Genomic DNA, 57,671 nt, shown 5'->3' on the forward strand with positions numbered 1-57,671 from the left:
AATCAACCCCTCATTCGGACTCTCTTTCACATCTTTCATCTCCCTTTTGTCCAAATCAAGTCCTTTTTCTGACTCTAGCACTCTCTTTTTCTCTTGCTTTGTCCAAATGAGCCCCTGTTTCGGACTTATTTTCACAGCTTTCATCTCCCCTCTGTCCAAATCATGCCCTCTTTCTGACCCTAGCACTCTCTTTTTCTCTTGCTTTGTCTGAATGAGCCCCTGTTTCGGACTCATTTTCACATCTTTCATCTCCCTCCTGTCCAAATCAAAAGCCCACTTCCCAAATCAAAATGCAGAAAGCCAGCCTGTCTTAGTCTGCCAGGCTGGCTTTCATATCCTACTCCAACTAACTTATTGTATTCTCCCGAAGATTAAACTGACTGTTGTACATATCAAAGTAAAAGCCTTTTTTCTGTATAAGCTCTTGATGTGTACCTGACTCAATGATTTCTCCTTGTTGAACAACCAATATGCGATCAGCATTTTCAATGGTTTTCAAGCGGTGAGCAATGATAAATGAAGACACAAAAAAAGCCACTTGCTCAATTTTTAAGCAAGTGGCTTTCCATTCTTTTCTTATCCCATAATAAGCAAATAAATAAAGAATACTACCATTACAACTAATCCAAAAGGTACACCAAATTTCGCCCATTCTTTACTTGTGATTCCAAGTTTGTTCGCTGAAATGATATTTGGAATATTTCCTGGGATTAGCATTCCACCACTAATGATTAGTCCAAGCAACAAGAAACGAATGGTTTCCGCGTTCATAGATGGACTAATTTCGGCAGCAGCTAGTGTGGCGTTATCGAGAATGGCTGAAATCATATTGATCCAGTATAAAACTCCTGGTTGTAAATGAAGTAAATACTCATTTACTAATGGTTCATAACCTGCCCCTAGTAATGTTAGCCCCATTACAAACAAGTAAATTTTAAACGAACGAATAATAATTTCAGAGTAGCTTTCTGCCTGGTTGTCCCCATCCAAGCCACCTGCACCCTCAATTGGTTTTAATGCAAAGAATGCTACAATACCAATCGCAATTACTGCAATAATAACTTCAACACCAATCAAATCAAAAAGGTAAAAGAAATCCTCATTTAATTTATTTGTTGTGATGGTTGATAGTGGTTCCCCGACTGGTGTAAGTACGGCACCTAACCCAATCGAAAAACAAGCTAGGATAACAGTTCGTATTTCCGTTTTGCGGTCCAAACTTAAGGTACTTACAATCGATACGAGCACGATCGCAGCAATAATTGCAGTAATCACACTGGACAATAGTCCTAAAATCACAATGATTATTGCAAGAAATAGACGAATATCCATTTTGTGGCTAACGTTTAATATTGCCCCTTCAATTGGCTTCTTAAGCCACTTGAATAACAAGCCCGCTATAAGCACTGCAAGTGTAATGAAAATCGGGTCTTTCAAAGCATGAATGAATAATTCTAGATTAAAGACGCCACTTACTAGTGCCGCAAGAAAACCCATAACAAATAAAAAGGGTTCTAAGTTTCGTTCAATTGGTTTTATAACGAAAGGTAAAAATAGAACGAGTAGTAAAATAATGATAAGTCCTGCAAACAAAGTTTATTCCTCCGATCCTTGTAGTCATGACTACTTTTAATAGTAAACCTTATGTAGTGCTGGTAGATTTCATATTTTCTCTATGATAACGTTATCCCGACTCTTTTTATTTTAGCATACTTTTCAGAAGATACTTTACAAAAATTCTTTCCACATGAATATCCTACTACCTATTAATATCATATAATATGTTTACCCCTCACCGATGAAATCCGAAAGTTTTTCATTATAAATTGAGTTAAATATCTCATTGAACTCAATAACCGCATATTTAAAGGAGTTTGTGGTGAATGATTCGGAATATGGCACCATTTCTAAGATAGAACTAGATTATGTCGACTAGAATTGGTCTTACGAAGCCTTAAGACGAAATATGTGGGAATACCGCGGTTGCAACCTATCTTTAATCATTGATATACTTACGACTAGTTAAGCAAACTGTACATTACTATTTATTTCACAAGATGCACACTTGTGAAAATATTCACAAATAGGGAGTTGATAAGATGGGATCTGGTATCCAATCTGAGCAAAATCGCAATGAAGCGCAGAGCGATGATTATTCATTGGATAGAGTACCACTTAACAAGAGAAACATGGGTTGGTTAAGTATAACGAATATTACATTCGGAATTGCAACGGCTATTTTTTATTTTCAAATGGGAAGTGTTATGGCGCTTCAGTTTGGTGCTATTAACGCTATCATTTCCGCTATATATGCGATTATCGTTGCCGGTATTCTTGGAACATTCATTGCGTACTTATCTGCAAAGTCTGGTATGAACGTCAATTTATTATCAAGGGGTGGCGGATTCGGCTATATTGGCGCATCATTGACCTCCATTATTTATGCCACAAATTTCATCATGTATTGTGCACTTGAAGGTTTAATTCTAGTATCCGCAGTCCACGAATTCTTACCTATTATTCCTGAATGGGCATTAATTCTTTTCTTTGGCACCCTCGTCATTCCTTTAAATTGGTTTGGAATCAAACAATTGGACAAATTACAAAAATGGTCTTTACCACTGTTTGGCGTTTTTTTAATTGCAGCAATTGTGGTAGCTGCCATCAAACCATCTGTCTATGATGGAAGCTTCTGGTCCTATATGCCTGAAAATGTTCAGATTGGAGGAACTGCCCTCTTGCTCTGTATTGGTATGCAACATGGGATAATGGGATTAACTCCCTTACTGGCATCTGATTATGCACGTTTTCTTAAACCTAAGGACATGAAAATCGGAATATTTGCTATCGGATTTATCCCGCAAATCTTTTGTTTTGGTGTAATGGGTGGATTAGGTATTTGGTTTGGTGTTCGTTTAGGTGAGCCAAATCCTGGTGTGTATATCGTAACGCTTCTAGGCATGTGGGGAGCATTATTTACGATGATTACTCAAGTAAGAATTAACGTGACCAATATTTACAGTGGTTCGCTATCACTTTCAAACTTCTTCGAAAACATTTTTAATTTTAAACCAGGAAGACGCTTTTGGGTTGTTGTAACCGGAGTTACTGCCATCATCTTAATGCTTAGCGATATCGTCAATCATCTCGGAACAGTCTTAACCTTCCAAGGAGTCTTCCTATTATCATGGGCGGCTATCTTGGTTACAGATGCTGTTTTCGTTAAGAAAATTTTAAAACTTAGCCCTGGATATTATGAAGCAAGGCAAGAGAACTTGTTTAAATGGAATCCCGTCGGTGTTGGAGCACTGTTAATTTCAAGTATCCTTGGCACAGTGGCCGCACTAGGGTTTATAGGAACATTTTTACAAAGTACGGCAGCGTTTTTTGCAGCCATCCTCGCCTCTATACTAACAATTGTTTTGGCAATTGCTACTAAAGGAAAATATTATATAAAAAAAGAAGCAACTGATATTGAAAAAGAAGAGTACGTCGCTTAACGTTTTAACCCTCTACATTGAAGTGTAGGGGGTTTTTTATGGAAAATAGTAACCAAAGTATTTTAGGTTCAATTTTTACTTTTTCATTCCCAATTATCCCCTCCACACATATGCTAATGAAAAAAGTGGTGGAATCCCTGACAATACCCTTTATCACAAATGGTGGGACAGAATCCGCTGGAATGATTGGGAGAGCCTTGGCGGTGTTCTAACGAGTGGTCAAGCAGTTTCCTCCCGTAGAACAAATACGCTCGATGTTTTTGTTCGAGGGAACGGCAACCGACTTTATAAAAAGACCTGGAACGGTTCCCGCTGGGAGGACTAGGAAGACCTCGGCGGTACCCTCACATCAGAACCCGCAGCTGTATCTTGGAATCCAAATCGAATTGATGTTTTTGCCAGAGGACAAAACCAAGACCTCATCCACATTTGGCAGGGCCAATAGGAACGTAAAAACGGCAGAGGAATCTGCCGTTTTTACGTCTAATTCGTAGCTGACCCAAAATGATACCGCACATTTTTATACAGTCGATGGATGAGTCCCATAAACACAACAATCCAAGCTAATAACGCAATATACACCATAAACCTCGGAATGATAGTGAGAAATGGAACTCCTAAAGCCTTTGATAACTGAAACGTACTCGTTGTGTACATGGAAAGAGGAAAGACCATTCCCCAAAACTGAGGATCATATGAAAGGGGAAAATGATGGAAAAGATGCCGCCAGATCATGAGGATAAAAAGCAATGGAATCCACCATGTACCCGCTATCCAGAAAAACAATGTAAATCCTTTTAAAAATGGAATAAATTCCACAAGCAGCACCCCATTGTCGGCATGTAACAACAGTGTGGATCCAGCTAATGTTGCAATCGCAACGGCCCCCATATTGATCCAATAAGGCGGTGTAAGAGACTCATATTTAAATTCCACAAACGTGCAACGGTAAAAAATAAGTGTCATGATATTTAAATACAGCATACATCCTAAAAGGAACATACAGATTGTAACGAACAAAATGATTTCTCGCCCATTATTAATATTCGGTGATAGAAGTGTACCCAGAATAGAAATCGATTGCGTTGCAACTGCTGCGATTAACCAGGCACCGTTTATCCCTTCAGAAATAGTAGGTTTGTTTTTACGAACCGTAACAGCCGAGAAAAACACATACATAATTACAATCCATAAGAAAATAGCCAGCCCCCATAAATAAAGAGGCACCAAAAATTGATTACCTACAACAATTAACTGACTACCAAAAACACAGGTTCCTGCAACCAAGGTAAAAAAGCCTGGTCCTTGTGTATGACTCGTAATATCGGATTTTACCTTTGGAAAGAAAGAGACTAAACGAACAATCGTCAACAGCCATAATGATAGATATGCAACAACATTCACATATAGTAATATCTTAGAAATAAACGTAATCCCTAGCAAAAATGATCCTATCGATAAGGCCCCTGTAGCCATTACTAATGCAAAATAACCAGTGAAGAGATCTTCCGATTGTTTCTTAAGAAATGTAAGTATAATGTCCAACTCCTATTATCAAACATCTATTATAATATTGCCTATTCATAAACCCCTATGTATTTTTGTATTTAAAAAACCCAGTTGTAGCTAAACCGGGCTTCATGTTACTGATTCACTTTATTTATCGCCTGTGGAATTTGTTATTTCTTCCTCAATCCTGTTCATGAACTCCTCCGCTGCGTTGTACCCTTGTTGCCTTAAATACCAGTTATTCGCAGCTGCCTCAATGAGCCCTGCCACATCGCGTCCTGGCTGTAGTTGAATTTCGATTGAGGGAATCTTAACACCCATATATTCCATCGAGTTGATTTCCTGGTCCAAGTCATTATACAAACCATCTTTTTCCCATTTTGTTAAATGAATATCAAGGGAGATACGCGTTTCATCCTGAAATGCTTTACGTCCATACATCCGGACTACATTTAATAAGCCAATACTACGGAGGGCTAAAAATTCCTTTGTCTTTTCATCATGCGTCCCTAGAATGGTTTGGGGGCTTAGTTTTTTTAAAACGACGATATCATCTGCTACTAGACGATGTCCCCTACGAATCAATGTATGTGCTGTTTCACTTTTTCCTACTCCAGAATTCCCTCGAATAAGAATTCCAATCCCAGACACATTCATACAAACTCCATGTACAGCAACTTCCTCTGCTAATCCCTTGATTAAATAAGCATCCAATTTCACGATAAAATCGGAGGTTACTTCAGGCTCTCTTGTAACCAACAATGGAATCCCCTGCTCTAAACAGTGCTTTTTTAAATACGTTAGACCATCTTCTCCACAAGTAACGATGAAACAAGGCGGATGGTACTGAACAATATTCCCAATCCGGATTTTACGCTCTTCTTTTGTGAGTTTATGTAAATATGTAACTTCTTTTTTCCCTAAAATTTGAACCCGTTCTGTCGGAAAAAAGTCAAAATGACCAACAAACTCGAGACCCGGACGATGCACCCGAGATTGTGTAATTGTATTCTCTAACTGATGTTCACCAGCCAATACCTTTAAAGAAAACTTACGGACCAAGTCTCCCACTGTTATCTTTTTCACCAACACTCACCGTCCAATTCATGTTTTAATAAAATTATACTTTAATAGTGGAACAAACGTCATTAGATTGGCTGTATTTTTTGAGGACATTTACAACATGAATATTTAGTTGTGGGTGGAATTTTCGGCTTGTCCGATAAATTCAGTTTTAGTTTGATGACAATCTTTTTCCGATATCCCGCATCTTTTTTCTCCGATATTTTCAAAGGTTCGTCCGCTATATCAAAAAAAGAACCTCCCCCATTGGAAAGGCCCTAATTCCCTTATTGATTCTTATTCTTCTTTCCCCTTTGCAACCGGGTTTTCCTCATAGGAGACCCAATCGCTATAGCTTCCTGCATAAAGTTTTACATTTTTAAACCCTGCCATTTTTAATGCAATATAGTTCGGAGTCGCGGTTACACCCGAGCCACAATAGACGATAATCTCATCTTCTTCGTTAAGATCTGCAAATCTCTTTTTCTGTTCTTCTTTATTTTTAAAGGTTCCTTGTTCCAAGCCTTCTACCCAGTTCTTATTAATAGCACCTGGAATATGTCCCGCTATTCGATCAATAGGTTCGACTTCCCCTAAATAGCGGCTTTCGTCCCTCGAGTCTAGTAAGATTGGAGATTTTTTCTTCAGGTCAACGATTTCTTTTACTTCCTCATAAGAAGCAAGCATTTCTTTGCGTATATTTACCTTAAATGAAACAGAATCTACTACTTTCGGTATTTCTTTTGTAATCGGATAACCCGCTTCAACCCAACCTTTAAATCCTTCGTTTAAGACATAAGCCTTATCATGTCCGATATATGTAAGTAACCACCAAAAACGAGATGCATACTGGCCCTCTCCCCCATCATAAGCAACAACTACTTTTGAATGATTGATTCCCACTTTCTCAATTTCATGCTTAAACTGTTCTAAGTCTGGAAGCGGATGTCTTCCTCCATGTTTTGCAACTAGCGCAGATAATTGTTTTTCTAAATCAAAGTAAAAAGCCCCAGGGATATGGCCTTCCTGGTAAAGTCGTTCCCCTTGAGTCGGATTACCTAATGCAAATCGGCAATCTACTATTATGACTTCCTTGGTCTGTAATTGTTCTACTAGCCAATCTTTATTCACTACGAAATTCATCTCATCGCCTCCATTTTCATTCCTAGCCATTCAGCTTTTTGATAAATACGACTTTTAGGTAGTTTCCTTCCTTAAACTGCTTAATTGTTTGGAAATCTTGAGGTAATGAAAACTCCTCTACAATACTATATTTTCCGTTACTTTCCTTAAATGCAGTATCAATAAAGGTTTTAAATTTTTTCATATCAAACGAAGCACTATTTGTAGAAGCGACAATTACCCCATTATTATCAGTAATCGCAATTGCTTCCTTCAAGAGATTTTTATAGTCCTTTTCCGCACTAAAGGTAAATTTCTTCGATCTCGCAAAACTCGGTGGGTCAAGGATAACCATATCAAATTTTAGATTCTTTTTACCTGCATATTTAAAATAATGAAAAACATCCTCAACGATAATGTCATGGGCTTCATAATCAATTCCATTCACACTAAACTGCTCAATAGTCTTCGGTAAACTTCGATTAGCCAAATCCACGCTCGTTGTCTTAGCAGCTCCCCCTAATGCTGCAAAAACGGAAAATGCCCCTGTATATGAAAAGGTATTTAACACGGTCTTCCCTTTTGCGTATTTATCGCGAATTGTCCTTCTCACATCCCGTTGATCGAGAAAAACCCCAACCATCGCTTCTTCGTTAAAATAGACAGCAAAATTAACACCGTTCTCTTTTACAATAATCGGGAACTGTCCACGTTCACCATCTACAAAGCCATCCTCCTCAATAAACTTTCCATCAGCTCGGAACCTCTTCTTCTGATAAATTGCTTTGTACTGGGCGAGATTTTTAAGTGAGGTAATCACATAATCGTAAAACGTATAAATTCCTTTACTATACCAGTTAATTAAGTAGTAACCATCAAAATAGTCAATAGTGAATCCTCCGATTCCGTCTCCTTCTCCATTAAATACCCGAAAGGCGGTCGTTTCCTCATCATTAAAAAAGGACTTTCTTTTCTCTAAGGCTGCTTTAATCTTCCTTTCAAAAAATGATTGGTCAATTTTTTCATCCTTATTTCTCGTAAGCACCCAGCCGTACCCTTTGTTTTGCTTACCATAATAACCCTTTCCTATAAAAGAATGGTTTTCATCAACAAGATTAATAAGTACACCCTCTTCTACAGAACTGGCATGATTCAATATTTCCTTTGTGACAAGAGGATACCCTCCCTTATACTTATTAACCAGATTAGATTTCACCTTTATATTCAATTCCGTTCCCATTATCTCCATCCTATCTAATGTATCTACTTTTTACCTATAATACATCTCTTCACACCAATTTAAAAGGAGGCATCCCTTCGCTACATAAAAGTAACGAGGAGCTGCCTCCTACAATTTAATTTTATTACTTATTCATCGCAGAAAGGAAATCTCCTAAGAGGCTGTCTAAATCCGCCTCTCCAGAATCCTTTTCGTCTTCAAACGGTTCGTCTTGCTTTGCAGTTTCCCAGTTAAAATTAGCTAAATCATCATCGTAGCTGGTTTCATCACTAGCTGTGGCTACTTCTTCAAAGGATGGTGACGGACCTTCCTCACTGTTACGCTCAATTATTTGCTCCTTCACCGGCACTTCTTCTTGAAGATACAAAGCTTCATCTAAGTCGATAGATTTGCTATTTAACGAGGCTAGTAGTGAAGTCGCACGCACTGGATCTGCCAAAAGATGATAAATAATACTCCCTAGTAAGGCTTGAGAATGCTCGTGCTTTAACCAATTGCGCTGGGATTTGCTTAGTGATTGGGGGAGTGGAACGGAAATTACCTCCCGTTCCCTTGAATAAGACTGACCAACTCCCTGCAAGACAAACTCAGCAATTTTACTTGAAAAATTTCTACGTTCTGTTTCCTTAAGCTTTTGAAGATGTTTTAATAAATGGTCAGGTGTATCGGATGGTACTCGAAAAGATATTGCTTGGCCCCTCTTCACCTCTATTGAGGTTGACTTTTTCATAGGATCACCTTGTCACCTTATCTTATTTTTTTACCGGTTCTTGTGGTACCTTTTGCTTCTCATTCTTTTTCACATAATCAGTAATGAGTTTATAATAAGCATTCGCCATCATCCAAATGCTCTCCTTCTCATCTTCAAAGAATTCAATATTATATCCATCTAGGTTATTATTTAATGTTTTGAGATAATCCTTTAAAACAATAGACCCTCCACCAACAAAATAGCAAATTTCAGTTTGTGAATTTTTCAACCAAACATTGCGCAGTAAGCGATATTGCTTTTTCGCTAATTCAAGTAGGATGCGATCTGTTATATCATGAACGCTTGTCCGACTTCCTTTTACCATAATGTGATTTCGGTTATTTTTTCTTGTGATAATGTCTACAACATCTCGGCGGCTATCCAATTCTATTCCGTGTTTGGAACGAATTTCTTCTCTAATGGCCTCTAACGATTCAGATACCCCGAGGTTAAAACCTTGAGCCTTATCATCATCAACGGTACGGTTTCGAATCACCGCAATATCCGTCGAAAGACCACCAATATCTTGAATTAAAATTCGCTTATCAATTAAATCTTTATTTATTACCTTTAGATTATTGTCCATTACAAGATTAATATAAGCGGCAAACCCTTCTGGGTAGATTTTAACTTCATTAAATTTTATGTTTACCTTTAACCCCTGGTATTTCGGCGTTACAAGAAATTCCACTTGGTGTACGGAACCTGTTAGTTTGGAACGGTACCCGGCATCTTTACCTTCCTTTACTTCTCGCAGTGGAAGGCCTGTTCCCAAAGTATAATTAGCATCTATGACATTTTTTGCACGTGGGAAAGAAGTTGCATTCTCTTCTCTTACTGCGTCTAATGCCAATGTAGCAAAAAGCATAATTAAGGTTTGGTCTTCATCGGATTTACTGCTTCCTGGGTCCAACTCTGATGCACCGCCACTCTTAGTAGCCAAATTCCCTATCCGATATATAGCATTATTTTCCTTTAGGGCAGGGGAATGTACTCTAATATGAATCCCTTCAAGAGGGTCCTTGCTATTTAATTCTTCAATTCCTATTACAGGTCGATCCTCGGTATCTCTTGCAATAATATTAGGTATATTTAATTCGTACTCTAGTCCCCCAAAAATGGCCTTAACTGAGTCATTACCAACATCAACTGCTGCAATTCTAGATATAGACATTCAAACATCATCCCTTTTCTAATTAGTAGATTTTTTTATGTATGCCTACTAAAAGGGTATAAGAGATTACTAGATTCCACAATGACTCTCACTGAAAAGAAACATAACTGTAAACCTGTAAACACCTTGTAAACATGTCGATTTTTGTATACATTTTTGTAAACTTCACATACAAAGTTGTACACATGTTGTTGTTCCGGGATGTATACAGATTTGTAAACATGTAAACGGAAATGTATACACCTTGTTTACTTTTTGCATACATGTATACAGATTTGTAAACATCAGAAAATAAAAAAGGATGTGACCAAATTAGTTGGAAACATCCCTTTTACATAATCAAAAATTACCTTATTTGCCCATTCCCTCGAATGGTATATTTAGTTGAGGTTAAAGCTGGTAATCCCATTGGCCCACGAGCATGGAGTTTTTGTGTGCTAATTCCGATTTCAGCGCCAAATCCAAATTCAAATCCATCTGTAAAACGAGTTGACGCATTGTGGTAAACCGCCGCAGCATCCACTTCTGTAAAAAACTGCTCTACATTCTCAACTGATTGAGAAATAATTGCTTCAGAATGCTTCGTTCCATATTTATTAATATGAGTAATAGCCTCGTCAACGTTTTCAACGACTTTTAACGCAACTTCTAGCCCTAAAAATTCAGTTCCCCAGTCTTCCTCTTTAGCAGGTATAATATCCATCCCTACTTGTTGGACTGCCTCATCGCCATGAATTTGAACATCCTTCGTTTGTAAGGCTGTTACTAAGTCAATCAGATGGTTTGAAGCCCAATCCTTATGCACAAGAACCGTTTCAATCGCATTACAAACAGAAGGACGTTGGATTTTTGCATTAATCGCAATCTCAATTGCCATCTTTGGATCAGCTGTTTCATCGATATATACATGGCAATTACCCGCCCCTGTTTCTAATACAGGAACTGTCGAGTTTTGGACAACCGTCTGGATCAACTTTGCTCCACCGCGTGGAATTAACACATCAAGATACTCATTTAACTTGAACATCTCAGATGCTGTTTCTCGACTTGTATCCTCTAGTAATTGAACAGCCTCAATAGGTAGATTTGTCAGTTCAAGCGCATGTTGAATCACTTTCACTATCGCTTTATTTGAGTGGATTGCTGTTGAGCTACCACGGAGCAATACCGCATTCCCCGTTTTTAGACAAAGACTTGATGCGTCGACTGTCACATTCGGCCTTGCCTCATAGATCATTCCGATTACCCCAAGAGGAACGCGAACTTGTGCAATCTTAAGGCCATTTGGACGTTCCCATTCTTCTAATAATTGTCCAATTGGATCTTCAAGTTTTGTTAACTGAATAAGAGCATCTGCCATATCTTGAATACGCTGTTCATTTAACTTTAGGCGGTCAAGCAAGGATTCACTCATTCCATTTTCTTTCCCAGCCTGTAAATCTTTGTTGTTTTCTCCCAAAATAAATCCCTGTTCTTTCATTAACTGTTCTGAAATCACAGTAAGTGCCTTATTTTTTTGTTCAGTTGTTACTTTTGCTAGACTAGCCGCTGCGGCTTTTGCCTTTTTCGCTTTTTGTATTAACTCACTCATACTTAACTCTCCTCTCTTTTTGACTAACCCAATTATCTCTATGAATGACAACCCTTTGATCACTATTTGCTTTTATCATCGCGTTTGTGCTCGATAATCCCTTTATTTCTAGTAATTGTTCAGAGGAAAAATTCACTTTTCCTTTTCCGATAATATCTCCCTTTAGGTTTACAACCTCAACTACGTCATTAACCCTGAAATTACCCGTAATGTTTGTAACCCCTGCAGGAAGAAGGCTCTTTCCTTGTCTTAAAATAGCTGCTGCGGCTCCTTGATCAACCTCAATTTTTCCACTTGGAATGGAATGTAGGGCAAGCCACTGTTTTGATGTATTCATACCAGGAATTGAGGAGTTTCCTATATAAGTCCCATCCCCTTTTCCAATAAGAATATCAACAAACTTTTCTTCTCCAGTGCCGGATCCAATAAACACTTTAACCCCGAGACCTACTGCCGTTTGCGCTGCCTTAATTTTGGACTTCATCCCACCAGTACCAACTTTTGAACCCTCTTCAGAAGCTCCACTTAATAATTCATCATGAATATCTTCAAGGAAGTTGTATCTTTTTGCATCAGGATGTGTACGAGGATTTTGATCGTATATGCCATTTACATCCGTAATTATAATCAAAAAGTCTGCATGAACTAGACCACTCACAAGTGCGGATAACATGTCGTTATCTCCAAAATTCAACTCTTCTAACGACACAGAATCATTTTCATTAATAATGGGTACAACATTTCGTTTAAGCAATTCAGATAGAGTTGCATATGCATTGTTATATTGATCCTTATATAAAAAATTTTGCCTTGTTAACAATAGCTGTGCTGCAACAACCCCATGTTTTTTAAATTCTTCCGTGTATCCTCTTAACAATAGCCCTTGGCCGACTGCTGCAGCTGCCTGCTTGCCCGCAATTGTTTTAGGACGGGAAGAATAGCCAAGGTCCATAAACCCGGCTGCAACAGCGCCTGATGAAATGAGAATGACATCATGCCCAAGTTCCTTCAATCGTGCAATTGCATCAACATGCTCACGCAACTTCTCAATACTAAGACCACCATTTTGATTCGTTAAAGAACTACTCCCTATTTTGACAACAATTCGTTTCTTCTTCACTTCATTCACCACCTACTATTGCTATATAATAAATACACCTTGGTGCATTTGCTCCAGTCCTTTTCAATCTTGCCCTGGAAAATTCTTTTAAAAATCTGTGACATCCGCGGGAGGCATTTATTTTATTTAGTTGAGCTAGAACCCATTAATAAAATAAAAAGGCCCTTCCATCCCTATAAAAAGGACGAAAAGACCATTATCTTTCGTGGTACCACCTTTATTGATACTCTGAATCCCTTCAAAGTACCCACTCAATACCTTTAACGCAGGTAGCGGTTAGGTTTTGCCTAACAGTTCAAGGGACAGGTTCAATAGCATTGCAGGCGCGTAAAATCTTTCAGCCGATGAATTTTACTCTCTTTTACCTGAGGACTATTTACTAGTTCCCTATCATTACTTTCATTATATAAACGTTGTCCGTAACTATCATTTACATTATAGATTACGAATATTATGAATCAAATTTGTTGCTATGTCAATGTGCTAATTGATAATTTGAAATAAAGAATGGGAATAGAATTTTTTCGCCTAAAAAAGTAAATACTATTCAATTATAATTATTGTTGCATTTCCGTTGACATAAATAATAATGTCTATATAATAATTAGTATAAACAAGTAATAATTATAGATTTTTAGTCAATAATACTAATAATCTATTTTTAAATATTTTCATATTGGAGGAATTTAGTATGTCACTTATTGGAAAAGAAGTACTACCATTCACAGCACAAGCTTACAAAAATGGTGATTTTATCGAAGTAACAGAGCAGGATTTTAAAGGTCATTGGACTGTAGTTTGCTTCTACCCTGCAGACTTCACTTTCGTTTGTCCAACTGAATTAGAAGATTTACAAAATCAATACCCAGCACTACAAGAACTTGGTGTAGAAGTATTCTCTGTTTCTAGAGACTCTCACTTTACACATAAAGCATGGCATGATTCATCAGAAGCAATTGGTAAAATTACGTATGCAATGATTGGTGACCCTGCTCACGTTCTATCTTCTAACTTTGATGTACTAAGAGAAGGCGAAGGTGCTGCTGACCGTGGTACATTCATCATTGACCCAGACGGCGTGATTCAAGCTGTTGAAATCAATGCAGATGGTATTGGCCGGGACGCTAGCCAATTAATTGATAAAATTAAAGCTGCACAATATGTAAGAAACAATCCTGGTGAAGTTTGCCCAGCAAAATGGAAAGAAGGCGACGAAACACTTAAGCCTAGCCTAGACCTTGTAGGTAAAATTTAAGGGGTGCTTTAAATGTTATTAGATGCAGATATTAAGCAACAATTAGCGCAATATCTTCAACTTCTAGAAAATGATGTACTGCTAAAAGTCAGTGCAGGCTCCGATAAAGTTTCAAAGGACATGCTGTCACTCGTTGATGAGTTGACAGCAATGTCTTCTAAAATCAAAGTTGAGCGTACTGAATTAAAGAGAACGCCGAGTTTCAGTGTAAATCGTGTTGGTGAAGATTCTGGGGTAACATTTGCTGGTATCCCACTTGGACATGAATTTACATCATTTGTGTTAGCTCTCTTGCAAGTAAGTGGAAGAGCTCCGAAGGTCGATCAAAAGCTAATTGACCAAATCAAAAATATCAAAGGTGAATATCACTTTGAATCCTATATTAGCCTAAGTTGCCACAACTGTCCTGATGTTGTACAAGCATTAAACGTAATGAGTGTACTAAACCCTGGTATAACACACACAATGATTGACGGGGCTGCTTTCAAAGAGGAAGTTGAAAGTAAAGATATCATGGCAGTACCAACAGTATTCTTAAATGGAGAATCATTTGGTAGCGGTCGTATGTCATTAGAGGAAATCCTTTCAAAAGTTGGAAGTACTCCAGATGCATCCGAATTTGCTGATAAAGATCCATATGATGTTCTTGTTGTTGGAGGCGGACCTGCAGGTGCCAGTGCAGCAGTTTATGCAGCACGTAAAGGCATTCGTACAGGTATTGTTGCTGAACGTTTTGGCGGCCAGATTATGGATACGCTTGGCATTGAGAACTTTATCAGTGTTAAGCGCACTGAAGGTCCTAAGCTCGCAGCAAGCCTTGAAGAACATGTAAAAGAATATGATGTTGATGTAATGAATCTTCAACGTGCAAAACGAATTGAAAAGAAAGACCTTGTTGAGATTGAACTGGAGAACGGTGCTGTTCTAAAGAGTAAAACCGTAATCCTTTCAACTGGTGCTCGTTGGCGTAATGTCAATGTACCAGGTGAAGCTGAGTTCAAGAACAAAGGTGTAGCATATTGTCCGCACTGTGATGGTCCGTTGTTTGCAGGCAAAGATGTTGCCGTTATTGGTGGCGGTAATTCTGGTGTTGAAGCCGCAATTGACCTTGCAGGCATCGTGAAACATGTAACAGTTCTTGAATTTAACTCAGAGCTCAAAGCAGACACTGTACTACAAAACCGTCTTTTCAGTCTTTCAAATGTAACAGTTATTACGAATGCTCAAACTAGTGAAATTACTGGTACTGACAAAGTAAATGGTATTACTTACGTTGACCGTGAAACGAAAGAAGAACACCATATTGAATTACAAGGTGTATTTGTTCAAATCGGCCTTGTGCCAAATACGGATTGGCTTGGTGACACAATCGAACGTAATCGAATGGGTGAGATTGTCGTTGATAACCATGGTGCAACAAATGTACCTGGTGTATTTGCTGCTGGAGACTGTACGAATAGTCCTTATAAGCAAATCATCATTTCAATGGGATCAGGTGCTACCGCATCATTAAGCGCATTTGACTACATCATCCGAAACGATTGGGATACAATTGCTGATGAGGCTGAACAAAAAACATTAGTACATCAATAAAATCAATTAATATACGAAAGTCACTTTATTACCTTACCGGTAGCAAAGTGACTTTTTTTACCAATATGGACAAAAGAAAAGGTAAGAGCATTCTAATAAACGCTCTTACCTTTTATATGTGTTTGAATATTTAGGACATCCCTTTTATTCATGATGTGTATTATGCTCATTGTCTTTTTGCGGTAATGTGGTCTGTGCTTGTGACTCTGTACCAGGTTCAACCAATAAAAATTGACCCATCATACCTTCGTCTTCATGACGCAATAAATGGCAGTGATACATGTACGGGACATGAGGGTCTGGATAGTTACCAAACTCTACTACAAGTCTAACCTTTGATCCATTTGGAATAAACACAGTATCCTTTCTACCTCTTTCATACTCTGAAGGTTCCTTATCATTTATGTCCAAAATTCGGAAAGCCGCATTATGAATATGGAAATTATGAGACCAACCAAAATTATTAATTTCCCAAATTTCCGTTGTACCGGCTGGAACAATTTCATCAATCCGATTCATATCCATTAATTTGTCATTAATCTTATTCTCCATAGTTAACTTAAATTGACGAACAGGTGCATCCTTTGGCGCCACGATTGGTGGAACGGTTGAAAGCTGACCATCTATTGGTATAGTTTCTGTTAATTCAGAAGCTACTACAATCTTTAATAAATCAAACTCTCCATTATCGATTCCATTATTTCCGCTAAAACTGTGGAGAATAGCTTCCTCTCCAGGTTTGAAATCAACAACAATTTCTGCACGTTCTCCAGGACTTAACATCAAACGTTCCATTGTTACGGATTCTTGTAAGAGCCCTGCATCATTGGCGACAAGTTTAAAAGAACGACCATCGGTAAAGCCGAAATGATATGCTCTTGCATTCGAACCATTCAACAATCGAAAGCGAACCTGACTTGAAGTCACTTCTAAATAAGGGTCATATGTTCCGTTCACTAGTATTTCATCACCAAGTGTGCCAAAAATCCCTTCTTTATCCTCTTTCATTTGACCATCACTCGTAAACAATTTATCTTGTATAATAAGTGGAATATCATCTACACCATAAGATGTGGGTAATTTTTTCGAGTCTTCATCCTCAATAATAAACATGCCAGCTAGTCCTTTGTATACATGCTGTGCTGTTTTTCCATGTAAGTGAGGATGGTACCATGTAGTTGCAGACGGTTGGTCAATTGTCCAATGCGGTGTCCATGTCTCCCCTGCTTCAATCATTTGGTGTGGACCTCCATCCATTACGGCTGGCAATCTCATTCCATGCCAATGTAAAGTGGACGTCTCTTCTAGATTATTAACAACATTAAAGGAAACCTTGTCCCCGCGAGAAGCCCTAATGGTTGGACCTAAATATGTCCCATTTATTCCAAATGTGTCAGACATTTTCCCTGGTAATAATTCTGTGGTTCCTGCTTGCATGGTTAATGTAAAGTTTTTTGTACCGTCAGCTTCTATTGTAGGTTCTGCAAGTGGTGGGATATTTAATGCTTGTGTAAATTCTAGCTTTCCTACATTTGTGACGTCTTCCTCCTTGCCACAACCTGCCAAACTAATTATAAGTAACGTCATTAGTAGCGCAAAAAATCTATTATATGATTTCAATTTTTCCCCTTACTTCCTCTCTAACTATTTGGTAGTTTAAGCTCTAAATCTTGCTTCTAGTCTATTTTACTATGTTTTTTTCGAGTCCAATTTGAATCACCATATTGTCATAAAATCGCCATATTTTTTTGTAAGGTCTCTCAACATTTCGTCGATTGTTTATGTTATTTTCATTCAACCTTCGACAACTTTTATTTAAGCCTTATGGTACTATTCTCACAATGCTAAATTCCTATTATAAAACACCTTAAATAAGGAGGTTTGTGATGAAAGAAAAAATTGTTCTAATTACAGGTGCCAATTCAGGAATTGGCAAAGCAGCAGCGCTTAAATTCGCCAAAGAGGAATATCAAGTTATTATGGCTTGCCGTAACATGGAGATTAGTTATGCTGTGCAAAGAGACATTATTGAGACAACTAAAAATAAAGATGTAGATCTAATAGAACTTGATGTTTCCTCTTTTGATTCCATTCATTCATGTTGCAAGGATTTTAAATCGAAGTACCCGCGACTGGACATTCTGATACATAATGCTGCTTACTTAAATCACGGTGAAACCGAATATAAACTAAGTCCAGAGCATATCGAATTGTCATTCGCTACGAATACAATAGGCCCTTTTTTAATGACTCAATTATTAATAGATCACTTATCGAAATCAGCAGATCCAAGAGTCCTTCATGCTTGTACGACCAATATCAAAAACTTCTTCAATCCTAAGAGGAATATTGAGTTTGACAATTTGCGAGGGGAACATAAGGATACACGCCCATATAGCACCTATAAGATGTACGGAGATTCGAAAATGGCGCTATTAATGCTTACCTTTAAAATGGCAGAGGAATATAAAAGACTGGGTATCAAAGTAAACGCTCTTCAAATAAACCGTGTAAAACTATCAAAAGAAACAATCAACAAGATGAGATCCATCTGGAAAACATTTGCCTATCTACAAAATATCACGAACCCTCTTCCAGCAGGCATGGCAGATACCTACTTTCATATTTGCACCTCGAACGAATTTAAACATGTGACAGGACAGCTTATCAATCATAAAAGAGAAATTGTACATTCAGCAACATCTGAAAAAGGGTTTACCCAATTAAAGAACATATTTGGTTCAACCAGCTATCCAAAATATGCAAAAAACCCACAAAATATCGCACATATTTGGGGATTGAGCCTATCCCTCACCGAAGACTATATGTCTAAACATATTGTGTAAATCCTTTACTAAAGCCTAATCCTCGCCATAAGCGCAGATTGGGCTTATTGTTCGTTTCTATACACTCTTCAACCTTTCTCCACTTTAATCTTTCCAATTCTTACATTGTTTTATTGAAAAAAAGACATGCTAAAGAAGGATAATTCGAGGCAGCCCACTACAACAAATTTCACAGTTTGATATACCTATGGTTGAAGGGAGTTTTTTAGGTGAAATTGTTTCAAGTCAGAAAAGGACAATTTGTATATTACAATAACGAGTTACATAAGGTTTATGGGGTAAAACCAATGTATAAGCAATCTGTTCATCTTATAAAGCTGAAGGATTTAACACAGCATTTGACAAATGCAGCACAAATTGAGAGATACAAACCAAAGGAATTTGACAGCTTTATTTTTAACCATAAAGCCTATACTCTCAAACTCAATCAAAATGCTGAAGAAGGAGATTATATATTAATTCACAACCCAAAACCCGATTCCCTAGATACGTATTCGTTAAATGAAATTGAAATGGTTGAAACGGTTGATAAAAAAGGAATCATAACAAGTAATTCTCACGGAATCAAGCACAATGAGTATATGTTAATGGCACCTGGCCGGGACAAAAACAGCTACCCCATCGATTTTAAAGACATGAAATCTGGCGATGTAGCAGACTTACAGGAGGCACCTTCACAAAATGTAAATCTTGTAGACAATGCATTGCTACCTGCCTTAGGAGACATCTATCAAAAAAAGGATAGTCCCGAATTATTTATCACGATGGTTCTGGCAGTTAAAGCTGAAACGGTTTATCTAGGAGGCGGACTGGAAATATCAGCGTTTGAATTGATGAACACTGACAAATGGGAGTTTCTTTACAATCTTCAAGACCAGAACACGTGAGTTCATCTTTGAGTGAACTCTTCGATTACCTTACAAAAATAATGCTTATTTCTACTAGGAGGTTTCCATGGCCAGAAAAAGTCAAAACGGATCAAGCGTATTTTTTATTTCAATCATCCTTACCCTTATTTTCATTATTTGGGGTGTCTTCTTTACAGAAAATCTCGCTCATGTCACGGATATCATCTATAATGGTTCAATTGATTACCTCGGCTGGGTATATCTAGCTGCGACTTTATTCTTTGTCATTTTCTCTGTATTTTTGTTGTTCTCAAAATATGGTGATATTCGGCTGGGTAAAAAAACGGACCGACCTGATTTCAATACCGCCTCTTGGCTTGCCATGTTGTTCGGTGCCGGGATGGGTATCGGGATTGTCTATTGGGGTGTTGCTGAACCCGTTACCCATTACACAAACCCTCCCTATGGTGACCCTTATACAGTTAATGCAGCTAATACTGCAATGAAATACACCTTTTTTCATTGGGGTCTGGACCCATGGGCAATCTATACAATCATTGGTTTAGCCCTTGCCTTTTTTCAATATAACAAAAAGCTTCCGGCATCGATAAGTTCTGCATTCTACCCAATGCTAGGCGATCGAATTTTCGGTCCAATTGGGAAAACAATTGATATACTGTCCATATTTGCAACAGTTTTCGGGATTGCTACATCACTAGGCCTCGGTGCCATGCAGGTTACGGCCGGAATGCATGACTTATTTGGCGTTCCTAATGGGTTAATCGTTCAGTTGATTGTGATTGCAGTCGCAACAGTCCTGTTTACTATCTCGATAAATACAGGCTTAGAGAGAGGAATCCAATACCTATCAAATGCAGCAATGATTTTATCGTTTGCGATTATGCTGATGATTTTAATTGTTGGTCCAACTTTAACTGTTATAAAAGTCTTTTTTAATACAACAGGTCTCTATTTAAGTGACTTTATTCATATGAGTTTAAGGTTACAACCCTTTGGTGAAGGAGAATGGATTGCATCGTGGACGTTATTTTATTGGGCATGGTGGATTGCCTGGGCGCCATTTGTCGGAATGTTTATTGCCCGAGTTTCTAAAGGACGAACAGTAAGAGAGTTTGTAATTGGCGTATTGATTTTCCCTACCCTTGGGACATGTCTTTGGATGTCGGTATTTGGAGGTTCCGCATTAGAGCTTGTTCAAAACACAGGAAATCATGACCTAGCGGCCCATATTACCGAAAACGTCTCATTATCTATCTTTACATTCTTTGATTACCTCCCATTAAGTTCTGTGTTAAGTACCTTGGGGTTTGCTGTCGTGGCTATTTATTATATTACTGTTGCTGACACCGCTACTTTTGTACTTGGTATGTTGAGTGAAGGTGGAACATTAAATCCTTCGAATAAAATCAAAGTCACTTGGGGCGTTATTCAATCAGCTTTAGCAGCTGTACTGCTCTTAGCTGGAGGATTAGAAGTATTGCAAACGGCCTCTATCGCAGCAGCACTTCCGTTTGCGATTATTTTAGTCATCATGTGCTTTTCTTTATTAAAAGGTTTAAAAAGTGAAGCCGAAGTACAAAGAGGCACTAAAAGTAACACACGCTCTATAAAAAGTTAAACCCCAACATCTCCTTGATGGTATGAATAATCAAGGAGATGTTTTATTGAATTACTTCCCATTTAGAACTCCCCTTTTAAAGACTGAAAAAGCCAGCCAGTCCCCTGTATATGCTATAATAGTCTAATAATTTTACGCAGCAGGAGGCTTCATAATGAAAGTAAACAAAGGTATTGTATTTGTACTATTAGGTGCTGGCTGTTATGGATTTACACCAATATTTGCAAAGTTAGGGTTTAGTTTTGGCTACTCACTGGGCCAAATTAATATCATTCAAATGGTTATTTCATCGTTATTATTATGGTCTATCACTCTTATTAAACGCCCTAGTTTTAAAGGACTTACTAAGAAGAATCTCCCTCAAATTATGATAACCGGTTGTTTTATCGGATTAACAAGTATCTTTTATTATGGTGCTATGCAATATCTGCCGGCTTCACTGGCTATTATTCTAATGTTTCAATTTGTTTGGATTGGGATTATTTTAGAGTGGATTTTTAGCAAAATAAAACCTGCCCCTATAACTATTCTATCTATTCTATTAATCTTAATCGGGGTCTTTTTTGCTTCAAATATAGTAAATGGTGACATTCAGGGACTTCCTTTTAAAGGTTTCCTTTTTGGTATTTTATCAGCGTTCACTTATGCTGGTTTTATCTTTTTCAGTGGGAAGGTCGCAGTAAATGTAGACCCACTGACTCGAACATCGCTCATGGCAACGGGTTCCACCATCTTAATACTTGTTCTTTTCATGCGTGAACTACCATCTGTATTGCCATTGGAGACAAATTTAGTAACGGTTGGGGTGGGCGTTTCCCTTTTTGGCGCAATTCTTCCCCCACTCTTTTTCGCAGTGGGCTCACCATTGATTCCAGGAGGAATTGCAAATATTTTAACATCGATTGAATTACCAATCGCCATTCTTTCAGCCAGCATCATTTTGTCAGAAACAGTAACAGGACTTCAATGGTTTGGCACTGCGATTATTTTAGTTGCGATTGTGTTAAATGAACTTGGTAATAGACTCTTTAGAGTCAGGAAGCATCTTGAAGGTTAAAACGTACTCATACTAATAATAAAAACGGGCTGTCATAAATATGACAGCCCATTTTACGTCTAGAATCATACCTATCTAGCATAGGTTTCTTTAATCACTGAAACGGAAAATGCTCCAATAACTAGGAGAATACCTGATACTAAAATCATTGCCGGCATAGAGGACCCAAATGCTGGGAATAAGGCAAAACTTAAGCAAGAAGCAATAATTTGCGGGAGACAAATACTGCCATTGAAAAGCCCTAAATACGTACCCATATTCTCACCCTCTAGAGCATTAGTGAGCATTGTGAATGGGAATGTCATCATTGCCGCCCAGGCAATACCTATTAAAATAAACGAAACAACTAATGCTACTTGGTGATGAATGAAGAAGACCGATGCAAATCCAATTCCACCGAGTAATAAACTAATTGCATAACCTGGTTTACGTTTGTTATTTGGTACACGTGCCAAAACAAGTGACCACAAAACTGCAGCTATTGATTGTACAGCAGATAAAATACCAAACCAGTTCCCCGCTGACTGATATGCCGAACTAGAAGGATCGGCAGTATTCCAAACGTTTGCTGCTACTGCACCAGTTCCATACGTCCAAAGATATTGAAATCCCATCCAACAGAATAATTGAACCAAAGAAATCGTCCAAAACACTTTTGGTGCTTTGCGAAGCAAACCAATGAATCCTACTTTTTCTTTTTTATCATTCGTAATACCATGATAAGCCGCGTATTCAGCTGGCGTATATTCTTTAACTTTGAATACTGTAAACAAACTACAAATAATTAAGATTACAGCCCCAGCATAGAAGGAAATAACTACTGATTGTGGTACAACTCCCTTAGGAGCATTATTTGAAACTCCTAGCATTGTTAATAAAAAAGGGAAAATACTAGCTAACACAGCACCACTGTTAGAGAGAAAGCTTTGTATTGAATAAGCAAATCCCTTTTGCTCTTCGTTTACCATATCGCCAACCATCATTTTAAAAGGTTGCATTGCTACGTTTGATGATAGGTCCATAAACAATATCGCCACTGCTCCAAAAGTAAGAGCTGCTACTGGACCAAAACCAAAACTACCTGAGTTAGGCAACAAACACATCACGATAACCGCTACAACAGCCCCAACAAGTAAATAAGGGATGCGTCGTCCAAGTCTTGGCATCCATGTTCGATCTGAAAAATAGCCAACCAGGGGTTGAACAACTAAACCTGCTAGTGGCGGTAAAATAAAGAAGAAGCCTAATGTATGGGGATCCGCTCCTATTGTTTGAAAGATACGCCCCATGTTTGAACTTTGTAAAGAGAAAGCCATTTGTACACCTAAGAAGCCGAAACTTATCATCCAAATCATATGAATTGGGAGAGTGGGCAACTGCTGTCGTTGACTTTTGCCATTTATTTGATTAGTCTTTTCTGCCAACATAGTATCCTCCTAATATGAACGCTACTTTCACTAAAATAGCTTCATTGTTTATTATGAACTAAAAAATAATCTGTATGTTAGTGCAATCGTTTGCGCAATTATAAAAATGATGATGTATGTTTTTTCATCATGATTAAGTATCCTTATATCCTTATTTTATCAACCTTCTCTTTAATTTTTACATGTTCTCAAAATAATAAATGTTATTATTTTAACTTGATAAGTATACAACATAAAATAAAATCGTGCAATCGTTTGCACTTAATCTGAAAGTACGTAATTTTTTGTTGACCACAGGATATGGTAAAGTTTTAGATAAAAAAAGGAAGAAATAGAGGTGTTCAATTTGGAGTTTCGTCAATTACTATCTTTTATGGAGGTTGCAAAATATAAAAGCATTACAAGAGCAGCCGAATCTTTACATATTTCACAGCCTGCATTAAGTAAATCACTCATTGCTTTAGAAGAAGAACTTGGGATGACATTAATGATTCGTACAAATAAAACGAGTGACTTAACAGACTCCGGAAGAGTAGTTCTAGACTATGCCCAAAGGATGATCTCCCTCCTGGATGAAATGAAAATGACATTATCTGATGTAACCAACTTAGCAAGAGGAGAAATCTCCATTGGTTTACCTCCATTTATTGGTGGTTTATTTTTCCCAAAAGTCATTACAAAATTTCACCGTACTTACCCCAATATTAACCTAAACATTACAGAATATGGTGGTGCCCGAGTTGTCAAAAGCGTAGAAGACGGGGAATTTGAACTAGGTGTAACAGTACTTCCCATTGATGAGACCCGCTTTCATGTATATCCAATTGTTGAGGAAAAGATGCGACTATTAGTACACAAAGACCATCGGTTTGTTGGAAGAAATAGCGTTTCAATAAAGGAATTAAAAGAGGAAGAAATCATCTTTTATCATGAGGAATTTTCGCTTCACCAAATTCTTATGAATCATTTTCATACTGCTGGTTTTGAGCCAAGAATACTGTTTAAGAGTTCCCAATGGGACTTAATGTCTGAAATGGTTGCAGCGAATTTGGGAATCACGATACTCCCCCATTCCATCTGTAATCGTGTCTTACATCCAGATGTCCGTATCATTGATACCAAGCAGAAAATTTTATGGAAACTGGCGGTCATTACCAAAAGGGATCGTTATATTTCCAATGCCGCTAAAGCATTTATTGACTTTATTTTAAGTGATTCATTATAACTTCTGGTTATACAAATCATTCTAATTATGTATTTTACGAATGATAAAAACCGGCGTATGATAACTCTATGTTTAAATTGTAAGCAGAAAAGGAGCACTCAGCTCCTTTTTCAAATAGAAAGGAATCTTAACGATGAAACTTGGAGTCATTATCATACAAGTATTACTCATTCATCTGTTCTTATTTTTGGGGGCAGCAGTAAAAGAAGTATTACCACTTCCAATCCCCGCATCAATGTTTGGATTGGCTCTGTTATTTCTAGCCCTTTATTTCAAAATAATCAAATTGGAATGGGTAGAGGCCGGAGCCAACTGGCTAATGGCGGAGTTATTGCTATTCTTTGTCCCCTCAGCTGTTGGCATTGTGAACTATGATGAGATTATCAGCATAAAAGGTTTAGAAATTGTCATTTTAATAGCAATTAGCACCATTACTGTAATGGGTTTAACCGCTTTAATTGCGGAAAAAATATCTGGTAGGAAAAGGAGTGAACAGCCATGATGATGATTCTATTTACAATTGCAACTTTTCTCATCTATCGTTTTGTAAAAATCATATATGCAAAATGGGGCATACCTTTTTTCCATCCGTTATTGCTCTCACCCATTCTGTTAATCCTTGTTATCTCAATTTTTCATGTATCGGCTGATCAATATATGGATGCATCAAAATGGCTTACACATATGCTTGGCCCAGCTACTATTGCTTTTGCCGTTCCAATTTATAAAAATTTACCGGTTATAAAAAAGTATTTTGGTACCATTCTTATCAGTATCACGTCCGGAGCTCTTGTGGCTATTTTATCAACTTTTGCTCTAGCAAAATTAATACACTTAGATAATGATTTTATTACGTCAATCCTTCCACGATCAATCACGACCCCGATTGCAATTGAGGTATCAAAAGAGGTTGGTGGCCTACCAACATTGACAACTGTTTTCGTCATTATTACAGGCATTGTAGGCGGAATCGTTGGGCCGATGGTCATCAAGTGGCTAGCAATCAAAGCTCCTATTGCAAAAGGACTTGCATTAGGTATGGGAGCACATGGAGTTGGAACGAATAAGGCAATGGAGTATGGAAAACAGGAAGTAACTTTTTCCTCACTCGCCATGATTTTCGCAGCTATCATTACCTTGCTTGGGGGTACTCTATTAATTCCACTGCTAATGAATATCCACCATTAAATGGTAGCCATTGTAACAAAAGAACTTTTAGAAATACTTTTGCAATATAACTGCCAATGATGTAATCAATTTATTACCTCCCTGTTCTTTTTCTATGAAAAATCTATGATACGCTAAATAAGAACTAGCAACTAAGGAACATGGAGGTAAAAAAATGTTTAAAAAAGTGCTATCAATCTTGGCAGCTACTGCATTCACAGTAACAGTAAGTTCTAATGTACAAGCTGCAACGATTACCGTAGAAAAAGGCGATACCCTCTGGGATCTATCACGTGCAAATAATACAACTGTAAAAAATATTAAAATGTTAAATCACCTTACGTCAGACCTTATATATCCCGGAGATATGCTTACAATTGTTCAACCAAAACAATATTTGGTTAAACAAGGAGACACCTTATGGGATATAGCAATTGAGCATCAGGTATCTGTTTCACAAATTAAAGAATGGAACCAATTACATACCGATCTCATTCACCCTGAATTAAATCTAGTAATCTTTGAAGGTGTAAAACCGACTTCTAATGCTGTTGCAGCTAAACCAGCACAGTCGGTTACAGTAACCGCAATGGAAAGCACAAAATCTGCATCGGCAATTCAAACAAAGAAAGAAAGTACAAGTTCTGCACCGGCAGTTCAAACAAAAAAAGAGAGTACAAGTTCTGCACCTGCTGCCCAACCAAAGAAAGAGACTGCTTCAGCAGCACCAGTTACTGAGAAACCAAAGGAAAACAAAACTGCAGTAGACACTACATCAGAAAGTAACACCGAAGCAAAGGTAATTACAGTGGAAGCTACAGCTTATACTGCTTCATGTGAAGGATGTTCCGGAATCACATCAACTGGAATTAACCTCAAGGAAAACCCAGATACAAAGGTAATTTCAGTTGACCCATCTGTTATTCCTCTAGGTAGTAAAGTCCATGTTGAAGGTTATGGCGAAGCAATTGCTGGAGACACGGGTGGAGCAATTAAAGGGAATAAAATTGACGTGTTTATTCCATCTAAACAAGATGCAATCGATTTTGGTAGAAAACAAGTTAAGGTAACTATCTTAAACTAAGATAAAATCTAAGACTCTTAGATCTCTCATAAAGGACCCTACAAAACCTTTATCTACAAAGTTTTGTAGGGTCTTTCTTATAAAGAACTTTTCGGATATAATCTTTCCGTTTTATAGAAGATATTCAACAATAGATGTGATACGTTAAGTTGTGGATACAGAGGTAGCAGCTGCTTGGTCTGCCTTTACACAATCGATTGCTACAACAATCGCAATAATAATGGATTCCATCTCTTCATTCAATATTTGAACTTTGTAGCTATCGCCCCAAGTAAACCACTCCTTGCTCACTTTACCGATAACTTTCCCGTACTGCAATACCTGAAACTCCATATCCCACCAATTACCTTGCACTTCAATACCTGCTGCATCAATGGTATAACGTGCTTTAAAAAAAGAGAATTCCTTCTTAATCGTTAGCACCTCTCGACCATCCACCTCAACGAAAAATGTCGGTAACCAGCTGAACATCTTTTTCGTGATGAGTGCTACTTCATCCCTTTTTGTATTCATAATCGAGAAAGTCTTTGGGATTGTCATAAAGCTTCCCTCCACGAAATATACGTCTTTTTCCTGCTGATCTTTTACCGTAAATTTGCCACTTAGACTAAACACCTTCTGCTTTATATAAAGTTGCTTCATACGACGGCCCCCTTCCATTTAGCATATTACTACTCATATATTTAAAGCAAATACCTACTTCTAATTGTATATTCCTTTTAAAGACTGTTAAACTATACTGGAGCATCTTACCGAATCTAAAAAGCAAGATTAGCTTCAAGACTAAACAAGAAAGAGATGAAAATAAAGATGGAATTAAATAAGGATTGTATGTATTGTATGGAAGATGAAAAACGGGACAATCTTATGATTGAAATAGCTAAACTAGATGTTTCGACAGTCTTTCTATTTAAAGAGCAAACTTATCATGGCAGATGTAACGTGGTCTATAAGGATCATGTAAAGGAACTTTTCAATCTTAATGAACAGGAACTATCTTCATTTATGAACGACATAAAAAGAGTTGCTATTGCTGTGGACAAGGCTTTTCAACCAAACAAAATTAATTATGGTGCGTATGGAGATACAATGCATCATCTACATATGCATGTAGTCCCAAAATATGAAGGAAAGGATAATTGGGGATCCACTTTCGAAATGAATCCAGGTAAAACTTACTTAACGGATAAAGAATATGAAAATGTTATTGCGAAAATCAAAGAAAATCTGTAGGTAAAAACATTCAGGGTGGACCTCGACTAGTCACCTTTTGAAGACTATTACTCTTTTTCTAGACCCTTACCTTATTCAAATCACTAAAAATCAGTTCAAAACGAAACTGGCTTTTAGTGATTTGATTTCCTAATGAAGTTCTATTTATGATATGGTCCCTGAAGACCTTTATTCTTTCGGTGCAAAGTCAATTGCTTGTCGAATAGCTTCCGTTAAGCTTTTTTCATCAGCAATTCCTTTACCGGCAATATCAAAAGCCGTTCCATGATCAACACTTGTTCGTATAATTGGTAAACCTACGGTAATATTTACACCAGCATCAAGTCCTAGTACTTTTACAGGTCCATGCCCTTGATCATGATACATCGCGACAACAATATCGAAATCCCCACGAACTGTTCGGAAAAATAGTGTATCAGCCGGTAATGGTCCAAACACTTCTATTCCCTCAGCCTGAGCCTTCTGTACAGCTGGAGTCACTTTCTCCTCTTCTTCGCCATATCCAAATAGCCCATTTTCACCTGCATGAGGATTGATTCCACAAACGGCAATTTTGGGACTGTTAATTCCAGATTTTTGTAGCGCCTCGTATGCTAACTTAATTACTCTGTAAACACGATCAGGATTGATCATCCTGATTGCATCGATAATCCCAACATGTGTTGTCACATGAATGACCTTCAAATTAGGTGCAGATAACAACATTGAAAAATCAGATGTCCCAGTTAAGTCCGCCAAAATTTCGGTATGACCAGGGTATAAATGCCCACCTTTATGTAAGGCTTCTTTATTTAAAGGTGCTGTGCAAATTGCATCTATTTGCTTCTGTTTAGCTAGTTCAATTGCTTTGGCCAAATATTCAAATGCTGCATGACCTGCTTCTGCAGAAACTTTTCCAACAGGTAAATCTGCAGGTAATAAATTTAGGTCAAGACAGTTAACAATTCCTTCCTGAATATTGGCTTCATCGATATTTTCAATAGAATGAATATGGAGTGTAGAGTTAACATAAGCTTTAGCTCGCTCAAGAATCTTCGCATCTCCGATTACAATTGGCTCACATTTTTCATATACTTCTTGTTCAGCTAAGCTTTTTAAAATAATTTCCGGTCCAACTCCGGCAGCATCCCCCATTGTTATCCCAATAATTGGTTTTTGCTTCATCAATGTTCACACATCCCTATCAAAAAATTCATTGCATTTTTCAAAGATTCGCGATTCCCGAAACCACCAGCTTTCGTAACAGCCCACAGATCTTTTCCATTACCAATTAATCTTCCAAATGGCAAACCAGGTTCTACTTCAGATATTAATTCCATCTCATGAACTCCAAGCGTAGAACAAACTGCCTTTGCGATGTCTCCACCAGTTATTATTAGACCATTGATATCGTCGTATTGGTTACAAATATCGTTTGCTAAAGTTCCTAAGCCTCTTGCAATTCGCTCACTAATTTCAACCTTATTTAACCCTTGCCTTTTGCCTTCGAATTGGGCAATGTCACGATTTTCTTCATTCGATTCAACATACACCATGTAATGCTTTACGTTTGAATGAGAGTTAATAGCTTCTAATATTGAGCTTGTCTCAAAGTGTGGTTGAAGTAATTTTCGAACATCTACTTGAATAGCAAACACTTCATTTAGTTGAGCTGCCTCTTCAAGCTGAAGTTTTGTCATTTTCGAGAGGCTCCCCGACACCGTCAATGTTTTACCTATAGGTGGCGGTGAACTGTTTATCACTTTTCCCTTTACCTGTAAGGATTCCGGTAAATATTCAATTAAACCTGCAGATCCTACCCAGACAATCTTTTTTCCTGTCTTCTTGAATCGTTCTAGGATTATTTGAAAATCAGATTCCCAATCTACATCACAGACAACCCATGATATGGACTGTTTCAAACACTTATCGATTTGCTGGTGAAATACTTCTTCACTACCATGAAGTATGTCTTTGGAAAAAACCGAAGCATTTCTCCCATTCTTGTTAAGTAATAAATGTGGAATATAACTTTCAGTCACAGGCGTCTTTGGATCCTTGCCAAATTCTGTTTCCGAGATTAAAGTACCATTAACGTAGTGACGACCTAATCTTGTTGTTCTTCCCATTTTTGGTAGTGCAGGAGCAATTACAATGAGGTCTGGTTGATAGACTTCTTCAAGTGCCTCAAGTTCAGCTTTTATATTTCCTCTTAATGTTGAATCGACTTTTTTATAAATATGATGATAACCTAACTCTTTAAGCATGAGAGCTGCCTTTTTTACAGCAGCATTTGCTTCAATTGCATCTAATGATCGACTATTTGTATCAATAATTAACACTTCACGGTCTTGCATGCTGCCTTCACTCTTACAGTTGAGGATAACTGATGAGCGAAGGCCCTTTAAGGCAAGCTGTACACCTGAGTCATTTGCGCCAGTAAAATCATCTGCAATAATACCAATTTTATTATTCAAATCAGTGACACATCCTTACGATTAAAAGGTAGGTCCAATTCTCCAAATACCAAAGTCATTTTGCTTTAAAATTTCTGATTTTGTTAATTTACCAGATGAGACTGATTTAATTTCTTCAAAGATTGACTGACCAACTGATTGGACAGTCTCTCTTCCTTCAATAATAGTTCCTGCATTCAAATCCATATTCTCTCTCATAGAATTAAACATTGGTGTATTTGTTGAAATTTTAATAACAGGGGCAATTGGTGATCCAGTTGGCGTACCACGACCAGTCGTAAACAGGACTACCTGTGCCCCACCTGCTACCATCCCAGTAAGCTGTTCGATATCCTGCCCTGGTGTATCCATCCAAACAAGCCCTTTTTTCGTTGGAGTTTCCGCATAATCAATGAGTTCTTGAAGTGGACTCGTACCAGACTTTGTAGCTGCTCCAAGTGACTTTTCCTCAAGCGAACTTAATCCTCCAGCTATGTTCCCTGGTGTAGGATTACCTGTACGTATATCGATGCCCATCATTAGTGCTCGACCTTCCGCTTGCTTAATTTTTTCATATACTCTTTCTACAGTACGGTCATCGACAGCACGGTTGGCCAGCAAATGCTCAGCGCCAATTAGCTCTGTAGTTTCTGCGAGGATTGCGGTTCCACCCGCTTTTACAAGTAAATCACTCACATATCCCACTGCTGGGTTTGCAGACAAGCCAGAGCATGCATCTGAACCTCCGCATTCTGTTCCAACAATTAACTCACTAACATGGCAAGGTTCTCTCATAATGGCTGAGGCATCCTGAACCATTTTAGCGGCAATTTTAGCTGCGTTTGCTATCGTTTGTAAGGTTCCTCCATTTTCCTGGATTGAAACAGTCTCGACTGGTTTCCCACTTTTTGCAATCTCTTCCGCTACACTTCTTGCTTGATGTGTTTCACAACCTAACCCAAGCACGATTACACCATACACATTCGGATTAAGCCCAACACCTACATAGGTTCGAAATGTTTGGTCATAATCCACTCCAACCTGTGTGCAGCCATGTTGATGAATAAAACTAACTGTCCCATGCACAAGTTGAGTAACTTGTTGTGCCGCCTGTGTTGCACAAGTAATCGTTGGAAGAATTAATACATGATTACGAACCCCAACTTTCCCATCAGGACGTCTATAGCCCATAAAATATTGTTGATTATCCATTTATATCCCCCCTACCACGTGTTCCTTCTAAATTATGTACATGGACATGCTCGCCAATCGCAATATCAGAGGAAGCAAGGCCTATGATTTCGCCATATTTGTAAATCTTTTCACCCTTTTTAATTGAATCAACAGCAAATTTATGTCCAAAGGGAATTGATTGTAATAACTTTACTTCAAGCTCCCTATCACCATATGAAGCAGTAACAAAAATATTAGCCTCTAAATCTACTAAAACGGTCGCTACATTATCTTTCTCATTCATTAATACAGCCGAAAAACTCTGAGACATGACTCGTCCCTCCTTTATTCGAATGATAAATATAGACTTCGTTGCCAAACAAACGAAAAACCCTTTTCCATTACGCCAAATTTCCAGTTATATATCCGTTCAGTTTAGAAGTCTAAGAGACTAATTATCCTCATGATCAACATAAGGAATGGTTAATGGTCCTAACGGTAGTACCGCCACTGACATGTCTTTTCCATACTTTTCTTTAAGTTGCTCTACTGTTTCTTCAATATTGTGCGTTGGCTTTAGCATTGCCTGTGTTACCTGTTCATCTGTTAGCAGTGAATATACATAAACATCAGCCCATACTTGGATAACAGCCTGCTTTTGTACTTGCCATTGGTCAAATGTCTTAAATTCAGGATTATTAATCATGTCCAGAAGTTCTTGGGGAGAATTAGCCATCTTCAATATGTCCGCATAATTCCCATGGCTTGGTAGTCCATCTGAGCATTCTGAAGCGATAATAATAGCTCCACCTTTTTTCACAATTTTGTGAGCCGCACTCATTCCTTTTACAGCCTGATACAAATTCTGATCAAGTGGATAACCAGAGTTCGAAGTGATGACTACATCAAAACGCTGATCACATTTCGTCATCGCATGCTCTTTTGCATATTCACAGCCTTTATCATGAGCAGCCATTAATTCCCCGGCAAATACATTTGTAATTTGCTTATCCCGGTTTAGGGTAACGTTCAGCATAAAATGAGGTTTACACATCATGTTTATTTCCCTAGTCATCTCCTGTAGAGGGTTATTCACCATATTTCCCCAAGTCGCTAACGGATCTCCAATCATCCTTGCATTATGAAAGGTCATAATTGTTTCAATGCCTGCAATCCCCGGCATGATTCCCTTTGGTCCACCAGAAAATCCTGCAAAAAAGTGGGGCTCGATAAATCCTGTTACAATTCGAAAGTCTGCTTCAACGTACTCCTTATTTAAATAAACGTCACAGCCAAACTTACTATGTCCGACTTTGACAAGTGTTTCCTTATCATGACAATGGTTATTAATAATCCGAACGTTATCGACAATCCATTGCCCCAGCATTTGGACGAACTCTTCCTCCGTTTGATCACGATGGGTTCCCGTTCCATTAATAATGACAAAGTTTTCAAGCGGAACATGGTCTAATTCCTTAATTAAAGCTGGAACAAGTTTTTCATTAGGCGTTGGTCTTGTGATATCACTAATGACAATCGCTACCTTATCGGTTGATTTCACCATTTCTGCTAATGGAGGGGATCCAATTGGGTTTTTGAGGGCATCTTGTAAAGCCCCTATTTCATCCGCAAGGCCTAAAGGGTTTTGTGGTTCTAAAATAAGTGCATCATCCGGAACATTTATCGTTAAGTTTTCTTTCCCATAAAGTAATGTTGTTTGCATTTTTTTCTCCCTTTTAAATCAATTATTTTTAATAAACAATCACCCCTAGCCTTTCATTTGGCCAGGGGTGGGGGTGTTTCTTTATACTGGGATCCCTGGGTCTTTTGGTGCTCCGGGGTTCTCCAGTTTTGCATCAATGCCTTTACTTCTTTGGTATTTATCCATAAGTATAACAGCGATTGGACAAAGAATGGCCGTCGTTAATGTAGATATTGAAATTTGCATTGTAGCCACGTTCGCTATATCTTGATAGGCTTGGGCTTCAGCAGCACTCATCATACCTGAACCAGATGCAACAACTGCAGCTGCCGCAATAGCTGCCGGTGTACCTACAGCATTACCCGCTGTAGATGCTTCAGCCACCGGGGCAATTTGACTTTTTTCTTTAAACAACTTAAACACGAGAATACCTGTAAAGGCTGTTAATACCGTGGTCATAATTCCTAGAAGCAATCCAGCCCCAACAACACTAGGGTTGAAGAAGGTCATAAAGTTCATACCTGCACCAAGTGCAAATGCAAAGAATGGAACTGGTAAGATTTCTCCTGGAGCCAAAAATTCACGAATCTCTGGGTCAAGATTTCCAAGAATCATTCCTAAGGCAATCGGTAATAAAACGGCGATAAAAGCAATAATTGGGAATTTAGAGCCTAATAATCCTAATGACATTAATGTGAAAAACGGTCCATCATTTAATGATAGGACAGAAACTGCACCAACATCTGACCTGTTTCCATATTGACCTGTCAAGGCAGCATACATACCACCATTTCCATTGGTCATTGCTGCGATAATGGCCATTGTCGATAATCCAAGAAATCCATTCATTGGATCAAAAAGGAATCCAAATAACATACCAACAGCAAGTCCTGTTAAATATTTTGATGATGTTAGCAATACTCCCTTTTTCAAGGCAATTCCACCAACTCTAAGATTCATCTGGCTACCTGCACAAAAAAGGAATAATGCAATCAAAGTTAATGCACCATTTTTAAATAATTGTTCAGAGAATCCCCCAATTCGTAGAAACTCATAATAACCGTCAGCAGTTGGAGCAACCCCTAATGATTTTAAAAAGTTCATAACCGCCGGTATGTGCATTTGATCGACTGTATTGAATAATGCCCCTAACATCAAAGGTACAACCATCAATCCACCAGGTACTTTTTCAATTGTTTGCTTAATCTTCATTCACTATTACCCCCTCTTTATTAAAAAAATAAGTACGGCACACCTGTTCAGCTGTTTGTTCTAACAACTTTTTCGTCTCTCTCATTGCCTCGTCCAAGCTAATTGGACGATTAATAATGCTAAAAACCCCTATGATTCCATATTGATATAGGCTTTCTATTCTCTCACCAATAGAGCCTGCAATAATCACGGTTGGAATACCTAGTTTACTAGCTGTTTGAGCTACTCCCATGGGAGTTTTTCCATACGCAGTTTGAAAATCCACTTGCCCTTCTCCGGTGATTAAAAGGTCTGCGCCTTTAAGATTTTCTTCAAGCTTGGAATAGTGGATAACGACATCTACTCCTCGTTTCATTGTCGATGGAAAAAACGCTTGAAATGCTCCACCAATTCCTCCGGCAGCCCCTGCTCCCGGCCTTTCATGCAATCGGATACCTGTTACTTGTTCCACAACATTGCCCCAATGGGTAAGGTTTTCATCGAGGACCTGAACCATTTCATCTGTAGCACCTTTTTGCGGACCGAACACATGAGAGGCTCCCTTTTCACCAATGAGTGGATTATCGACATCGGAAGCGATTAAAAAGTGGCTTTCATGAATTCGTTTATCAAATTGATCTAAACGTATTTCATGAATTTGATGTAATGCCCCTCCACCAAAGCCCACCTCATTTCCAGACTTGTCCAGAATCTTCATCCCTAAAGCCTGGAGCATTCCAACACCACCATCATTTGTGGCAGATCCACCGATTGCTAAAACAAAGTTTCGATACCCCTCGTCTAGTGCTCGCTTAATTAATTCCCCAGTACCAAATGTTGTTGCTGTTAATGGATTACGTTCAGACCGACTAATCAAGTCCAACCCTGATGCACTTGCCATTTCAATAATGCATGTCTCGTTATCACCTAGCACTCCGAAAAACGCCTCAATTGGTTTGCCTAAGGGACCTGTTACAGTTACTGCAACTTTATGACCATTCGTCGAAGAAACGAGGTTTTCCATCGTCCCTTCTCCTCCATCAGCAACAGGTATTAATTTCATTTCTGCATTCGGGAATGCATTTTTTATTCCCCTCTTAATTGATAAGGCCGCTTCTATTGCTGTCACACTACCCTTAAATGAATCAGGTGCAATTACAATCTTTATATCGTACCCCTCCTTACAGAAAACGTTTACATTTCTTTTTTATTTCATTATAAACTACTTGCTTCCAATCTTCTTTATATGTAGAATACAAATTATTAAAAGATTTAGAATTATTTTTTGTACTCCATAACTAAAAGGAGAATGTAATGATTACTCGGGAAATTGCTGAGATGCTGGTAAAGGAAACTTCGAAGGTTTTGAATGTAAATATCAATATTATGAATGAAAAAGGAGTCATTATTGCAACACGCGATCTATCGCGTTTGGATGCTATCCATGAGGGTGCATTAGAAGTTGTTGCAACTGGACAACCCCTTGAAATTACATCTAAAAATCAAGGACAACTTCGCGGAACACAGCTTGGAATTAATTTACCGATACATTTTCAAGAGAAGATTGTTGGAGTCATTGGTATCACCGGGGAACCTGAAATCATAAGAGATCGCGGCGGTCTTGTAAAAATGATGGCAGAGTTATTAATTAAACAAGCATACATGGCCTCACAAACAGAATGGCGCCAACGAACAAAAGAAATGATTATTGAAGAACTATTAAAGGAGAAATCAAATACGATCAATATTGAGCGCTGGCTTAGTCTCCTTAATATGAAGCTTACTGGTCCTTTTGTCGTTAGCGTAATGGAAGTATTTGATTATTCTTTTTCAAGTCACCTGCTTATTAACAATACCGAGGAAGTCATTGGTAAGGAAAAGGTTTTAGCAGGATTTGTCCATGGTAATAAATTGCTGATTCTTTTATCAGAGGTACCTTACGAAGAGGCAAAAAGGAAGTTAGCAAAACTTTTTCAGGAGTTCGAGAAAATTAAGGTCCAGGCTCGCCTGGCGTACTCCCCTCCTATACTACACCTTCTGAACACTAATCAAGGTTACCATGAATGTGAAGTTGCTTTAGCCATCAGTAAACCTGAAAAAAAGATCATTTCCTATACTGACATTGAACCAGAAGCGCTTGTTCATCAAATTGATCCAAAGCTTGCTAGACAATTCACAGAGAGAATACTACAGGGCGGTGGTGACCTTAAAAACCATCTAGATACGCTTCAAGCATTTTTTGATTCAAATTTAAATATAAAGGAAGCGGCGAAAAAGCTTTACATCCATCGCAATACGCTCATTTACCGACTTAACAAAATCAAAACGGAAAGCGGTTACGACCCACAAAACTTTAAAGATGCCTTTGCCTTACAAATGGTCGTCTGGCTACATAGCCAAACCAATTCTTTATAATCTAGTAAATGACCTACTACTATAGGAAACTAGTTAGTAATTTATTAGTTGAAAGGAAAGATGAAAATTTGCTACATTTAAAAACAATCACAAAGGAGAATTGGATAGATGCTATATCACTTCGTGTTCGAGAAGACCAAGTGAAGTTTGTGGCAACCAATGCCGTATCACTGGCACAGTTAAATTTTCTTGAAAACTTTCATGCAAAAGGAATCTATCTCGAGGATGAATTAATAGGATTCACCCTCTATGGAATTGATGAGGATGACCATGAATACTGGATTTACCGCATGATGATTGATCAAAAACATCAAGGTAAAGGGTATGGAAAGCAGGCAATCAAACTGGTGGTAGATGATATTAGGAATATGAAAGAAGAACGCCATCAAACTATCACACTTTCTTATGAACCATCTAATGAACACGCAAAACGCGTCTACGAAAAAATGGGCTTTCAAGAAGTAGACGGGCTTATTATCGGCGGCGAACAGGTTTCTCGATATACGTTTTAGTATTACGTTCACAAGTTATCATTTATAATGATTTACCACCAAAAGAAAACCGTACCCATTTTTGGTACGGTTTATGTCCTTTAATCATTCAAACTTAGCCCCCAAATGCACTCAACCTCTTACTAAAATACGAGAAACGTTAATAAAACGAGTAAATTTATGATTCAATTAGAGATTACCGCTTTCATTCCACTTTTTTCCTCATTTTTGCCAAATGTTCCCGTTTTCATCAATATTGAACAATTGACAGTAGAAAAACTATAATAAATGTAACAAGGATAGAGGGGAGGAAAAGGAAATGAAAAAATTAATACAAAAATTTATTGATGATAACATTAACTTCTACGCAGATGCTTATAAACGTCTAAACCGATAAGATCTTATTAGGTGCTACTCTAATGAGGTCTTTTTTTTTGTTCTTTATTCTTATTTTGAACCCGCACATTCCAGACATTTGATTTATCCTCTTTACGCAAAGCATAAAATTTCTATTCTTTATATCGATTGATTCCCCAATCAAACTTACTAATTCTGGCTTGCAAATTGGCAGCCACTCCCCCCTTATGTTAGGAAGTTGTCTCATAAATACTGCATTATATAAACCGCAAAGCATGAAAGTGATTTTATAATTACAACTTATTGTACATATGCCCTTTTACGAATTAATAACTGAAAATTAGCATAATGATTTAAAAACCAATGGGAGTTGATTGCTTGAGCAAATTCATTCCTGAAAAATTATCTGTGGAATTCATGGGTGGTGTTACGGCTACAGAACCTGTCATACCAAGGCGTTACACATTAACCCACTCTGATTTGACGGGTGACCTATTTTTAACAATTGGAGTTCATTATGCCTGGGATAAAATTAATTCCATGAGAGACGAGGTATTAGGTGAATGGAAAGCAAACGGAAATTTCTTATTTTATTGTGTTTATTTATATATTGACCAAGGTGAATACAACCAAAATATGGTGGCAAAACGGAATGAAATATTCAGACGGGAATTACCGCTTGCATTAACAGCTATTCGATACGGAGATAGGTTTTTATTCGAAACGTACCCACATCTTGATCAAACCTCAATCTTCGTTACTTTTATGTCCGCCTATCCTCAGTTTGCTAGACAAGAAAGTTGGGGAACTTTTGGCAGTTATAAATGAAAAATTTACATTGAAAGTTGAACCATCTAAACAAAATAACTCATATATGGTTCATAGCTAGCTAGATGATTAATAGTTCAGTGGAATACAAGTAATGATTAAAAACAGCCTTTGTGAGATAAATCACATTTTGCTATCAGCGGTAATGCTATCATTATGATTGAGGTTAGATAATAATCGCCCCAGAGTCGGCCGATATTTTTTCTCACCTACTATTTATACTATCTTATTCTTCTTATAAACGGAGATTATATATAGGAGGGTTTTAAATGTCTGAAGCAAAATTGTCTGAGTTAATTAGTCCTGAAGCTGTCATTAACTTTGAAACTGGTGCAATTAAGGCAAGCACTTTGGATTCCATAATCAATCTTTTACCATTTGAAATGGGTTTTTGCGATGCAAACGATATTTTCCGCTGGTATTCAAATAATCCTAACCGCGTGCATGGTCGTCGAAAAGAAGCGATTGGCCGACATGTACTTGAGCTTCACCCAAAAGTGTCGCACCACGTTGAAAAACTTTTAAATGACTTTCGTTCAGGAACGCGTGACGAATGGGAATTTTGGTTCCCAAAACGCACTGGTGAAACTGGTCAAATTTATCAAAAATTCATGGCTGTACGTGATAAAAACGGAAACTATCTTGGATGCATGGATGTGACCGTTAATATCGACCTTTTCCAAGGAAAAGAAGGTAAACATACCCCAGAAACGATTGACGAATTTATAGCTGTTAAGCCTGAGTAAAAAGAACTTTTCCATTTAAGTAGTTGCTGAAAAACACACTGAATCCTAAATTCAATGTGTTTTTTTATGATAAAGTTTTTGTAATAGGCATGTCCTTATTAATTGAGTAACAATCGACCAGCGAACTTAAAAATAAACGGAGATTTTTCGGTTAAATGTAGAATTGAGCATATTTTGGGGAATTTAAGGGGAGGTTTTCCGATTATGCAAGTTAAAATCCCCCATTTTCCCGTCTTTTGAGTCATTAAGCGGAACCTCTCCGTCTATTTAAGCTAGTTTCAGTGCATTTTACTAAATAAGCGAAACTTGTCCGGCTATTTATCAGATCGGGTGCTTAACCTGATCCCCCAACCGATAAGAGCGAACCCTCTTAATCCCAGATGCGGGAATCAGCATTTTTTTATCGACTAGTTGAGAAAGCACCTTTTTTACCGTCTTGTCACTTAGCTTTAAATACTTCTCTACTTCGATAGGAAAAATGTCTTCCCCTTTTCGAATCGCTAGCCTAAGCACTTCCTTTTCCCTAGTGGACAGAGAGGTTTGGTCCATTTCATCCCCCAACCATCGGCCAATTACTTGCTGAACAATCTGTTGGCATCGACGAGGCTTCTCTTTAACTTGGTCATAAGAAAAGCGGATCACGGTCCATCCATCAATCACCAACTGATTTTGACGTTCTAGGCTGTCGGAAAATTGCCATCTACTTATGTTCTTTAAGTGAGGGCCATACCCGTCGACCTCAAGACATATCCGGATGGCAGGACGAATATATGCAAAATCTAAATACCTGGTGCCATCCTTGAAATCATTAACTTCATATTCTGGATGGAGGTATCGAAAATGGTAAAATGAGGGCCACCACACTTCCTTCAAAAACAGCATTTCAGCCTGGTTGTGACCCTCTTGTAAGCGACGCAACCTTTCACCGTTTCTTGCCTTCAAGTGAGCATTCACAAATGCCTGGTATTCTTCTTCAAACCCCATAAGCATCCTTCCTCCTTTCCAATAATTCATTCCTCATTTAAATCAACTTTGAAAATGTATGATTATTAAGTATCGCTTTCTCTTGCTCTCTGAGTTTGTTCTAACAGGCAATGTCATAAGAATTATCCGGAAACGTCCTGTAGAAAAATTGTACAGCCACAAAAAAACTTCATAAATATTAATCAACAAAATTTGATAGGCAAATTACAAAAGTTAAGTTTTACCTAATTTTAATGCACCCCATCCCCAAATCCTCTGCTAATTATCTACGCGACTAATACCTATTCCTCAATCGGAACCATAAAGTCATATTCGGGGACTCCAAACTTCAAAAACATCTTTTCTCGATACTTTTCAAATGACAAATGAAAATTATCAGGTGGGTTTCCAAATAGTATGGTAAATACTCCGTTTTCGTAAGTAACCAAATAGCTTTTCTCTTGGTTTACATTGTTGTCCATTAATTTTACTTTTAATTCTTCCAATTGTACGTTTGTTAGACTACAGTCAAAAGCCACCTTTTCCCTTCTTCCGTCTTTATTTACCAATATAAAAATACCGTGCCCTTCACTCTTCTCTTCCTTGTATTCAATCGTGCCTTGGGTATATTTTTCAATAGTTTTGGTGTAATAAAAACCGCATCTCATACAAAAAGTGTACTGCTCAGAAGTTTTGTAATAATAATCTTCAATGGCAGAACGCCCACAACATGGACATTTAGTAGCATATATTATCGATGCCACGAAGGAATCATCTCCTTTATTTTTCTTTTAACTTGGAATTAATTTCTAAAATGAATTTGTATTTGTGTAAAGTAAAAGGGGTATTTAATGTGGTTTCGTTGTTTGAAGAAAGAAAAGGTAAAATTAATATAAAAATGCAATAGGAATTGAGAGAAGATTGTATTACAGAAGAATTTGAAGATAGAGTTATTTTTAGTTTAAAAGAGTTCTTAAATTTGTCAATCTATTTCTCTTAAACTTCTAAATTTTTCACCATTTCTATTTCCACTAAATAAATTTTTTAGCCCCTCCCTTTCTTAAGGAGAGGCATTGGACTAATAAACTCACCTTTCCTATTCAACTAGGGTTTATAGGGGAAATTTCCTTCCAACTTTAAGTTACATACTACTTTATATTTAGGTTGTGGGAGGATTGACTTATTCTTTTAAAAAGCTATTAAACAAGCAAAAACTGTATAAAACATATTAGGATGAAACAGTATCCTTAATTGAGTAGCCAGTGAAAGAAATAAAATAAACGGAGACTTTTCGGTTAAATGGATAATCAAGCTCATTTTGGGGAATATAAGTGGAGGGTTTCCGATTATGCAAGTTAAAATCCCCCATTTCCCCGTTTTTTGATTCATTAGGCGGAACCTCTCCGCCTATTTAAGCTAGTTTTAGTGTCATTTACTAAATAAACGAAATTTGTCCGGCTATTTATAAAATCGAGCGCTTAACCTGGTTTCCCATCCCACAAGTTGACCCAAGATATGACGTTTGACTAAGAAACAATATTTATAAGTAATACGGTTCACCATAATTAAGGTAAGGTAGAAAAACGCATCTACATGTAATACATTTCACCGTGATGTATCTAAATGATGATAGTAGAAATTTATATTGACATTTTTGGTAATTCCTTCTAATATAAGAGTCATCAATGACTCTTATGGAAAAGGGGAAGTTAACTTTGTCACCGATTGTTTCAGAACAGCATCGAGAAGAAAGAAAAAATTTAATCCTTAAGGCAGCCAAAGACGTTTTTATCAAAAAAGGCTTTAATGCAACTACAATACAAGATATTATCAATCATTCTGGTGTTAGCAGAGGAGGTGTGTATACGTACTTTAAGAATACTGAAGATGTATTTATTGAGCTTTTAAAGAAAAGAGATATGGAAGATGTATGGGATTTGGAGAGTATTTATAGAGGAGGTCATACGAATTGGGAAGCCCTGGAATTTATTTTAGATAATGTTCAGGAAAATATTTTGAATCAAACTGATCGGTTAGTTCCTGCTATCTATGAATATTATTTTACCAAAGGTTGGGAGACAAAGAGGCATCTTCCCTTTTTGGAGGCGCGAGTGGAGCAAGCTTGGAATGGTCTAGCCTTTATCCTTCAAAAAGGAATAGATGAAAAAGAATTTACACCGTCACTCCCTACCGAGGATATTGCCAAAACCATACTTACGTTTTATGACGGAATTATGCTAACTAACTTTCAGCTAGGACCTGAGAAATTACAATTACCTAATCAATTTCATGTTTTTCGAGTTTTTCTTTCCACCTGTTTATTTGAATCCAAAAACAAATAAATCTTATTAACTATCGTAATGAGGAGGTTTTTAAATTGGAGATGTTACCATCAACTGAAACAAAGAGGCAACCTAGTCATTACACAATAAAAACGGTACTTACCTTTATATTAATTGTTGCTATTATTGTAAGTGTTATTTTACTAAGTTTATTACAGTTACAAACCCCAAAGGTTGTACCATCAACCGCTGAGACAACTTCATTTTCGGCTGACAGAGCATTCTCATACTTAGAGGAGTTTGCTGTAAAGCCGCATCCACTTGGTTCAAAGGAACATGATCACGTTCGTGATTACTTAGTTAAGGCTTTGTCAGATTTAGGGCTTAGTCCTCAGATTCAAAAAACAAACTCTTTATACACACGTAGCTCTTTCATATCCGGAGGTACAGTTGAAAATATCTATACAAAAATAGAAGGAACAAATTCAACCAAGGCTATTATGCTAGTAGCTCATTACGATTCAGTTCCAGGAAGTCCTGGTGTATCCGATGATGGTGCTGGGGTTGCTGCCATTCTTGAAACTGTAAGCGCCTTAAAAAAGGGTCAACCTCTACAAAATGATGTCATTATCCTGTTAACTGATGGGGAAGAGAACGGGTTATTGGGAGCAAAAGCATTTGTGGATGAACATCCTTGGGTTGATGATATTGGATTAGTATTGAATTTTGAGGCACGGGGAAATGAAGGCCCCGCTTTTATGTTTGAAACGAGTGATGAAAATGGATGGCTTGTAAAGGAATTTGTTCAAGCTGCCCCATCACCAGTTGCACATTCTTTTATTTACAACCTCTATAAGCTTATGCCAAATGATACTGACCTTACAGTTTTTAGAGACGCGGGTCTAAGTGGTCTGAACTTTGCATTTGGCGAAGGTATCAGTCATTATCATACAACAAGTGATAACCTCCAAGAATTAAGCAAAGGAAGTCTTCAGCACCATGGGGAATATATGTTAAATCTTATTCGCCATTTTGGGGAATTGGATTTAACTCAAACAGAGGAAGAGAATCAACTATTCTTTAATATTTTCGGCTCAAAAATGATTACTTACTCCGAAAAACTTATCATTCCATTAATGCTGGTGATAGTAGCCTTATATGCTTTTACAATCGTGCATGCTTCAAGATATAATCGGCTATCCCTACTTGGAACACTTGCCGGGTTTCTTGTTACCATTGGTGGAATTGTCGGATCTTTTGCAATTGGACTCGGACTATGGAGTCTGCTAAAAGTGATTCTCTCCGGCAAAGATTGGTTAATGGGAACGGATAAAACATTTGGAACAACCTATCTAATTAGTTTTTCTATTATTATCTTCACCTTTTTAACTGTACTCTATTATAAGGCAAATAAAAAAATAATGACCGGCAGCTTAACTATGGGTGCTTTATTAATGTGGTTAATTTTAGTGATTTCTTCTAGTTTACTTCTAAAAGCAGGCAGTTACGTATTTGCATGGCCATTATTCTTTGCACTTCTTGGGGTTAACATTTCTATTCGATTAAAAGAGTATACATGGAAGTCATATCTTGTGACAGTGGCATTTGCAATTCCAGCTTTCTTAATTCTCCCTCCTGTTATTTATCTTGTCCAAATGCTTGTAACAATGAATCTATCAAGTGTACTTATGGTTCTAGTTGCCCTTCTTGGGATATTGTTAATACCAATATTAAGCACATTAAAAATCAAATATAGTTGGGTGATGCCAACCATCCTTTTGGGAGCAGGATTACTACTACTGATTACAAATAGCATCATCATAAATAACATGCCGACAGCAGAACATCCTAAAGCAAGTGATATTACTTATTTCATGGATGCAGATACAAATAGTGCCTATTGGGCAGCCAGACATTCTTTAGATGCCTATACTGCAAACTATCTTGATGAAGATGTTAAAGTTGACAATACCTCTGAAATCTTCCCTATATTAAATTGGGATATCAGTTATACAGAGGCAGACTTATACAATTTAGAAGCACCTAGTGTGACAATTATTTCTGACAATGTAGAAGGTGATAAGCGTATTATTGAGTACCAAATGAAAACATACCGGAATGCCGAAGAAATGCTAATGAAGTCTTTGTCCTCAATGAATGTTTCACAACTTTTAATCAACGACAACAAAGTGGAATTAATTCAACAGGAATATACGAAAGAACATCCTTTATTATTCAGTTACATTATTGGGCAATCTGGAGAGTTAAAGGTAAAGATAACCGTCGAAGCCAACGATAAAGTTGAGTGGATCTTAGCAGATCGTTCTTATAATATCCCTGAGACAAAAGGTGAACGTTCCCCCGAGTATAGTACATATGGGGATAATTCATTTGTGATGAAGACAATACGAGAATAGGAATCGTGTAGGGATGTAACTTTACATTTTAAAAATCTTCTCAAATCACTTTACTTGATTTGAGAAGATTTATTAACCTCACCCGTAAAAATATAATAAAAAAAATATTAAAGTTTTCACGCTCTAATAAAAACCATACTAGAGGGATACCATTTTAAAAACCTCATTAACTAATGATAATGTTCTCCCCACCTATTAAACTACGGGTTTGCTTCAGAGGTGCAAATAATTAAATATCAATCTTTACCAAAGGAGATTTACTTTATGTAATAAAACATGAAATGAGTACATTAAAAAGTGAGGGGAAACAGTGTTGATCAAAATTCTGTTACACATTGAAGGGCTTGCAGTTTTCGTGTTAAGTGTATATCTTTATTCGTATAATGAGTACAGTTGGTGGATGTTTTTACTATTATTGTTAGCACCTGACATTTCAATGATAGGGTATTTGATTAACAATCAAGTTGGTGCAAAATGCTATAATATTTTTCATACTTATAGCCTGTCGATTACTATTGTAATAGTAGGCCTACTCCTATCGTATCAGTTGGTGTTGGCAGTAGGGTTAATTTGGTCAGCTCACATAGGGATGGATAGAGCAATTGGTTACGGGCTTAAATATTCAACTAACTTTAAAGATACACATTTAAATAGAGTTTAATTGTTTTGCTAACTGTGGCTTTAGTAAAATAAGATAATATAAAAAAGGGTTTAGAGATAAAGTTCTCTCAAAGCCCTTTTTGCATTGTCAAACTGACGGATTACATTACAATTAAAAACCGCCTCTATTTATGATACGGTTCACTATTTTTAGTGGTAAGATTAATATTACCACCACTTAGCAATCATCACTTCCGTAAAAACTTCCAAGTAAGTGAGGCGTCAATAAAACAACTGTATCCACAAAGTTATTTCTTCAGATTATTGTTCTCAATAAATTTATCAAAATCATCGTTTGAACTCTGCTCTATACGGTGTTGGTTAAATTTCTCATATTCTTGAGTCGCAATCTTATCTGCAACGACTTTTGATACCTTCCCTGCATTTTTGTGAATATCACGCTCATTAAATTGCAGAAATGCATTTAATTTATCAATCCAATCCTTCATATACATTGGGCGTTGACGCTCTGCTTGGTCCTCAGCATAGCCTAAATACATTGTAACAATTCGATTTAGCGACTTTAACTCCTTTTCAGATAAGTAATTTTGTCACACCTCGCTTACGTACTTTATCACCTTTCCAAGAAGTAAGTCCCATGTTTTCTTTTTCTGCATCCGCTCTCTTTGAAATAAGTTCAGCAGCCGTCATACCATGGATTGCAAAATGTAATTTATTTTGAACTGTTTTAAAAAATATCTGTGTTACTTCTGCATTAGAATCATAATCTACAGAGGTAGCATATATATCAGTAATTTTTTGATAGAATCTTTTCTCTGAGGCACGAATATCTCTAATTCGTTCCAATAACTCATCAAAGTAATCTTCTCCAAAATTACGCATGTCTTTCAAACGATCATCATCCATTGTAAAACCTTTGAGTAGATATTCATTTAAGCGTTCTGTTGCCCACTGACGGAACTGTGTACCTCGGTGGGAACGAACACGGTAGCCGATTGCGAGAATCATTTCAAGATTATAGTGCTTTGCCTTTCTTTTTACCTCCCTTGAACCTTCATTTTGAACTTGTAAGTAATACTTACAAGTTGACTCTTCCTCCAATTCTCCTTCTTCGTAGATGTTCTTTACATGAAGAGTAATGTTCTGCGGTGTGGTCTGGTAAAGTTCAGCAATTGCTTTTTGCGTCATTTTGTGATACGGTTCAGCATTTCGGTTATGGTAAATCAGATAGTACCACCTTATTGATTATAGAAACCCCAAACTCTCAATCAGCAAGTAAATTCCAGTAAAAAGTAAGATTATATATGTAAATATTCGAAAAACCCTTTGATTAATCCTTTTAAATAATAGTTGTCCCACATACAATCCTACAAATACCAAAGGTAAAGCCCATAAACTCGATACCCATATTGTCTTATTTGTCCCAGCAAAAGTCACTTGAATGATTAAACTAACAAAGTATATAAATAAATAAAAGGCTAATGTAGTACCTCTTAATTTTTCTTTTTGAGTATCAGTTCCTGAAAAATATAATAATAATGGTGGCCCGGGCATACCTATACTTGTTGTGAATGAACCTGATAGTCCACCTACAAGTAAATCTCGCTTCTCATTTTGGTTGATTCGAAATTTCAGAATAAGCATGATTGTTAACACCAAGATAATAAGGCTCACTCCCATTTTTAATCTATTTATATCAATCAACATGAAGAGCATAATACCAATAGGTAGACCCGTAACACTACCTACGACAAACCTTCTAAGAATAGCAAAATCAATATCTCTTCTAATTTTCATTATTAATGCACTTGATATAATCAATGACAATATTAAATTTATTTGAATAGCCTCTATTGGTTCAAATATTAAAAGCAGAAATGGAGTAGCCAAAATTGAAAATCCGAATCCTGTACTCGTTTGAAGTACAGAAGCAACCAAAACGATTATAAAAAATGCTATTATCTCCATACAACACCCACTTTGTCTATAACAAAAAGTAAAAATACCGTTGATAAACAGTATCTCTTCACCTACAATTTTAACATTTCACTAATTGTAAAACTATCCAAAACTAATTCTACTCTTTGTTTTACCACTATTTGTGATACGGTTCATTCCTATTAATGCGAAAAGCTCGATATATCTGCTCCACTAAAATCAACCTCATTAATTGATGTGGGAAAGTCATTTTTGAAAAAGACAAGGTATCGTTTGCCCGCTTCATAACATCTTTGCTTAACCCTAGTGAGCCACCAATTACAAAGGCAATTTTGCTTTTTCCATAGGTTGCTAGCTTTTCAATGTCTGCTGCGAGCTGCTCAGATGACTTCATCTTTCCTTCAATTGCCAACGCAATCACATGAGTGTCATCCGATAGCTTTGCAAGAATCCTCTCCCCCTCTTTTTGCTTTACCTGCTCCATTTCTGACTCACTCAAGTTTTCTGGTGCCTTTTCATCCGCCAGTTCGACTATTTCTACCTTTGCATATGCTGTTAATCGTTTTAAATATTCATTAATCCCTTGGATTAAGTATTTTTCTTTCAACTTTCCAATTGTAACAATTGTGATGTTCACACTTATCCCCACTTCGCTCACATTTTACAAACAAATTATCCACAATAGTTATCCACATATCCACATTTTCTATCCACATCTTGTATGGGAATATTAGTTCCCCACAACATATACCGCCTTATTTTGACAAAATTCACAGGTTGTTGATAAGTTTTCATCTTCAATTTTCGTCATAATTGGTGCAACTTCATGCTCGTCTACTACAATATCCAATGCTAATTCGATATGTTCTTCACAACATTTAATCATTTTTACTTCCTCCATCAATCTTACCCACAACCATCTGATAATTATGGGTATAACTTTTTCTTTTGTGGTTCTTATCCACATGTTCTTATCTTACCCATTTTAGCATATAATTTTGTCCACAAAAAAACAGGAGAATTTTAAACTCCTGTTTGCTTGTTCTTACAATGATTCTCTTGCCAATTGTATGATTGCCTTTTGTTTTTCTCCCCCTCGGTAAAACGTAACCTCCATTTTATCACCCACTGATTTTTCATTATATAAATGTTTTCTCAGTTCAATTACTGATGAAATTTTTTCACCATCTAATTCCACAATTACATCAAGTTCCCGTAACCCCGCATTTGATGCCGGAGTATTTGATAGTACTTCTAAAACGGCTACACCCTCTGTCACATCATTTGGTAAATGTAAAGTTTGCTCTCGATGATAAGATGAAATTTCACTTAATGCCTTTAATTGGCCAACTCCCATAAATGGGCGTTTCACCTCACCGTACATTTCAAGGTCTTCAATGATTGGCTTTGCACTTGTAATGGGAATCGATAGACCAATTCCTTCAACTGCTTCCTGTGCAATTTTCATGGAATTTATACCAATCACTTCCCCTTTAATATTAACAAGCGCTCCTCCACTATTGCCTGGATTAATTGCCGCATCCGTCTGCATAACATCCGCATTCCAATCAGGAACCCCATCTTGATTAATATCAACTGGAATTGTTCGATTTAAGCCTGAAATAATTCCTTGTGTAACCGATCCAGAAAACTCAAGCCCCAATGGATTTCCTATAGCAATGACCGGTTCACCAAGATTAATATTGTCGGAATTTCCAAATTGAGCAATCTTTTTAACATGGTCCGCATCAATTTCAATCACAGCCAAATCGGTCCAAATATCGCTGCCTAGCAATCTTCCCTTTACCCTTGAGCCATCACTAAGACTCACCTCTAGATCAGAAGCTCCTTCAATAACATGGTGGTTTGTGACGACAAATGCCTTTCCATTTCCCTTTTTGTACACAACACCAGAGCCCGTACCCGCTGTAGTTGCCTCCTCAGACCAAAAGTTCGTTTGCTGAAGGTTGACGATTCCCACAACGGCTTCACTTACTCGGTTCACGGCACTAGTGACCTCAGTTGTCACATTTACATTGATATTTTGTTGAACACTACGGCCTGTTGCTGGAGCCTTTTCCTCCACATCATCAAGCCCGTTAAGCTCTTCGCGAGCGGCATTCTCCTCATACGGAAGTAAATGATACTTTGATAAAGTCGGTAAAAGAAAAAGGACAAGTAATGCCCCTATAATAGCTCCAATTAATCCAGATAAAAACCAGCTACCACGGCCCCCTTGACGTCTATTCCTTTGATTTGAATAATCCTGATCATAATACCCCATACGGCCAATCTCCTTTAAAAAACGTTCTAAAATCAATTTTACCCATATTTTATGCAAAACATGACCGTGCCCTAAGATGAATAAAAGACAGAAGCTGATAGCCCCTGCCTTTTTAAAGATAAGAAATGATAAAACACTTTACATTGTTTTCATTGTTTAGCTCCAGGCGCCTTTGACTCTCTGGTCTAAGACAATCACATCGGAAGGTAAAAAACATCTTCTGCCAACGCTCGTCTTTTGCTTGGCGCCTAAGGCTATGTGCTTTAAGCTTTTTTCTCTTATGCGTTTTTCCTTTCCATAACATTAATCCCGATTCCGATTAACACTACTCCCATCAGTGTTAGAATGCTAATTGGGTATAGTAATTCACTCATCGGTGCTCCATAAATTGTTGCGGCCTTTAAGCCTTCCATACCATGTTTAATTGGAACGAAGTCCGATACCTTTAATAAAAAGTCTGAGCTGACAATTTCCAGCGGCCAATAAGCCCCACCTAGCATCGACAAAGAGACTGATACTAGTGAAATGATGGCATTGAATTGCTGTGTACTTCTAACTACACTGACTAAAAACAGCGCTAGCGCAACAATTGAGAACACATATGGGATTAACACGATTAATGTCTTTCCAAATCCTCCGTAGAAGTCTACCCCAACACCATACCGGAACACAAAAAAGATGAGTGCAACTTGAAGATATCCCATAAGAAAGCTATACACTAAATTGCCTGCGTACATCTCCCATTTTTTTAAAGGTGATAATATCATCCGGTCCCAGACTCCCCATGTTCGCTCTTGTAGGATGTTGTGGACATTATAGGAGATTGTGTAAATGACAAAGAATAATGTAAACCCAAAAATAGTCTGTAGCTTATTATCAATGATCACAGCATCATCACCACGGAAGGAAGCAGTCTGAATCTTGAATAATGGGTTCTCTTCTTTTTCTTTTAATTCTTCTAATATGACATCTGGATCGATATGAGGATTAGTAACCGTTGCCTCTTTAATTCTATCCTCCATCAAAAGGTCTCCATAAAAGGTTTGAAGATAACTATCTAATAAATGAAGATTAGACGACGTCTCTGTCACAACGACAATGGTGTAGGAATCCTTCTCAAGCTTCACCGCGGCCTCAGCGTCACCTTCACTAACCATTTTCTTAGCTTCCTCTTCCGTAACTAACATAAACTCAAAACTTTTCGACTGGGTTAAATCCTTCCAGAGCGCTGTCTCTTCTATACTTTCAATCTCTGAATAAACGGGTACAATGATATTTGTATAATTTGCAGCACCTAATAATAAGGCAAAGACAATGCTCATCACGGTCATGCCAATCATTAGCATTGGTTTTCTCAAAAATAATTTAAATTTTGCCTGTAAAATACTTATCATATGGCATCACCTCTTTTCGGAAAACTAAAAACAGCCACTGTTATCATTATCAAACCGAAGACAAGTAAATAAAAGATATGATGAGCAATAGCTGAAAGCTCGACTCCTTGCAGCAATTGCAATAAAGCAGCCATCCCCGCACCATTGGGTGTAAAATTACCTACCATTCCAATTACCGATGAAGTTTCACCAATTGGCGTAAAGCTGCCGCCTAAAAAGGCAAAGATTGAGACAATTACATTCCCGAAAAAGTTCGAAACACCTTCCGAGTCAATCCGGAAGTTTAATGCCGTCAACAATGCCCCTACGCCACCAATCGCAAAACTTAATGATAAATTAACGAGGAAAAATCCGAGAAGATCCTTCCAAACCACATCAAATACAAGAGAAGTTACTCCATATAAAATGGCTTGCTGAACGATTGCAATTATCATAATGGAGAAAAAAATACCTCCCAAATATGACCATCTAGATGTATTCGATAATATAATGCGATTAAATACTTGCAACTGCTTTTCACGATACGCAAATGAACTTAGAGTTGACGCAATAAACATAATAAACATGACACTCATACCGACGGAATAATATTGCAGTGAGTTGATTGGTTCTCTTTCTGTTACAGTTTCGATTTCTCCTAGTTTTGCACTACCGACTGATTCTAACTGAATTCCCGCTTTTCCAATCACAGTCATGGAAGTCATCTGTTTTTGAAAATTCATCAGGACATCCTCCACAACTTTTGGAGCAATCTCTTTCCCTTCATTTTTATAAAGCTTGATTGCCGCAGTAGAAGGTTCATCTAATAATGTAGAAGAAAGAATATCGAAAGTATAATTCTCAGGTATCTCAATGACAGCAGAATAACTGTCATCATTTTTAATTTGATTCAAATTTCCCGGTTTAACTTGCTCCAGCTTCACAATTTCTTTTAATTCCTTACTTCCAAACACTTCATCTAGCAAAATCTGAATAGGACGAAGCTGATCAGCTCCCTGGATTAATGCAGTTTCTGCCTCCTCTGGGAGTCCCTCTGCCTTTACCTTTTCAACAAAGGCATTGATATCCTCTTGTTCATTACTATGATTAATAAAAGCGACCTTAGCCGAAATCGGCTCAGTATCACTTCCCATCACCCCTCCTAAGGCAAAACCTAAAATGGCAATGAGAACTAGTGGCATTAGAACTAAAATAAGCAATTCCTGAGGATTACGAAATAAAACCAATAAGTCCTTTTTCATAAATGAAATAATCATCTGCACCACCTCCTAATCTCTAAGAGCTCTACCCGTCAGATGAAGAAAGACATCTTCAAGTGTCGGAGCTTTAACTTCAACTGAAATTAATGTCGTCCCTGTTTCTTCTGCAATTTGAGAGATTTTCCGGAACAAATTGTACTCTTTTGGGACGATAACCGTCACATCACGGTCCTGTACCTTTACTTGCCGAACGGTAGAGTCTGCTTCAAGAAGCTTTGTAAATTCCTGCTTTGCCCGTTCTACCTTGATTGAAATTGTATTTTCAGAGGATAATATATTCTTTAACTCTTCCTTAGTACCGGATGCGATAATATTGCCTTTATCCATAATGTAAATCCGGTCACATAGGAACTCGACTTCCTCCATGTAATGACTCGTATATAAAACAGTCATTCCACGTTCTTTATTAAGACGCTTTACCGTCTCTAATATATAGTTACGAGATTGTGGATCAATCCCAACAGTCGGCTCATCCATAATAATAATTTCTGGATTATGCAGCAGCGCCACTCCAATATTTAACCTTCTTTTCATACCACCTGAAAAAGTTTTTACAAGATCCTTTCTTCGGTCAGTTAAACCTATTTGCTCCAATACTTCTTCAATACGCTGTTTTAACTCAGCACCCTTTAACCGATAGATTTCTCCAAAAAACCGTAAATTCTCCTCTGCTGATAAATCTGTATATAGTGCAATTTCTTGAGGAACGACTCCTAAAATTTTACGGATGTTCTGTGGGTTTTTAATCGTGCTATCGTTCATTAGCCGTACATCACCAGATGTCGGAATAACTAAAGATGACATCATCGAGATTGTTGTTGACTTTCCCGCTCCATTTGGACCTAATAGCCCAACAATCTCACCCTTTTCTAAAAACATATTAATCCCCTGTGCCGCATACTTTTGTTTGTATTTCTTTGATAAATCAATAATTTCTAACATCCCGTCAGCCTCCTTTATACATTTATCATAGTCTTTTACTGTGTCTTGGAGCACTATCTCACGTCACTTGTTTGTGTAAAAAACATGACCTGAGTCATGTTTCAAAGAAAAAAGGGCTATCCTTTGCTAGTTGGACAACCCTTTTATGTTTGTTATGTAATATCATTTTTGACTGCAAAAATCGCTAGCTGGGTACGGTCTCGAAGCTCTAATTTATGTAAAATCTGTGTGATATGGTTTTTGACAGTACCAATCGATAAAAATAATTCATCTGCGATTTCTTTATTAGTTTTTCCTTCACCTACTAATCTTGTAATATCAAATTCCCGTGTAGACAAAGGCAATTCAAGTTTCTTTTCAAACTTATGTAACAATCGCGGCATGACCTTTGCTGCAACCTCTTCATGAATGGGAAGTCCTCCTTGAAAGCAGCTATGGACGGCATGAACCAGTGTATGTTGGTCAGATGTTTTTAATAAAAAGGCATTAGCACCATATTTTAACGCCTGTATCGCATATTCATCATCATTAAAAGTTGTAAGGATTAAGATCTTCACATTGGGCCAACGTTCCTTGATTCTTCTTGTCGCTTCAAGACCATTCATAATCGGCATCCGGATGTCCATAAGCACCAGATCAATTACATGGGCTTCCATCTTTGTAATGGCTTCTTCCCCATTTTCCGCCTCAGCTACAACCCGTATTTGCTCGTCCTGCTGTAGCATAAGTTTTAAGCCCTGCCTTACAATTGATTGGTCCTCTACTATTAACACATTCCACATGAAAGTTCCCCTCCCTTACACTTTTGCAATTGGTATCATTCCTTTAATTACAAACTGTTCATCCGTTTGATAGACCGCTAGCATGCCACCTAATTCTTCAACACGTTTTCGCATATTTGAAAGCCCGAATCCCTCTTGAAATGGTTCTTTCTTATGGATTCGATTTTTAACGATAAGTTCGATATTCCCATCTGCTGTTTTTCCAAGTATCACCTGAACCTCACGTGAGTGGGCATGACGCATTGCATTAGTAAGTCCTTCTTGAATGACCCTATATAGTACCACACTTTGTTCATTAGTAAGTCGCTCTGAAAGAATTCCTTGCTTTGTTGTAAACTGAACCACGATATGACTTTCAGCCTCAAGTTTTTTAATTAGCTGTAGGATTGTTGCAATTCCTTCATGCTCCCTGTCTTTTAGGGTTCGAACAGCAAATCGTGTTTCTTCTAAACTTTCTTTTGCTAGTTCCTTTAATTCACTATAGTGTTCTGGACCTTGCTTAATCGAAAGAATCTCTACCTGCATTAACAATGCCGTAAGCTTATGTCCAACGGAGTCATGAATATCCCTTGCAATCTTCGTCCTCTCTTGGTAGCGTGCTTCCTCCTCTGTCACGAGGGCAACCCTTTTTACCTTTCGATATTCCCCAAGCAATTCTTCATACAAATTGCGTTGCTCTTCCCGCTTTGTCCAAAGTTCATTAACCTCAAGCGCAAGAAGAAAGAATAAGAGAAAGTATACATACATGGACCATTCACTGTCCACTACGAAAAAGTAGCCCAATAAACAGGCAACCGTTAAAGCAACCAGTCCTTTAAATGGTTTACTCTCCAGTTGATTTGCAGCCAATAAAGTCACATACATCATTAATAAAAGTGAAAATGGATTTCCCGTTTCTATAACTGCTAGCAGTTGCAATAGTATTGTTATCGCTACATATAAGTAGACAGGCCTTGGAGTAACGGTTAGCAAAAAGTATAAGGTCAGGCCCACCGCACAAATCATGATTGAATAAGCGGTTGGCACCTTTTTTTCCGAAATGAAAAACAACCCCCAAAGCACCATAAAACCAGCTGTTCGAAAAACAAAAGCTTTCATAGCATCCCTACTTTCATTCTAGTTTCAAATTACTAGAAATTTATGGATACAGCAAGTGTTTTTATTCGAAAAGTGCAAGCGCCTTGAAAGAGGAACATCGACTAATTACTGCCACGTCCTATGCAAGTCCGACATGCATAAGAAAAGGCAGCGAGAAGGATGCCTTTTCTCCTTCTTGACGGATTGGCTAAACCAGAGAGGGGCTAGGTGCGAGCTAGATCCCAAATAAAAAAAAGCCCATCTGATAAAAATCAAATGAGCTTTCTTCTTATACATAGGCAAGCTTTGTCGGAACTTTTGGATCTGTATCATACAAATCAAATTGTTCACCGACAACATACCCCTTACTCTCTAGGGTTTGTCTTACTGACATACGTGCCAAATCCTTTAAGTTATTATCTTTACTTAAGTGTGCTAAATAGATACGCTTTGTTCGATCACCAATGACATCTGACATTGCAAGTGCCGCATCTTCATTTGAAACATGCCCAACATCACTCAAAATACGTCGTTTAATGCTCCATGGATAGTGACCCATTTGAAGCATCGACACATCATGATTACTTTCAAAAACATAGGCATCCGCATTTTCAATGGTTCCCTTCATCCGGTCACTAACATAGCCTGTATCTGTAATTAAAACTACCTTTTTCCCCTCATGATGGAATACATAAAACATCGGTTCCGCCGCATCGTGGGAAACACCAAACGATTCAACATCTATATTTCCAAATGTCTTGACTGTCCCCATTTGAAAGATAAACTTCTGTTCGGTCGGAATTTCACCTATATTGTGCTCCATCGCCTTCCATGTCTTTTCATTCGCATAGATAGGTAGCTTGTACTTTCTAGCAAGTACCCCTAGACCTTTGATATGATCACTATGCTCATGTGTGACAAGTATCCCTGATAGATGCTTGATTTCTTTATTAATTTCTTTAAATAACAGTTCTAGTTGTTTACCACTTAATCCGGCATCTACAAGCAATGAATGCTTGTCTGTTCCAACATAGAACGCATTTCCAGTGCTCCCGCTTGCAAGCACACTAAAATGCAACTCCATAGTAGTTCACTCTTTCTTATATAAAATTTGTCCTTCTATGGCATTAACGTAAATATCTGTCTTACCATCAATGACAACATGCCATGCAGGTGCCAATAGCTGGGATTCTGAATATGGGACAAGTGGGTAATACCCAATTTCAACTTTTGTTACATGATTACCTGATTTTAAATAATTGTTATTAAAAAGGTTTTCTAGGGTCTGAATGGGCGTAATTAATTCCTCGAGCTCATGCTCCTCAAATTCAGGGATGTATGTTTGCTCATATGACTCTACCTCATGATCATCATTCAGATACAAATAAATGACTCCACTGATATTTAATGTCTGGCCAAAGACTTTATAATTTTTGTATTGTTGTACTAAAACAATGGTCCCTGCTTCCTCATCAACGGCCCACACAGAATAGCTGTCACCTGCTATGATATGATCTTTTACAAATTGTTTTATTTTGACTTGGTCTGTTAAAGACAGCTTAATAGGATCCCTAAAAACACCCTTTAAAACACCAGCGGTTTCAATATTTACATCTTGGTTTTTTAGACCTTTCACATCATCCTCTGAAAAAATCTTAACCTTCCCACTTATATAGCTTAATTCCTTCGGTTCCTTCGGCAAAGCTTCATATGAAATTTCTTCATCCGCTAGCTTCTCATCAATACTACGCTCCGTAATGACATCCAATTGACTACTGTCTCTTTTATGAGCAAGCTGATATCCTAAAAAGATGTTGAGAATGAGGAAGGTAACGATAAATAATGACTTGGTTTTACTCCAATCCATCTTCATGCCCCCCTATATTCTCATCCTTTGTCTCGACCTTATACCAACTTCCATTATACCTGTA

General features: G+C 37.6%; 55 protein-coding genes, 2 pseudogenes and 1 other annotated feature (1 of these 58 running past the window's edge). Of the genes and pseudogenes, 21 read left to right on the forward strand and 36 right to left on the reverse strand.

Going from position 1 to position 57,671, the window contains the following annotated elements; translation table 11 throughout:
- The 3 genes and pseudogenes from BTHG_RS27105 to BTHG_RS14000 all read right to left on the reverse strand — a co-directional run.
- Positions 1–249, reverse strand: a 249-nt coding sequence (locus BTHG_RS27105; protein ID WP_010677353.1) for a hypothetical protein, incomplete at its 3' end; no start/stop codon positions are given.
- Positions 250–346: 97 nt separating this feature from the next.
- Positions 347–523 (reverse strand): annotated as a pseudogene (locus BTHG_RS13995) (ABC transporter ATP-binding protein); the annotation flags it as partial.
- Between the two features lie 53 nt (positions 524–576).
- Positions 577–1,593 carry a DUF1646 family protein gene (locus BTHG_RS14000; RefSeq protein WP_010677355.1) on the reverse strand — a complete coding sequence of 339 codons (1,017 nt, stop codon included), beginning with the start codon at positions 1,591–1,593 and terminating at the stop codon, positions 577–579.
- Positions 1,594–2,099: 506 nt separating this feature from the next.
- Between BTHG_RS14000 and BTHG_RS14005 the strand changes: the two genes are divergently transcribed.
- From BTHG_RS14005 to BTHG_RS27415, 3 genes are read left to right on the forward strand one after another with little or no spacing between them, the layout of a single operon-like run.
- Entirely contained in the window at positions 2,100–3,500 is a 1,401-nt protein-coding gene (locus BTHG_RS14005) for a purine-cytosine permease family protein (RefSeq protein ID WP_010677356.1), read from the forward strand.
- Between the two features lie 38 nt (positions 3,501–3,538).
- Positions 3,539–3,712 carry a hypothetical protein gene (locus BTHG_RS26845; protein ID WP_157256212.1) on the forward strand — a complete coding sequence of 58 codons (174 nt, stop codon included), beginning with the start codon at positions 3,539–3,541 and terminating at the stop codon, positions 3,710–3,712.
- Positions 3,673–3,825 (forward strand): hypothetical protein, encoded by a 153-nt coding sequence (locus BTHG_RS27415; RefSeq protein ID WP_232284474.1) that lies wholly within the window; start codon positions 3,673–3,675, stop codon positions 3,823–3,825. Before BTHG_RS26845 ends, BTHG_RS27415 begins: the two co-directional genes overlap by 40 nt.
- A 158-nt stretch (positions 3,826–3,983) precedes the next feature.
- Here the strand turns inward: BTHG_RS27415 and BTHG_RS14020 are convergent, their stop codons facing one another.
- From BTHG_RS14020 to proB, 8 genes are all read right to left on the reverse strand, one after another.
- Positions 3,984–5,045, reverse strand: a complete 1,062-nt coding sequence (locus BTHG_RS14020; protein WP_010677358.1) for a tellurite resistance/C4-dicarboxylate transporter family protein — start codon at positions 5,043–5,045, stop codon at positions 3,984–3,986.
- A gap of 111 nt (positions 5,046–5,156) precedes the next feature.
- Positions 5,157–6,095 carry an HPr(Ser) kinase/phosphatase gene (gene hprK / locus BTHG_RS14025; protein ID WP_026021821.1) on the reverse strand — a complete coding sequence of 313 codons (939 nt, stop codon included), beginning with the start codon at positions 6,093–6,095 and terminating at the stop codon, positions 5,157–5,159.
- 273 nt (positions 6,096–6,368) lie between these two features.
- Complete coding sequence (locus BTHG_RS14030; RefSeq protein WP_010677360.1) at positions 6,369–7,214, reverse strand: sulfurtransferase; 846 nt, start codon at positions 7,212–7,214, stop codon at positions 6,369–6,371.
- A 22-nt stretch (positions 7,215–7,236) separates the two neighbouring features.
- The gene (locus BTHG_RS14035) at positions 7,237–8,433 is read right to left on the reverse strand and encodes a class I SAM-dependent rRNA methyltransferase (protein WP_010677361.1); all 1,197 of its coding nucleotides are present in this window, start codon (positions 8,431–8,433) and stop codon (positions 7,237–7,239) included.
- Positions 8,434–8,557: 124 nt separating this feature from the next.
- Complete coding sequence (locus tag BTHG_RS14040) at positions 8,558–9,163, reverse strand: hypothetical protein (RefSeq protein WP_010677362.1); 606 nt, start codon at positions 9,161–9,163, stop codon at positions 8,558–8,560.
- Positions 9,164–9,185: 22 nt separating this feature from the next.
- Positions 9,186–10,358, reverse strand: coding sequence for a ParM/StbA family protein (locus tag BTHG_RS14045; RefSeq protein WP_010677363.1), 1,173 nt, complete (start codon positions 10,356–10,358; stop codon positions 9,186–9,188).
- A 346-nt stretch (positions 10,359–10,704) separates the two neighbouring features.
- A complete protein-coding gene (locus BTHG_RS14050; RefSeq protein ID WP_010677364.1) occupies positions 10,705–11,949 on the reverse strand; it encodes a glutamate-5-semialdehyde dehydrogenase in 1,245 nt (414 codons plus the stop codon).
- A complete protein-coding gene (proB, locus tag BTHG_RS14055; RefSeq protein WP_010677365.1) occupies positions 11,942–13,069 on the reverse strand; it encodes a glutamate 5-kinase in 1,128 nt (375 codons plus the stop codon). Before proB ends, BTHG_RS14050 begins: the two co-directional genes overlap by 8 nt.
- Before the next feature lie 177 nt (positions 13,070–13,246).
- Positions 13,247–13,472, reverse strand: a binding site (T-box leader).
- A 288-nt stretch (positions 13,473–13,760) separates the two neighbouring features.
- Here proB and ahpC point away from each other — a divergent pair.
- Together ahpC and ahpF are read left to right on the forward strand one after the other, a co-directional pair.
- Complete coding sequence (ahpC, locus tag BTHG_RS14060; RefSeq protein ID WP_010677366.1) at positions 13,761–14,324, forward strand: alkyl hydroperoxide reductase subunit C; 564 nt, start codon at positions 13,761–13,763, stop codon at positions 14,322–14,324.
- A gap of 12 nt (positions 14,325–14,336) precedes the next feature.
- A complete protein-coding gene (gene ahpF, locus BTHG_RS14065; RefSeq protein WP_010677367.1) occupies positions 14,337–15,917 on the forward strand; it encodes an alkyl hydroperoxide reductase subunit F in 1,581 nt (526 codons plus the stop codon).
- 144 nt (positions 15,918–16,061) lie between these two features.
- Here ahpF and BTHG_RS14070 read toward each other — a convergent pair whose 3' ends face one another.
- Complete coding sequence (locus tag BTHG_RS14070; RefSeq protein ID WP_010677368.1) at positions 16,062–17,537, reverse strand: multicopper oxidase family protein; 1,476 nt, start codon at positions 17,535–17,537, stop codon at positions 16,062–16,064.
- A 266-nt stretch (positions 17,538–17,803) separates the two neighbouring features.
- On the opposite strand from BTHG_RS14070, the gene BTHG_RS14075 reads away from it, so the two are divergent.
- From BTHG_RS14075 to BTHG_RS14090, 4 genes are all read left to right on the forward strand, one after another.
- Positions 17,804–18,763, forward strand: a complete 960-nt coding sequence (locus BTHG_RS14075) for an SDR family NAD(P)-dependent oxidoreductase (protein ID WP_010677369.1) — start codon at positions 17,804–17,806, stop codon at positions 18,761–18,763.
- A 209-nt stretch (positions 18,764–18,972) separates the two neighbouring features.
- Complete coding sequence (locus tag BTHG_RS14080) at positions 18,973–19,650, forward strand: hypothetical protein (protein ID WP_010677370.1); 678 nt, start codon at positions 18,973–18,975, stop codon at positions 19,648–19,650.
- A 67-nt stretch (positions 19,651–19,717) separates the two neighbouring features.
- Positions 19,718–21,250, forward strand: coding sequence for a glycine betaine uptake BCCT transporter (locus BTHG_RS14085; RefSeq protein WP_010677371.1), 1,533 nt, complete (start codon positions 19,718–19,720; stop codon positions 21,248–21,250).
- A 154-nt stretch (positions 21,251–21,404) separates the two neighbouring features.
- Positions 21,405–22,307 carry an EamA family transporter gene (locus BTHG_RS14090; protein ID WP_010677372.1) on the forward strand — a complete coding sequence of 301 codons (903 nt, stop codon included), beginning with the start codon at positions 21,405–21,407 and terminating at the stop codon, positions 22,305–22,307.
- 71 nt (positions 22,308–22,378) lie between these two features.
- Here the strand turns inward: BTHG_RS14090 and BTHG_RS14095 are convergent, their stop codons facing one another.
- Positions 22,379–23,734, reverse strand: coding sequence for an SLC45 family MFS transporter (locus BTHG_RS14095; protein ID WP_026021823.1), 1,356 nt, complete (start codon positions 23,732–23,734; stop codon positions 22,379–22,381).
- A gap of 346 nt (positions 23,735–24,080) precedes the next feature.
- On the opposite strand from BTHG_RS14095, the gene BTHG_RS14100 reads away from it, so the two are divergent.
- The 4 genes from BTHG_RS14100 (at position 24,081) to BTHG_RS14115 (ending at position 27,210) form a co-directional block, all read left to right on the forward strand.
- Positions 24,081–24,959 (forward strand): LysR family transcriptional regulator, encoded by an 879-nt coding sequence (locus BTHG_RS14100; RefSeq protein ID WP_026021824.1) that lies wholly within the window; start codon positions 24,081–24,083, stop codon positions 24,957–24,959.
- Positions 24,960–25,092: 133 nt separating this feature from the next.
- On the forward strand, positions 25,093–25,461 hold the full coding sequence (locus tag BTHG_RS14105; protein WP_010677375.1) for a CidA/LrgA family protein: 369 nt from the start codon (positions 25,093–25,095) through the stop codon (positions 25,459–25,461).
- The gene (locus tag BTHG_RS14110; RefSeq protein ID WP_010677376.1) at positions 25,458–26,147 is read left to right on the forward strand and encodes an LrgB family protein; all 690 of its coding nucleotides are present in this window, start codon (positions 25,458–25,460) and stop codon (positions 26,145–26,147) included. Before BTHG_RS14105 ends, BTHG_RS14110 begins: the two co-directional genes overlap by 4 nt.
- 154 nt (positions 26,148–26,301) lie before the next feature.
- Entirely contained in the window at positions 26,302–27,210 is a 909-nt protein-coding gene (locus BTHG_RS14115; RefSeq protein WP_010677377.1) for a 3D domain-containing protein, read from the forward strand.
- A gap of 144 nt (positions 27,211–27,354) precedes the next feature.
- Here the strand turns inward: BTHG_RS14115 and BTHG_RS14120 are convergent, their stop codons facing one another.
- Complete coding sequence (locus BTHG_RS14120) at positions 27,355–27,852, reverse strand: LURP-one-related/scramblase family protein (RefSeq protein ID WP_010677378.1); 498 nt, start codon at positions 27,850–27,852, stop codon at positions 27,355–27,357.
- Positions 27,853–28,008: 156 nt separating this feature from the next.
- Here BTHG_RS14120 and BTHG_RS14125 point away from each other — a divergent pair, with 156 nt between their 5' ends.
- Positions 28,009–28,443: an HIT family protein gene (locus BTHG_RS14125; protein WP_148361215.1), complete on the forward strand. Its 435-nt coding sequence runs from the start codon at positions 28,009–28,011 to the stop codon at positions 28,441–28,443.
- 168 nt (positions 28,444–28,611) lie between these two features.
- Here BTHG_RS14125 and pdxA read toward each other — a convergent pair whose 3' ends face one another.
- From pdxA to BTHG_RS14160, 7 genes are all read right to left on the reverse strand, one after another.
- Positions 28,612–29,607, reverse strand: a complete 996-nt coding sequence (gene pdxA, locus BTHG_RS14130) for a 4-hydroxythreonine-4-phosphate dehydrogenase PdxA (RefSeq protein WP_010677380.1) — start codon at positions 29,605–29,607, stop codon at positions 28,612–28,614.
- The gene (locus BTHG_RS14135; protein ID WP_010677381.1) at positions 29,607–30,899 is read right to left on the reverse strand and encodes a four-carbon acid sugar kinase family protein; all 1,293 of its coding nucleotides are present in this window, start codon (positions 30,897–30,899) and stop codon (positions 29,607–29,609) included. The genes pdxA and BTHG_RS14135 overlap by 1 nt, the downstream gene beginning before the upstream one ends.
- Before the next feature lie 21 nt (positions 30,900–30,920).
- Positions 30,921–32,090 (reverse strand): UxaA family hydrolase, encoded by a 1,170-nt coding sequence (locus BTHG_RS14140; protein ID WP_010677382.1) that lies wholly within the window; start codon positions 32,088–32,090, stop codon positions 30,921–30,923.
- Positions 32,083–32,382, reverse strand: coding sequence for a UxaA family hydrolase (locus BTHG_RS14145; RefSeq protein ID WP_010677383.1), 300 nt, complete (start codon positions 32,380–32,382; stop codon positions 32,083–32,085). Before BTHG_RS14145 ends, BTHG_RS14140 begins: the two co-directional genes overlap by 8 nt.
- A 120-nt stretch (positions 32,383–32,502) precedes the next feature.
- Positions 32,503–33,774, reverse strand: coding sequence for a nickel-dependent lactate racemase (gene larA, locus BTHG_RS14150; protein ID WP_010677384.1), 1,272 nt, complete (start codon positions 33,772–33,774; stop codon positions 32,503–32,505).
- 81 nt (positions 33,775–33,855) lie between these two features.
- The gene (locus BTHG_RS14155; protein ID WP_010677385.1) at positions 33,856–34,965 is read right to left on the reverse strand and encodes a 2-keto-3-deoxygluconate permease; all 1,110 of its coding nucleotides are present in this window, start codon (positions 34,963–34,965) and stop codon (positions 33,856–33,858) included.
- Positions 34,955–36,112: a glycerate kinase gene (locus tag BTHG_RS14160; RefSeq protein WP_026021826.1), complete on the reverse strand. Its 1,158-nt coding sequence runs from the start codon at positions 36,110–36,112 to the stop codon at positions 34,955–34,957. The genes BTHG_RS14155 and BTHG_RS14160 overlap by 11 nt, the downstream gene beginning before the upstream one ends.
- Before the next feature lie 146 nt (positions 36,113–36,258).
- Here BTHG_RS14160 and BTHG_RS14165 point away from each other — a divergent pair, with 146 nt between their 5' ends.
- From BTHG_RS14165 to BTHG_RS14180, 4 genes are all read left to right on the forward strand, one after another.
- Positions 36,259–37,359 (forward strand): CdaR family transcriptional regulator, encoded by a 1,101-nt coding sequence (locus tag BTHG_RS14165; protein ID WP_010677387.1) that lies wholly within the window; start codon positions 36,259–36,261, stop codon positions 37,357–37,359.
- A gap of 68 nt (positions 37,360–37,427) precedes the next feature.
- Positions 37,428–37,871, forward strand: a complete 444-nt coding sequence (locus tag BTHG_RS14170) for a GNAT family N-acetyltransferase (RefSeq protein WP_010677388.1) — start codon at positions 37,428–37,430, stop codon at positions 37,869–37,871.
- 714 nt (positions 37,872–38,585) lie between these two features.
- Entirely contained in the window at positions 38,586–39,035 is a 450-nt protein-coding gene (locus BTHG_RS14175) for a staygreen family protein (RefSeq protein WP_010677389.1), read from the forward strand.
- 269 nt (positions 39,036–39,304) lie between these two features.
- Positions 39,305–39,781 (forward strand): PAS domain-containing protein, encoded by a 477-nt coding sequence (locus BTHG_RS14180; protein ID WP_010677390.1) that lies wholly within the window; start codon positions 39,305–39,307, stop codon positions 39,779–39,781.
- Positions 39,782–40,102: 321 nt separating this feature from the next.
- Here BTHG_RS14180 and BTHG_RS14185 read toward each other — a convergent pair whose 3' ends face one another.
- On the reverse strand, positions 40,103–40,765 hold the full coding sequence (locus BTHG_RS14185; protein ID WP_010677391.1) for a helix-turn-helix domain-containing protein: 663 nt from the start codon (positions 40,763–40,765) through the stop codon (positions 40,103–40,105).
- Positions 40,766–41,046: 281 nt separating this feature from the next.
- Positions 41,047–41,508, reverse strand: coding sequence for a hypothetical protein (locus tag BTHG_RS14190; protein ID WP_010677392.1), 462 nt, complete (start codon positions 41,506–41,508; stop codon positions 41,047–41,049).
- A 951-nt stretch (positions 41,509–42,459) separates the two neighbouring features.
- Between BTHG_RS14190 and BTHG_RS14195 the strand changes: the two genes are divergently transcribed.
- The 3 genes from BTHG_RS14195 (at position 42,460) to BTHG_RS14205 (ending at position 46,104) form a co-directional block, all read left to right on the forward strand.
- Positions 42,460–43,086 carry a TetR family transcriptional regulator gene (locus BTHG_RS14195; RefSeq protein WP_010677393.1) on the forward strand — a complete coding sequence of 209 codons (627 nt, stop codon included), beginning with the start codon at positions 42,460–42,462 and terminating at the stop codon, positions 43,084–43,086.
- 41 nt (positions 43,087–43,127) lie between these two features.
- On the forward strand, positions 43,128–45,443 hold the full coding sequence (locus BTHG_RS14200) for a M20/M25/M40 family metallo-hydrolase (RefSeq protein WP_232284475.1): 2,316 nt from the start codon (positions 43,128–43,130) through the stop codon (positions 45,441–45,443).
- A gap of 313 nt (positions 45,444–45,756) precedes the next feature.
- A complete protein-coding gene (locus BTHG_RS14205; RefSeq protein ID WP_010677395.1) occupies positions 45,757–46,104 on the forward strand; it encodes a DUF4260 domain-containing protein in 348 nt (115 codons plus the stop codon).
- Between the two features lie 247 nt (positions 46,105–46,351).
- On the opposite strand, the pseudogene BTHG_RS25035 reads toward BTHG_RS14205, so the two are convergent.
- From BTHG_RS25035 to BTHG_RS14270, 13 genes and pseudogenes are all read right to left on the reverse strand, one after another.
- A pseudogene (locus BTHG_RS25035) lies at positions 46,352–47,252 on the reverse strand (virulence RhuM family protein).
- Positions 47,253–47,309: 57 nt separating this feature from the next.
- Positions 47,310–48,032 carry a sulfite exporter TauE/SafE family protein gene (locus BTHG_RS14215; RefSeq protein WP_010677396.1) on the reverse strand — a complete coding sequence of 241 codons (723 nt, stop codon included), beginning with the start codon at positions 48,030–48,032 and terminating at the stop codon, positions 47,310–47,312.
- Positions 48,033–48,159: 127 nt separating this feature from the next.
- Positions 48,160–48,639 carry a 23S rRNA (pseudouridine(1915)-N(3))-methyltransferase RlmH gene (rlmH, locus tag BTHG_RS14220; RefSeq protein WP_010677397.1) on the reverse strand — a complete coding sequence of 160 codons (480 nt, stop codon included), beginning with the start codon at positions 48,637–48,639 and terminating at the stop codon, positions 48,160–48,162.
- 93 nt (positions 48,640–48,732) lie between these two features.
- Positions 48,733–48,888 (reverse strand): CxxH/CxxC protein, encoded by a 156-nt coding sequence (locus BTHG_RS26300; protein ID WP_010677398.1) that lies wholly within the window; start codon positions 48,886–48,888, stop codon positions 48,733–48,735.
- Positions 48,889–49,047: 159 nt separating this feature from the next.
- The gene (locus BTHG_RS14230) at positions 49,048–50,286 is read right to left on the reverse strand and encodes a S1C family serine protease (RefSeq protein WP_010677399.1); all 1,239 of its coding nucleotides are present in this window, start codon (positions 50,284–50,286) and stop codon (positions 49,048–49,050) included.
- A gap of 278 nt (positions 50,287–50,564) precedes the next feature.
- Positions 50,565–51,680 (reverse strand): ABC transporter permease, encoded by a 1,116-nt coding sequence (locus BTHG_RS14235; RefSeq protein WP_010677400.1) that lies wholly within the window; start codon positions 51,678–51,680, stop codon positions 50,565–50,567.
- Positions 51,677–52,936 (reverse strand): ABC transporter permease, encoded by a 1,260-nt coding sequence (locus tag BTHG_RS14240; protein WP_010677401.1) that lies wholly within the window; start codon positions 52,934–52,936, stop codon positions 51,677–51,679. Before BTHG_RS14240 ends, BTHG_RS14235 begins: the two co-directional genes overlap by 4 nt.
- 12 nt (positions 52,937–52,948) lie before the next feature.
- A complete protein-coding gene (locus tag BTHG_RS14245; RefSeq protein ID WP_010677402.1) occupies positions 52,949–53,881 on the reverse strand; it encodes an ABC transporter ATP-binding protein in 933 nt (310 codons plus the stop codon).
- A gap of 152 nt (positions 53,882–54,033) precedes the next feature.
- The gene (locus BTHG_RS14250; RefSeq protein WP_010677403.1) at positions 54,034–54,663 is read right to left on the reverse strand and encodes a response regulator transcription factor; all 630 of its coding nucleotides are present in this window, start codon (positions 54,661–54,663) and stop codon (positions 54,034–54,036) included.
- 15 nt (positions 54,664–54,678) lie between these two features.
- Positions 54,679–55,761 carry a sensor histidine kinase gene (locus BTHG_RS14255; protein ID WP_010677404.1) on the reverse strand — a complete coding sequence of 361 codons (1,083 nt, stop codon included), beginning with the start codon at positions 55,759–55,761 and terminating at the stop codon, positions 54,679–54,681.
- A gap of 268 nt (positions 55,762–56,029) precedes the next feature.
- Positions 56,030–56,824, reverse strand: coding sequence for an MBL fold metallo-hydrolase (locus BTHG_RS14260; protein WP_010677405.1), 795 nt, complete (start codon positions 56,822–56,824; stop codon positions 56,030–56,032).
- A gap of 6 nt (positions 56,825–56,830) precedes the next feature.
- A complete protein-coding gene (locus tag BTHG_RS14265; RefSeq protein ID WP_010677406.1) occupies positions 56,831–57,607 on the reverse strand; it encodes a two-component system regulatory protein YycI in 777 nt (258 codons plus the stop codon).
- Positions 57,594–57,671, reverse strand: the 3' end of a protein-coding gene (locus tag BTHG_RS14270) for a YycH family regulatory protein (RefSeq protein WP_010677407.1). 1,254 nt of this gene lie beyond the right edge of the window; 78 of the gene's 1,332 nt are visible here — the last part of the coding sequence; its start codon lies off the right edge, out of view; the stop codon is at positions 57,594–57,596. The genes BTHG_RS14265 and BTHG_RS14270 overlap by 14 nt, the downstream gene beginning before the upstream one ends.

The sequence above is a fragment of the Bacillus timonensis genome (assembly GCF_000285535.1).
Taxonomy (GTDB): domain Bacteria; phylum Bacillota; class Bacilli; order Bacillales; family Bacillaceae_L; genus Ferdinandcohnia; species Ferdinandcohnia timonensis.

Excerpts from the sequence above, each read along its gene's own strand:
- BTHG_RS14165 (WP_010677387.1), top strand. The coding sequence starts at position 36,259 with ATGATTACTCGGGAAATTGCTGAGATGCTGGTAAAGGAAACTTCGAAG.
- BTHG_RS14245 (WP_010677402.1), bottom strand. The coding sequence starts at position 53,881 with ATGTTAGAAATTATTGATTTATCAAAGAAATACAAACAAAAGTATGCG.
- BTHG_RS14240 (WP_010677401.1), bottom strand. The coding sequence starts at position 52,936 with ATGATTATTTCATTTATGAAAAAGGACTTATTGGTTTTATTTCGTAAT.
- BTHG_RS14035 (WP_010677361.1), bottom strand. The coding sequence starts at position 8,433 with ATGGGAACGGAATTGAATATAAAGGTGAAATCTAATCTGGTTAATAAG.
- BTHG_RS14040 (WP_010677362.1), bottom strand. The coding sequence starts at position 9,163 with ATGAAAAAGTCAACCTCAATAGAGGTGAAGAGGGGCCAAGCAATATCT.
- ahpC (WP_010677366.1), top strand. The coding sequence starts at position 13,761 with ATGTCACTTATTGGAAAAGAAGTACTACCATTCACAGCACAAGCTTAC.
- BTHG_RS14085 (WP_010677371.1), top strand. The coding sequence starts at position 19,718 with ATGGCCAGAAAAAGTCAAAACGGATCAAGCGTATTTTTTATTTCAATC.
- BTHG_RS14260 (WP_010677405.1), bottom strand. The coding sequence starts at position 56,824 with ATGGAGTTGCATTTTAGTGTGCTTGCAAGCGGGAGCACTGGAAATGCG.
- BTHG_RS14105 (WP_010677375.1), top strand. The coding sequence starts at position 25,093 with ATGAAACTTGGAGTCATTATCATACAAGTATTACTCATTCATCTGTTC.
- BTHG_RS14120 (WP_010677378.1), bottom strand. The coding sequence starts at position 27,852 with ATGAAGCAACTTTATATAAAGCAGAAGGTGTTTAGTCTAAGTGGCAAA.
- BTHG_RS14235 (WP_010677400.1), bottom strand. The coding sequence starts at position 51,680 with ATGATAAGTATTTTACAGGCAAAATTTAAATTATTTTTGAGAAAACCA.
- pdxA (WP_010677380.1), bottom strand. The coding sequence starts at position 29,607 with ATGAAGCAAAAACCAATTATTGGGATAACAATGGGGGATGCTGCCGGA.
- larA (WP_010677384.1), bottom strand. The coding sequence starts at position 33,774 with ATGCAAACAACATTACTTTATGGGAAAGAAAACTTAACGATAAATGTT.
- BTHG_RS14090 (WP_010677372.1), top strand. The coding sequence starts at position 21,405 with ATGAAAGTAAACAAAGGTATTGTATTTGTACTATTAGGTGCTGGCTGT.
- BTHG_RS14125 (WP_148361215.1), top strand. The coding sequence starts at position 28,009 with ATGAAAATAAAGATGGAATTAAATAAGGATTGTATGTATTGTATGGAA.
- BTHG_RS14265 (WP_010677406.1), bottom strand. The coding sequence starts at position 57,607 with ATGGATTGGAGTAAAACCAAGTCATTATTTATCGTTACCTTCCTCATT.
- BTHG_RS14255 (WP_010677404.1), bottom strand. The coding sequence starts at position 55,761 with ATGAAAGCTTTTGTTTTTCGAACAGCTGGTTTTATGGTGCTTTGGGGG.
- BTHG_RS14005 (WP_010677356.1), top strand. The coding sequence starts at position 2,100 with ATGGGATCTGGTATCCAATCTGAGCAAAATCGCAATGAAGCGCAGAGC.
- ahpF (WP_010677367.1), top strand. The coding sequence starts at position 14,337 with ATGTTATTAGATGCAGATATTAAGCAACAATTAGCGCAATATCTTCAA.
- BTHG_RS14230 (WP_010677399.1), bottom strand. The coding sequence starts at position 50,286 with ATGGGGTATTATGATCAGGATTATTCAAATCAAAGGAATAGACGTCAA.
- BTHG_RS26300 (WP_010677398.1), bottom strand. The coding sequence starts at position 48,888 with ATGATTAAATGTTGTGAAGAACATATCGAATTAGCATTGGATATTGTA.
- BTHG_RS14215 (WP_010677396.1), bottom strand. The coding sequence starts at position 48,032 with ATGGAGATAATAGCATTTTTTATAATCGTTTTGGTTGCTTCTGTACTT.
- BTHG_RS14110 (WP_010677376.1), top strand. The coding sequence starts at position 25,458 with ATGATGATGATTCTATTTACAATTGCAACTTTTCTCATCTATCGTTTT.
- BTHG_RS26845 (WP_157256212.1), top strand. The coding sequence starts at position 3,539 with ATGGAAAATAGTAACCAAAGTATTTTAGGTTCAATTTTTACTTTTTCA.
- BTHG_RS14250 (WP_010677403.1), bottom strand. The coding sequence starts at position 54,663 with ATGTGGAATGTGTTAATAGTAGAGGACCAATCAATTGTAAGGCAGGGC.
- BTHG_RS14145 (WP_010677383.1), bottom strand. The coding sequence starts at position 32,382 with ATGTCTCAGAGTTTTTCGGCTGTATTAATGAATGAGAAAGATAATGTA.
- BTHG_RS14180 (WP_010677390.1), top strand. The coding sequence starts at position 39,305 with ATGTCTGAAGCAAAATTGTCTGAGTTAATTAGTCCTGAAGCTGTCATT.
- BTHG_RS14095 (WP_026021823.1), bottom strand. The coding sequence starts at position 23,734 with ATGTTGGCAGAAAAGACTAATCAAATAAATGGCAAAAGTCAACGACAG.
- BTHG_RS14185 (WP_010677391.1), bottom strand. The coding sequence starts at position 40,765 with ATGGGGTTTGAAGAAGAATACCAGGCATTTGTGAATGCTCACTTGAAG.
- BTHG_RS14075 (WP_010677369.1), top strand. The coding sequence starts at position 17,804 with ATGAAAGAAAAAATTGTTCTAATTACAGGTGCCAATTCAGGAATTGGC.
- BTHG_RS14045 (WP_010677363.1), bottom strand. The coding sequence starts at position 10,358 with ATGTCTATATCTAGAATTGCAGCAGTTGATGTTGGTAATGACTCAGTT.
- BTHG_RS14140 (WP_010677382.1), bottom strand. The coding sequence starts at position 32,090 with ATGGATAATCAACAATATTTTATGGGCTATAGACGTCCTGATGGGAAA.
- BTHG_RS14155 (WP_010677385.1), bottom strand. The coding sequence starts at position 34,965 with ATGAAGATTAAGCAAACAATTGAAAAAGTACCTGGTGGATTGATGGTT.
- BTHG_RS14050 (WP_010677364.1), bottom strand. The coding sequence starts at position 11,949 with ATGAGTGAGTTAATACAAAAAGCGAAAAAGGCAAAAGCCGCAGCGGCT.
- BTHG_RS14030 (WP_010677360.1), bottom strand. The coding sequence starts at position 7,214 with ATGAATTTCGTAGTGAATAAAGATTGGCTAGTAGAACAATTACAGACC.
- BTHG_RS14115 (WP_010677377.1), top strand. The coding sequence starts at position 26,302 with ATGTTTAAAAAAGTGCTATCAATCTTGGCAGCTACTGCATTCACAGTA.
- BTHG_RS14200 (WP_232284475.1), top strand. The coding sequence starts at position 43,128 with ATGTTACCATCAACTGAAACAAAGAGGCAACCTAGTCATTACACAATA.